This is a genomic window from Stenotrophomonas sp. AB1(2024) (assembly GCF_037482345.1).
In the GTDB taxonomy this organism is placed as follows: Bacteria; Pseudomonadota; Gammaproteobacteria; order Xanthomonadales; family Xanthomonadaceae; genus Stenotrophomonas.
The window spans coordinates 3,370,273-3,426,248 of sequence record NZ_JBBHKO020000001.1 but is presented as its reverse complement, the minus strand read 5'-3'; the positions used below and the strand labels follow the sequence as shown (position 1 = coordinate 3,426,248).

The 55,976-nt window shown below is 66.9% G+C and carries 52 protein-coding genes and 3 tRNA genes (2 of these 55 only partly in view); 23 read left to right on the top strand and 32 right to left on the bottom strand.

Going from position 1 to position 55,976, the window contains the following annotated elements; genetic code table 11:
* From ubiG to efp, 3 genes are all read right to left on the bottom strand, one after another.
* Window positions 1–454: the 5' portion of a bifunctional 2-polyprenyl-6-hydroxyphenol methylase/3-demethylubiquinol 3-O-methyltransferase UbiG gene (gene ubiG, locus WIX41_RS15390; RefSeq protein WP_339448954.1), read on the bottom strand. Its footprint begins 278 nt before the window's first position; only the first 454 of its 732 coding nucleotides appear in the window; it begins with the start codon at window positions 452–454; the stop codon falls past the left edge of the window.
* A gap of 18 nt (window positions 455–472) precedes the next feature.
* Window positions 473–1,816, bottom strand: coding sequence for a TRZ/ATZ family hydrolase (locus WIX41_RS15385; protein WP_339448953.1), 1,344 nt, complete (start codon window positions 1,814–1,816; stop codon window positions 473–475).
* A gap of 133 nt (window positions 1,817–1,949) precedes the next feature.
* Window positions 1,950–2,519 (bottom strand): elongation factor P, encoded by a 570-nt coding sequence (gene efp, locus WIX41_RS15380; protein WP_339448952.1) that lies wholly within the window; start codon window positions 2,517–2,519, stop codon window positions 1,950–1,952.
* A gap of 93 nt (window positions 2,520–2,612) precedes the next feature.
* Here efp and epmB point away from each other — a divergent pair, with 93 nt between their 5' ends.
* Window positions 2,613–3,617 carry an EF-P beta-lysylation protein EpmB gene (epmB, locus tag WIX41_RS15375; protein ID WP_339448951.1) on the top strand — a complete coding sequence of 335 codons (1,005 nt, stop codon included), beginning with the start codon at window positions 2,613–2,615 and terminating at the stop codon, window positions 3,615–3,617.
* 419 nt (window positions 3,618–4,036) lie between these two features.
* Here epmB and WIX41_RS15370 read toward each other — a convergent pair whose 3' ends face one another.
* The 3 genes from WIX41_RS15370 to WIX41_RS15360 form a co-directional block, all read right to left on the bottom strand.
* Window positions 4,037–6,163 (bottom strand): putative bifunctional diguanylate cyclase/phosphodiesterase, encoded by a 2,127-nt coding sequence (locus tag WIX41_RS15370; RefSeq protein ID WP_409187417.1) that lies wholly within the window; start codon window positions 6,161–6,163, stop codon window positions 4,037–4,039.
* Window positions 6,160–7,059, bottom strand: a complete 900-nt coding sequence (locus WIX41_RS15365; protein WP_409187514.1) for a phosphate/phosphite/phosphonate ABC transporter substrate-binding protein — start codon at window positions 7,057–7,059, stop codon at window positions 6,160–6,162. The genes WIX41_RS15370 and WIX41_RS15365 overlap by 4 nt, the downstream gene beginning before the upstream one ends.
* A 115-nt stretch (window positions 7,060–7,174) precedes the next feature.
* Window positions 7,175–7,945: an RNA methyltransferase gene (locus tag WIX41_RS15360; RefSeq protein WP_339448946.1), complete on the bottom strand. Its 771-nt coding sequence runs from the start codon at window positions 7,943–7,945 to the stop codon at window positions 7,175–7,177.
* A 120-nt stretch (window positions 7,946–8,065) separates the two neighbouring features.
* Here WIX41_RS15360 and WIX41_RS15355 point away from each other — a divergent pair, with 120 nt between their 5' ends.
* A complete protein-coding gene (locus WIX41_RS15355; RefSeq protein WP_339448945.1) occupies window positions 8,066–8,893 on the top strand; it encodes an inositol monophosphatase family protein in 828 nt (275 codons plus the stop codon).
* Window positions 8,894–9,511: 618 nt separating this feature from the next.
* Here the strand turns inward: WIX41_RS15355 and htpX are convergent.
* A complete protein-coding gene (htpX, locus tag WIX41_RS15350) occupies window positions 9,512–10,384 on the bottom strand; it encodes a protease HtpX (protein ID WP_339448944.1) in 873 nt (290 codons plus the stop codon).
* Window positions 10,385–10,476: 92 nt separating this feature from the next.
* On the opposite strand from htpX, the gene gluQRS reads away from it, so the two are divergent.
* From gluQRS to phaR, 3 genes are all read left to right on the top strand, one after another.
* A complete protein-coding gene (gene gluQRS, locus WIX41_RS15345) occupies window positions 10,477–11,361 on the top strand; it encodes a tRNA glutamyl-Q(34) synthetase GluQRS (protein WP_339448943.1) in 885 nt (294 codons plus the stop codon).
* Between the two features lie 68 nt (window positions 11,362–11,429).
* The gene (gene phbB, locus WIX41_RS15340; protein ID WP_339448942.1) at window positions 11,430–12,170 is read left to right on the top strand and encodes an acetoacetyl-CoA reductase; all 741 of its coding nucleotides are present in this window, start codon (window positions 11,430–11,432) and stop codon (window positions 12,168–12,170) included.
* A 377-nt stretch (window positions 12,171–12,547) separates the two neighbouring features.
* Window positions 12,548–13,078, top strand: coding sequence for a polyhydroxyalkanoate synthesis repressor PhaR (gene phaR / locus WIX41_RS15335; RefSeq protein WP_339448941.1), 531 nt, complete (start codon window positions 12,548–12,550; stop codon window positions 13,076–13,078).
* A gap of 83 nt (window positions 13,079–13,161) precedes the next feature.
* Here the strand turns inward: phaR and WIX41_RS15330 are convergent, their stop codons facing one another.
* The 6 genes from WIX41_RS15330 to WIX41_RS15305 form a co-directional block, all read right to left on the bottom strand.
* Window positions 13,162–14,103, bottom strand: coding sequence for a TraB/GumN family protein (locus WIX41_RS15330; RefSeq protein ID WP_409187513.1), 942 nt, complete (start codon window positions 14,101–14,103; stop codon window positions 13,162–13,164).
* A gap of 5 nt (window positions 14,104–14,108) precedes the next feature.
* Window positions 14,109–15,044: a DUF1684 domain-containing protein gene (locus tag WIX41_RS15325; RefSeq protein WP_339448938.1), complete on the bottom strand. Its 936-nt coding sequence runs from the start codon at window positions 15,042–15,044 to the stop codon at window positions 14,109–14,111.
* Between the two features lie 11 nt (window positions 15,045–15,055).
* Window positions 15,056–16,915: a DNA mismatch repair endonuclease MutL gene (mutL, locus tag WIX41_RS15320; protein WP_339448936.1), complete on the bottom strand. Its 1,860-nt coding sequence runs from the start codon at window positions 16,913–16,915 to the stop codon at window positions 15,056–15,058.
* Window positions 16,916–17,467: 552 nt separating this feature from the next.
* Window positions 17,468–19,060, bottom strand: coding sequence for an N-acetylmuramoyl-L-alanine amidase (locus tag WIX41_RS15315; protein WP_431197075.1), 1,593 nt, complete (start codon window positions 19,058–19,060; stop codon window positions 17,468–17,470).
* 88 nt (window positions 19,061–19,148) lie between these two features.
* Window positions 19,149–19,631 carry a tRNA (adenosine(37)-N6)-threonylcarbamoyltransferase complex ATPase subunit type 1 TsaE gene (gene tsaE, locus WIX41_RS15310; protein WP_339448932.1) on the bottom strand — a complete coding sequence of 161 codons (483 nt, stop codon included), beginning with the start codon at window positions 19,629–19,631 and terminating at the stop codon, window positions 19,149–19,151.
* Between the two features lie 5 nt (window positions 19,632–19,636).
* Complete coding sequence (locus WIX41_RS15305; RefSeq protein ID WP_339448930.1) at window positions 19,637–21,115, bottom strand: NAD(P)H-hydrate dehydratase; 1,479 nt, start codon at window positions 21,113–21,115, stop codon at window positions 19,637–19,639.
* Between the two features lie 22 nt (window positions 21,116–21,137).
* On the opposite strand from WIX41_RS15305, the gene queG reads away from it, so the two are divergent.
* Complete coding sequence (gene queG / locus WIX41_RS15300; protein ID WP_339448928.1) at window positions 21,138–22,226, top strand: tRNA epoxyqueuosine(34) reductase QueG; 1,089 nt, start codon at window positions 21,138–21,140, stop codon at window positions 22,224–22,226.
* 67 nt (window positions 22,227–22,293) lie between these two features.
* The gene (xseA, locus tag WIX41_RS15295; protein WP_339448926.1) at window positions 22,294–23,628 is read left to right on the top strand and encodes an exodeoxyribonuclease VII large subunit; all 1,335 of its coding nucleotides are present in this window, start codon (window positions 22,294–22,296) and stop codon (window positions 23,626–23,628) included.
* A 27-nt stretch (window positions 23,629–23,655) separates the two neighbouring features.
* Here the strand turns inward: xseA and WIX41_RS15290 are convergent, their stop codons facing one another.
* On the bottom strand, window positions 23,656–24,570 hold the full coding sequence (locus WIX41_RS15290; protein ID WP_339448925.1) for a M48 family metallopeptidase: 915 nt from the start codon (window positions 24,568–24,570) through the stop codon (window positions 23,656–23,658).
* A gap of 70 nt (window positions 24,571–24,640) precedes the next feature.
* The gene (locus tag WIX41_RS15285; protein ID WP_339448924.1) at window positions 24,641–26,509 is read right to left on the bottom strand and encodes a formylglycine-generating enzyme family protein; all 1,869 of its coding nucleotides are present in this window, start codon (window positions 26,507–26,509) and stop codon (window positions 24,641–24,643) included.
* An 82-nt stretch (window positions 26,510–26,591) separates the two neighbouring features.
* On the opposite strand from WIX41_RS15285, the gene rnd reads away from it, so the two are divergent.
* Window positions 26,592–27,671: a ribonuclease D gene (gene rnd / locus WIX41_RS15280; RefSeq protein ID WP_339448922.1), complete on the top strand. Its 1,080-nt coding sequence runs from the start codon at window positions 26,592–26,594 to the stop codon at window positions 27,669–27,671.
* A 101-nt stretch (window positions 27,672–27,772) separates the two neighbouring features.
* On the opposite strand, the gene WIX41_RS15275 is transcribed toward rnd, so the two are convergent.
* A complete protein-coding gene (locus WIX41_RS15275) occupies window positions 27,773–30,232 on the bottom strand; it encodes a Cache 3/Cache 2 fusion domain-containing protein (RefSeq protein ID WP_339448921.1) in 2,460 nt (819 codons plus the stop codon).
* Between the two features lie 368 nt (window positions 30,233–30,600).
* On the opposite strand from WIX41_RS15275, the gene WIX41_RS15270 reads away from it, so the two are divergent.
* Window positions 30,601–30,676, top strand: a tRNA-Ala gene (locus tag WIX41_RS15270).
* A gap of 173 nt (window positions 30,677–30,849) precedes the next feature.
* Here the strand turns inward: WIX41_RS15270 and WIX41_RS15265 are convergent.
* Window positions 30,850–31,947 (bottom strand): alpha/beta hydrolase, encoded by a 1,098-nt coding sequence (locus tag WIX41_RS15265; protein ID WP_339448920.1) that lies wholly within the window; start codon window positions 31,945–31,947, stop codon window positions 30,850–30,852.
* 106 nt (window positions 31,948–32,053) lie between these two features.
* A complete protein-coding gene (locus tag WIX41_RS15260) occupies window positions 32,054–32,875 on the bottom strand; it encodes an AraC family transcriptional regulator (RefSeq protein WP_339448918.1) in 822 nt (273 codons plus the stop codon).
* A 74-nt stretch (window positions 32,876–32,949) separates the two neighbouring features.
* Here WIX41_RS15260 and WIX41_RS15255 point away from each other — a divergent pair, with 74 nt between their 5' ends.
* The 7 genes from WIX41_RS15255 to dxs all read left to right on the top strand — a co-directional run bounded on the left by WIX41_RS15255 (window position 32,950) and on the right by dxs (window position 40,692).
* On the top strand, window positions 32,950–34,140 hold the full coding sequence (locus tag WIX41_RS15255; protein WP_339448917.1) for a YbfB/YjiJ family MFS transporter: 1,191 nt from the start codon (window positions 32,950–32,952) through the stop codon (window positions 34,138–34,140).
* Between the two features lie 184 nt (window positions 34,141–34,324).
* A tRNA-Phe gene (locus WIX41_RS15250) sits at window positions 34,325–34,400 on the top strand.
* Between the two features lie 295 nt (window positions 34,401–34,695).
* Window positions 34,696–35,235: a lipocalin family protein gene (locus WIX41_RS15245; RefSeq protein WP_339448916.1), complete on the top strand. Its 540-nt coding sequence runs from the start codon at window positions 34,696–34,698 to the stop codon at window positions 35,233–35,235.
* Between the two features lie 194 nt (window positions 35,236–35,429).
* Window positions 35,430–35,915 carry an LEA type 2 family protein gene (locus WIX41_RS15240; RefSeq protein WP_339448914.1) on the top strand — a complete coding sequence of 162 codons (486 nt, stop codon included), beginning with the start codon at window positions 35,430–35,432 and terminating at the stop codon, window positions 35,913–35,915.
* Between the two features lie 49 nt (window positions 35,916–35,964).
* On the top strand, window positions 35,965–37,755 hold the full coding sequence (locus WIX41_RS15235; protein WP_339448912.1) for an acyl-CoA dehydrogenase C-terminal domain-containing protein: 1,791 nt from the start codon (window positions 35,965–35,967) through the stop codon (window positions 37,753–37,755).
* Window positions 37,756–38,019: 264 nt separating this feature from the next.
* Window positions 38,020–38,679, top strand: coding sequence for an HNH endonuclease (locus tag WIX41_RS15230; RefSeq protein ID WP_339448911.1), 660 nt, complete (start codon window positions 38,020–38,022; stop codon window positions 38,677–38,679).
* Window positions 38,680–38,793: 114 nt separating this feature from the next.
* The gene (gene dxs / locus WIX41_RS15225; RefSeq protein WP_339448910.1) at window positions 38,794–40,692 is read left to right on the top strand and encodes a 1-deoxy-D-xylulose-5-phosphate synthase; all 1,899 of its coding nucleotides are present in this window, start codon (window positions 38,794–38,796) and stop codon (window positions 40,690–40,692) included.
* Window positions 40,693–40,770: 78 nt separating this feature from the next.
* Here dxs and WIX41_RS15220 read toward each other — a convergent pair whose 3' ends face one another.
* The 4 genes from WIX41_RS15220 to WIX41_RS15205 all read right to left on the bottom strand — a co-directional run bounded on the left by WIX41_RS15220 (window position 40,771) and on the right by WIX41_RS15205 (window position 43,798).
* On the bottom strand, window positions 40,771–41,313 hold the full coding sequence (locus WIX41_RS15220; RefSeq protein ID WP_339448909.1) for a DUF3011 domain-containing protein: 543 nt from the start codon (window positions 41,311–41,313) through the stop codon (window positions 40,771–40,773).
* A gap of 166 nt (window positions 41,314–41,479) precedes the next feature.
* Complete coding sequence (locus tag WIX41_RS15215) at window positions 41,480–41,683, bottom strand: hypothetical protein (protein WP_339448908.1); 204 nt, start codon at window positions 41,681–41,683, stop codon at window positions 41,480–41,482.
* A 109-nt stretch (window positions 41,684–41,792) separates the two neighbouring features.
* The gene (locus tag WIX41_RS15210; protein ID WP_339448906.1) at window positions 41,793–43,127 is read right to left on the bottom strand and encodes a sensor histidine kinase; all 1,335 of its coding nucleotides are present in this window, start codon (window positions 43,125–43,127) and stop codon (window positions 41,793–41,795) included.
* Window positions 43,124–43,798, bottom strand: coding sequence for a response regulator transcription factor (locus tag WIX41_RS15205; protein ID WP_339448904.1), 675 nt, complete (start codon window positions 43,796–43,798; stop codon window positions 43,124–43,126). Before WIX41_RS15205 ends, WIX41_RS15210 begins: the two co-directional genes overlap by 4 nt.
* Before the next feature lie 114 nt (window positions 43,799–43,912).
* Here WIX41_RS15205 and WIX41_RS15200 point away from each other — a divergent pair, with 114 nt between their 5' ends.
* The 6 genes from WIX41_RS15200 (at window position 43,913) to WIX41_RS15175 (ending at window position 47,212) form a co-directional block, all read left to right on the top strand.
* Window positions 43,913–44,689, top strand: coding sequence for a MipA/OmpV family protein (locus tag WIX41_RS15200; protein ID WP_339448902.1), 777 nt, complete (start codon window positions 43,913–43,915; stop codon window positions 44,687–44,689).
* A 2-nt stretch (window positions 44,690–44,691) separates the two neighbouring features.
* Entirely contained in the window at window positions 44,692–44,925 is a 234-nt protein-coding gene (locus tag WIX41_RS15195) for a hypothetical protein (protein WP_339448900.1), read from the top strand.
* Window positions 44,926–44,962: 37 nt separating this feature from the next.
* Window positions 44,963–45,385 (top strand): hypothetical protein, encoded by a 423-nt coding sequence (locus tag WIX41_RS15190; RefSeq protein WP_339448898.1) that lies wholly within the window; start codon window positions 44,963–44,965, stop codon window positions 45,383–45,385.
* Window positions 45,386–45,481: 96 nt separating this feature from the next.
* The gene (locus tag WIX41_RS15185) at window positions 45,482–45,967 is read left to right on the top strand and encodes a hypothetical protein (RefSeq protein WP_339448896.1); all 486 of its coding nucleotides are present in this window, start codon (window positions 45,482–45,484) and stop codon (window positions 45,965–45,967) included.
* A 74-nt stretch (window positions 45,968–46,041) separates the two neighbouring features.
* Window positions 46,042–46,812, top strand: a complete 771-nt coding sequence (locus WIX41_RS15180) for a transporter (RefSeq protein WP_339448895.1) — start codon at window positions 46,042–46,044, stop codon at window positions 46,810–46,812.
* A 58-nt stretch (window positions 46,813–46,870) separates the two neighbouring features.
* On the top strand, window positions 46,871–47,212 hold the full coding sequence (locus tag WIX41_RS15175; protein ID WP_339448894.1) for a type II toxin-antitoxin system HicB family antitoxin: 342 nt from the start codon (window positions 46,871–46,873) through the stop codon (window positions 47,210–47,212).
* 65 nt (window positions 47,213–47,277) lie between these two features.
* Here WIX41_RS15175 and WIX41_RS15170 read toward each other — a convergent pair whose 3' ends face one another.
* Both WIX41_RS15170 and WIX41_RS15165 read right to left on the bottom strand, forming a co-directional pair.
* Window positions 47,278–47,451, bottom strand: coding sequence for a DUF1328 domain-containing protein (locus WIX41_RS15170; RefSeq protein WP_339448892.1), 174 nt, complete (start codon window positions 47,449–47,451; stop codon window positions 47,278–47,280).
* A gap of 477 nt (window positions 47,452–47,928) precedes the next feature.
* Window positions 47,929–48,393: a GNAT family N-acetyltransferase gene (locus tag WIX41_RS15165; RefSeq protein ID WP_339448890.1), complete on the bottom strand. Its 465-nt coding sequence runs from the start codon at window positions 48,391–48,393 to the stop codon at window positions 47,929–47,931.
* A 362-nt stretch (window positions 48,394–48,755) separates the two neighbouring features.
* On the opposite strand from WIX41_RS15165, the gene WIX41_RS15160 reads away from it, so the two are divergent.
* Window positions 48,756–49,157: a hypothetical protein gene (locus WIX41_RS15160; protein ID WP_339448888.1), complete on the top strand. Its 402-nt coding sequence runs from the start codon at window positions 48,756–48,758 to the stop codon at window positions 49,155–49,157.
* A gap of 1,373 nt (window positions 49,158–50,530) precedes the next feature.
* Here WIX41_RS15160 and WIX41_RS15155 read toward each other — a convergent pair.
* From WIX41_RS15155 to infC, 8 genes are all read right to left on the bottom strand, one after another.
* A tRNA-Pro gene (locus WIX41_RS15155) sits at window positions 50,531–50,607 on the bottom strand.
* Window positions 50,608–50,674: 67 nt separating this feature from the next.
* Window positions 50,675–51,031, bottom strand: a complete 357-nt coding sequence (locus WIX41_RS15150; RefSeq protein WP_068853353.1) for a MerR family transcriptional regulator — start codon at window positions 51,029–51,031, stop codon at window positions 50,675–50,677.
* Window positions 51,012–51,311 (bottom strand): integration host factor subunit alpha, encoded by a 300-nt coding sequence (locus WIX41_RS15145; RefSeq protein ID WP_005410432.1) that lies wholly within the window; start codon window positions 51,309–51,311, stop codon window positions 51,012–51,014. Before WIX41_RS15145 ends, WIX41_RS15150 begins: the two co-directional genes overlap by 20 nt.
* Before the next feature lie 25 nt (window positions 51,312–51,336).
* Window positions 51,337–53,715, bottom strand: coding sequence for a phenylalanine--tRNA ligase subunit beta (gene pheT, locus WIX41_RS15140; RefSeq protein WP_339448885.1), 2,379 nt, complete (start codon window positions 53,713–53,715; stop codon window positions 51,337–51,339).
* 57 nt (window positions 53,716–53,772) lie between these two features.
* Window positions 53,773–54,768 (bottom strand): phenylalanine--tRNA ligase subunit alpha, encoded by a 996-nt coding sequence (locus tag WIX41_RS15135; RefSeq protein WP_339448883.1) that lies wholly within the window; start codon window positions 54,766–54,768, stop codon window positions 53,773–53,775.
* A gap of 192 nt (window positions 54,769–54,960) precedes the next feature.
* Window positions 54,961–55,320, bottom strand: a complete 360-nt coding sequence (rplT, locus tag WIX41_RS15130; RefSeq protein ID WP_145479962.1) for a 50S ribosomal protein L20 — start codon at window positions 55,318–55,320, stop codon at window positions 54,961–54,963.
* A 10-nt stretch (window positions 55,321–55,330) separates the two neighbouring features.
* Window positions 55,331–55,528 carry a 50S ribosomal protein L35 gene (gene rpmI / locus WIX41_RS15125; protein WP_017355265.1) on the bottom strand — a complete coding sequence of 66 codons (198 nt, stop codon included), beginning with the start codon at window positions 55,526–55,528 and terminating at the stop codon, window positions 55,331–55,333.
* A gap of 287 nt (window positions 55,529–55,815) precedes the next feature.
* On the bottom strand, window positions 55,816–55,976 hold the final stretch of the coding sequence (infC, locus tag WIX41_RS15120) for a translation initiation factor IF-3 (RefSeq protein WP_026070650.1). The gene runs 379 nt beyond the window's last position; the window shows 161 of its 540 coding nt (coding positions 380–540); its start codon lies beyond the right edge, outside the window; it ends in the stop codon at window positions 55,816–55,818.

Sequence of the window (55,976 nt, the reverse complement as noted above, 5' to 3'; positions counted from 1 at the left end):
GCTGGCCGCCCGGCTTGAGCAGGCGATGGCAGGCGGCGATGATCGCGCCCGGGTCCGGCACATGCTCCAGCATTTCCATGCAGGTGACCACGTCGAAGCTGCCCGGCTGTTCGGCGGCCAGGTCTTCAGCGGCCTGCACGCGATAGTCGACGGTTACGCCCGATTCCAGCCCATGCAGGCGCGCGACCTTGACCAGCTCAGGGGCCAGGTCGATGGCGGTCACGTCCGCGCCGGCCTGGGCCAGCGCTTCGCTGAGCAGGCCACCACCGCACCCGATGTCGAGCACGCGCGCGCCACGCAGCGTGACGCGGTCGGCAACGTACTTCAGGCGCACCGGGTTCAGTGCGTGCAGCGGCTTCTGCGGGCCGTCAGCATCCCACCAGCGGTTGGCGAGCGCGGCGAACTTGTCCAGTTCGGCCTGGTCGAAATTGGTGGAAGCGTGGGGGGCGTTCATGGCTGTCCTTTTCGCGCTTCAGGCGCGGATGTGTCGGATGCGCTCGCGCCACTGGCGGGCGTTGGCAACGATCGCGGCGGTATCCATGCCGACCAGTTCGCGCTGGACCAGCTTGGGTTGCCCGGCAATCCAGACATCGCTGACCTGGTGGCGGCCGGCGGCGTACACCAGCTGCGACAGCACGTGGTGCAGCGGCTGGGTTTCCAGCGCCGACAGGTCCACGCAGACCAGGTCGGCCTGCTTGCCCACTTCGATCGAGCCGATGCGGTCGCCAAAGCCCAGCGCGCGCGCGCCGCCCAGGGTAGCTGCACGCAAGGTGGTCGCCGCGTCCAGCGCGGTGGCGTCGTTGGCCACGGCCTTGGCCAGGATCGCCGCGGTGCGGTTCTCGCTGAACATGTCCAGGTCGTTGTTGCTGGCGCAGCCATCGGTGCCGATTGCCAGGTTCACGCCGGCGCGCTGCAGGGCGCAGGCCGGGCAGAACCCGGAGGCCAGCTTGAGGTTGGATTCGGGGCAATGCACCACGCTCACGCCGCGTTCGGCGCACAGGTGGATTTCCGCTTCGGTCAGCTGGGTCATGTGCACCGCGATCAGGCGGTCGTTGACCAGGCCCAGGCGATCCAGTCGCGCCAGCGGGCGCTGGCCGTGCAGCTTGATCGAATCGCTGATTTCCTGCGGGGTTTCATGCGTGTGCAGGTGCACCTGCATGTCCAGCTGGTCGGACAGCATGCGCACGCGTTCGAAGTTGGCGTCGTTGACGGTGTACGGTGCGTGCGGGGCGAACGAGGTGCCGATCAGCGGGTCATTGCGCCACTGGTCGTGCAGCTCGCCGGCCTTGGCGAAGTACTCGTCGTCGGTCTTGGCCCAGGCGGTCGGGAAATCGATGATCACCGCCCCGACCAGCGCACGGAAGCCGTGCTGCTTGTACACGGCGGCCTGGACGTCGGCGAAGAAGTAGTTTTCGTTGGCGCAGGTGGTGCCACCGCGCAGCATCTCGGCGATGGCCAGGGTGGTGCCATCGGCCACGAATTCCGGTCCGATCACCGCCGCTTCCACCGGCCAGATGTGCTGCTGCAGCCACACCATCAGCGGCAGGTCGTCGGCGACGCCGCGCAGCAGGGTCATCGGGTTGTGCGTATGCGCGTTGACCAGGCCGGGCATCAGCGCCGCGTCCGGGCGCGAAACCACCTGGCGGGCGCTGAACCGCGCGCGCGCTTCGGCACGCGGCAGGATGGCGACGATTTCGCTGCCGCGCACGGCCACGGCATGGTCTTCCAGCACCACCGCATGCGGTTCGATCGGGACCACGTAACCGGCTTCGATCAGCAGGTCACAGGGTTCGGGAATGCGTGCGGTGTCGGTCATGCGGTCTCGCTTTGGGTGCCGGTGATGGGGAATCACCGCGATGTTCGTAGCCGGTAGCGCCGGCCGTTGGCCGGCCCACGGATCGCCTGGGCCGGCCAACGGCCGGCGCTACCGAAAATAATCCCGGGTCGGATTATTTTCCGGCGCGTGCGGAGTATTCGCCCGAGCGGGTGTCGACCTTGATGATTTCATCCTGGTTGACGAACAGCGGCACGCGGACCACCGCGCCGGTTTCCAGGGTGGCCGGCTTGCCGCCGCCGCCGGAGGTGTCGCCACGGACGCCCGGATCGGTTTCGGTGATCTTCAGTTCGACGAAGTTCGGCGGCTGCACGAAGATCGGCTCGCCGTTCCACAGGGTGACGATGCAGGACTCTTCGCCCTTCAGCCACTTCTCGGCGCCGCCCATGCCCGACTTGGTGGCCTGGACCTGTTCGAAGGATTCCGGGTCCATGAAGTGCCAGTACTCGCCGTCGGTGTACATGTAGTCCATGTTGGTATCGACGACGTCGGCCTTCTCCACGTCATCGGTCGCCTTCATGGTCATTTCGACCACGCGGCCCGACTTGATGAAGCGGTACTTCATGCGGGTGAAGGCCTGGCCCTTGCCCGGCTTGACGTACTCGGTCTCGGTGATGACCGCCGGTTCATTGTTGACCAGGATCTTCATCCCGTTCTTGACGTCGTTCATGCCAACAGTGGCCATGCTGAAACTCCTGAATGGGCAAACGCCGCGCAGGCGCGGCGAGCCGGATAGAATGGAAAGGCTACCCCTATGATAACCGCAGGCCCCCATTCCATGCAGCTCTCCGCCACGCCCCTGCCCACCCCCGTCCGCTGGCAGCAGCTGTGGCGCGAGGCGGTCCGCGACCCGCGGACCCTGCTTGAGCAGCTGGGCCTGGACCCGGACGCGCTGCCGGTTTCGGCCGAGGCCGCCGGGCAGTTCGCGCTGCGGGTGCCGCAGGGCTTCATCGCGCGCATGCGCCAGGGCGACCGCCACGACCCGCTGCTGCGCCAGGTGCTGCCGGTGACCGACGAGCTGCAGCATGCGCCGGGCTTCACCCTGGATGCGGTCGGCGACGGCCTGGCCCGCAAGGCCACCGGGGTGATCCAGAAGTACCAGGGCCGTGCCCTGCTGGTGACCACCGGCAGCTGCGCGATCAACTGCCGCTACTGCTTCCGTCGGCACTTCGACTACGGCACTGAAAACGCGGCCCGCGAAGGCTGGCGCGAAGCGGTGGACGCCATTGCCCAGGACCCGGGCATCGACGAGGTGATCCTGTCCGGCGGCGACCCGCTGTCGCTGGCCACCCACAAGCTGGTGGAGCTCACCCAGGCACTCAGGCAGATTCCGCACCTGCGTCGCCTGCGCATCCACAGCCGCCTGCCGGTGGTGTTGCCGGAGCGGGTGGATGAGGAGCTGGTGCAGTGGATCGCCTCCCTGCCCTGGCCGGTGGCGTTCGTGATCCACGCCAACCACGCCAACGAATTCGACGCCTCGGTGGATGCGGCCATGGCGCGCCTGCGCGGCGCGGGTGCGACCCTGCTCAACCAGGCGGTGCTGCTGCGCGGGGTGAACGATTCGCTGCAGGCGCTGCAGGACCTGAGCGAGCGCAGTTTTGCTGCAGGCGTGCTGCCGTATTACCTGTACCAGGTGGACCGGGTACAGGGCGTGGCGCATTTCGAGGTGGACGATGCAACGGCCAAATCGCTGCATGCGCAGCTGACGGCGCGGTTGTCCGGGTACCTGGTGCCGAAGCTGGTGCGGGAAATTTCGGGTGATTCCAGCAAACGGCCGGTCTAGGGTTCCGATTGACACGCGATCCACACGCGCGCGGTCGCCCGCTCTGGATCTACCTGGGCACGTATGAATTCCGTAGGTCCACGCCCTGCGTGGACACCGCGCAAAGCGCGGCCCAACCTTCCGAAGCACGTCAGGCAACCGTTGGCGACCCCGCATCCGCGTGTAATCCATACCGAAGCCGGCCCGTCAGCGTTCATGACCACTGAACGGAGAGCCGCCGGGCAGAGCCCGGCGCTACGGTGGCTTCGGCAGGTCTAAACGCCGGGGTGTTGGCCGCAACCGATCAGCAATCGGCTCCGGGCGCTTGGGCCGCGCTGCGCGCGGTGTCCGGCCAACGGCCGGGGCTACGAACCGTTACGGGCCCATTGGGATCGGGATCAACCAACCAACGGCCGAGGAAATTTTCCGGACCCGTGGTATCACCGCCCGGATTTGATCATCTGCACCACCTCGGTGGCGTTTATCGGCACGCTCAGCCAATACCCCTGCGCCAGATCGCAACCACGCTGGCTCAGCAGGTCGAACTGCACTTCCTGTTCGATGCCTTCGGCCACCACGGTGATGCCCAGCGCGTGGGCCATGGCGATGATCGCCGTGGTCAGGGCCAGGTCGTCCGGGTCGCGCTGCATGTCGGCCACGAAGCTCTTGTCGATCTTGACCCCGTCCACCGGCACCTGGCGCAGGTGGCTCAGGCCCGAGAAGCCGGTGCCGAAGTCGTCCAGCCACACCTTCACGCCGGTGCGGTGCAGCTTGTCCAGCAGCGCGGCGGCCAGCATCTCATCGCCGATCACCGCCGTTTCGGTCAGCTCCAGGTGCAGCCGCGATGCCGGCAGGCCGGTGTCGCGCAGGCAGTCGGCCACCAGCGTGGGCAGCTCGCCGCCGCGCAGCTGGCGCGGGGAAACATTGACCGAGACGAACATGCCTTCGCCATCGGACGAACGCGGCCACTGCACCGCTTCCATGCACGCCGCGCGCAGCACCTTCGGCCCGATCACCTCGATCAGGCCGCTCTGTTCGGCCACTTCGATGAACACCGACGGCGGAATGGTGCCCAAGACCGGGTGCTGCCAGCGCAGCAGCACTTCCACCCCGACCATGCGGCGGTCGCGGGTGCGGAAGATGGGCTGGTAGACCAGGCGCAACTCGCCGCGTTCCCACGCCCCGCGCAGTTCCTGCTCCATGTGCACGCGGCGTTCCACCGCATGGTCCATGGCCCGGCTGTAATAGCGGTAGCAGTTCTTGCCGGCGACCTTGGCCTGGTACATGGCAATGTCGCCGTTCTTCAGCAGCGTGGTCGCATCTGCAGCGTCGTCGGGGAACAGGGTCACGCCGATCGAGGTGCCCAGGAACAGCTCCCTGCCCTGCACCACCAGCGGCTTGCTCAGTTCGCGGACCAGGATCTCGGCCAGCTGGCGCGCACTGGCGGCCACGTCACCATCGCCGATCAGGATCACGAATTCGTCGCCGCCAAAGCGTGCCAGCAGCGCTTCGTCACCGCCCGCCTGGGCCACGGCGGTGCTGATGCGCTGGGCAAACTGCAACAGCGCCTCATCGCCGGCCTCATGGCCAAGGGTGTCGTTGACACGCTTGAAGTCGTCCATGTCGGCGAACAGCAGGCCCAACCGGTGGTTGGAGGCGCGCGCGGCCATCAGGCGGTGGTCCAGCGCCTCGCGGAAGGCCAGGCGGTTGGTCAGCCCGGTCAGCGCATCGGTATAGGCCATGTGCCGCACTTCGCGGTCGTGGCGTGCAATGGCTTCGCTCATCCGGCCGAACGCGCGCACCAGCTCGCCCACTTCGTCCTGGCGGCTGCTGTGGCTCAGCTGCGGGCGGTAATCGCCGGCTTCGATCTGGCGCGCGGCGGCGGCCAGCCCGCGGATCGGGCCGACCAGGGTGCGCTGCACATACACGATGACCACTGCGCCGATGGCCAGCAGCAGCCCCAGCATCAGCAGCAGCCAGCCCAGGTGCCGCTTGCCGACCTGCTGCAGGCGCTCACCCAACGTCAGGTTGGCGCGCTGTTCCATGGCCTGCACATCGTCCAACGCCATGCCGACGCGGACCCCGCCGATGCGCTGGTTGCCGATCATGATCGGCATGGCGTTGTCGAGCACCTTGGGCGATTGCTGCACCACCAGCGTGCGCGCGCCCACCGCACCGGCAGCCAACGGGTCCTGCATGGGCCGGCCGAAGTCGATCACTTCGGTCGAACCGTCGTGGATGAGCTTGCCGTCCTCGTCGAACACCAGCACGTAGCGCACCACCTGTTGCCGCGAGGTATTGCGCACCAGTGCGCCCACCTGGGCCAGGTCGTTGTAGTACAGCGGATTGGCCAGCGCATCGGACAGCTCGCGTGCCAGGGCCTCGCCGCGGCTGCGCACACTGCGGTCGAACAGCTCATGGATGACGCTGCCGCTGAGGTGCTTGACCTCCTCCTGCATCGCCGCCTGGCGCCCCAGCACCACGGCCACGATCGCCACCACCACCACCATCGCCCCGCCCATCGCCAGTACGAATCGGGACTGCATTCCAGAACCCAACGGCCTCATTCCACTTCCATCCGCACGCGTGCAAGACCCTGTTTCAATTCATCCAACCGGTGCTGCATCTGCGCATCGACCCGATGGAACCCGGACGTACCAAAGAACGTTTCGAGCGCATCCTGCGCCTGCGGATCCGAGGCGGCATCCAGCAGTACCTGCTGCAACCGGTCACGCACTTTCGGGTCCAGCCCCGCCCGCACCACTTCCACTGCACGCGGGTACGGCTCGGTGCGATGGATGGCGCGGAAGTCCCGCCGGAACGAGGCCGGAATGCGGTGCGGATCGGCCCAGTCCACGCTGCTGACCGCACCGGCATCAACCACGCCCTTGTGCACGAAAGTGGCGATGTTCGCCTCTGAACGCGCGAACACGTAGCCCACCGTGTCCGGTGCGGCCGCATCGCGTGCGGACAACAGGATCTCCGGGGTCAATCCGTTCTGCAGCAGGGTCATCACCGGCACCAGGTAGGCGCTGGTGGAGGCCACGTTCTGCAGGGCCAGGGTGTGGCCCTTGAGCTCGGCCAGCGAGGTGATCGGGCTGTCGCGGCGCACGAAGAACACGGTCTGGTAATCGCGCACGCCGCTGCGTTCGGTCAGCAGCAGTGGCTGGGCGCCACTGCGAAGGCCGAGGTTGACGGCGGTGCCGGACGTTTCGGTCACCCAGTCCACCCGGCCGCGGCGCAGGTAGCTGGCCATCTGCTGCGCATCCGCCGCCATCAGGATGCGGCCTTCGGTAATGCCCACATCGCGCATGCGCGGGACGACATAATCGAGCAGGGGTTGCAGTTGCGCATAGTGTGATTTCGGGTTGTCGCTGATCCGGCCCAGTACCAGCACGTGGCCCGGGGCGGCATGGTCTGGACCGCCGTTGTCAGGATCGGCGGCCGCAGTGCCGGTCATCATGACGATGGCCAGACACAACAGCCCTCCCTGCAACAGCCATCGCAGCACCGGCAATCCCATTCGCTCCCCCAAGGAATCGAGACAGCCTACCCGAAAAAGTGAGACGTGCGTCAGGTCATTCGGGGTTAGCGTTGGCCAATCGTGCCATCCGCTGGGCGTCGGCAAGAATGCCGCGCAGCAGGCGCACTTCCTGTTCACTCAGTTCAGTGCGCAGGAACAGGCGGCGCAGCTTGCGCATGGCCGAATCCGGGGCGCGGCCCTTGTGGAAGTCGATCTCGTCCAGCGTCTGGCCGAGCTGACCGAACAGGCCTTCGACCTGGGCATGGCTGGCCGGCTGTTCACGATGCTCAGGATCGGCCGGCGCAGCCGCCTCTACCCCACCCAGGCTCGCCATGCGCAGTTCATAGGCCAGCACCTGCACGGCGGCGGCCAGGTTCAGCGAGCTGAATTCCGGGTTGGACGGGATATGCACGGCCAGGTGGCACAGCTGCAGCTCTTCATTGGTCAGGCCGGTGCGCTCGCGCCCGAACACGAAGGCTACCTCGCCATCGGCCTCGGCGGCCTTGGCCAGGGCGCGCTGGGCGGCCACACCGGGCAGCAGCTCCTCCAGCTGGACCCGGCGGGCCCGGGCGGTGCAGCCCAACACCAGCCGGCAGTCCGCCACGGCTTCGGCCAGCGTGGCCACCACCGGGGCATCGCCGAGCACGTCCTCGGCACCGGCCGAACGGCGGAAGGCCTCTTCATCCAGCGGTTTTTCGGGTGCGACCAGCACCAGCCGGCCCAGTCCCATGGTCTTCATGGCACGCGCGGCAGCCCCCATGTTGCCGGGGTGCTGGGTGCCCACGAGGACGAAACGGATACGGGATGAAGCGGATTCAGTGGACATGAACAGGCCAAACGCGAGCAGGACAGTCACAAATGGTAAACTGTGCGACCGGCCTCTGCGCCGGGACCGCTCTTTTCCCCCGCCAATACCCCTACTCTGCCTTTCCGGGAGCTTTTCGCCATGCAGAAACCCGCCGTCACCGTCATGGTCAAGGCCGCCCGCCTCGCCGGCAACGTCCTGTTGCGCAACATCAACAAGCTCGAGGCGTTGAACGTCGTGCAGAAGGGGCGCATGGACTATGCCAGTGAAGTCGATGCGGACGCGGAGAAGGTGATCGTCAAGGAACTCAAGCGCGCCTATCCCGAGTACGGAATCATGGGCGAGGAAGGCGGCGTACAGTCCGTCAACCGCTACATGTGGGTGATCGACCCGCTCGACGGCACCAGCAACTACCTGCGTGGCTTCCCGCATTACTGCGTTTCCATCGCCCTGGTCGAGAACGGCGAGCCGATCGACGCGGTGATCTTCGACCCGCTCCGCAATGAACTGTTCACCGCCAGCCGTGGCGCCGGCGCGGTGCTGAATGACCGCCGCATCCGCGTGGCCGACCGCAAGGACCTGGCTGGCGCGATGATCCACACCGGCTTCGCCCCGCGCGAGCGCAACCGCACCAGCGCCCAGCTGAAGGCGGTGGACGCGCTGCTGGTTCACGCCGAAGACGTGCGCCGTACCGGTTCGGCCGCGCTGGACCTGGCCTACGTGGCCTGCGGCCGCGCCGACGCCTACTTCGAAGCCGGCGTGAAAGCCTGGGACATCGCCGCCGGCGTACTGCTGGTCCGCGAGGCCGGCGGCCGCGTCTGTGACTTCAAGGGCGCCACCCCGGGCCGCATGGACAGCCGTGGCCCGGAAACCCAGCAGATTGTGGCTGGCAACGTGAAGAACACCGACATCCTGCAGAAGGTGCTGGTCAATACGGGCTACGCAGCTGAGTTCGACGCGAAGTTCTGATCGGATTGATGTGGAACTCAGACAACGGCGCCTTCGGGCGCCGTTTTTGTTTGTTTGGGTCTGCACCTAGAGCGCTGGCTGTCCGGTTGTTCCTGCGCGGGGCGAGGACGGGGATGCCCTGGCCGGACACGCGTGAACCCATCCATGGGGCTTATCGCAGCTTGCTCGTGTGCGCTGTCCTGCGCACACGGCAAGACCGGGGTTGGGCTCCTGCCCAACCCGTCGGGCGTATACGCCCGACCCATGCTGCTCAAAGTCCGGCCAGGGCATCCCCGCCCTCGCCCCCTCAGTTCTCTGCGACGACCGGATACAAGATCAAAAGCGGAACGCGCGAACCCGATTCGTTCGGGGAGCTGTGGCTCGATCGATCCTGTGCCACCTGCCTTTGACTTCCTGTCCGCCGATGCACAACCGTCTGGGGGAGCGGGGTGGAGGGGGTAGCGGGGCTTTGAGCAGCATGGATGCTGCGATAAGCCCCATGGATGGGTTCACGCGTGCCCCGCTACCCCCTCCACCCCGCTCCCCCGCGCGCAGAGAATGAAAAGCCAGCGCCTCTCAGCGGAAAAAGAAAACGCCCGACCAAAGGCCGGGCGTTCGCAGCAAACTTCCAGGACCGCATCACGCCACGGTGTTGCTCGCGGCCTTCAGCGCGGCAATGCGCTCTTCCAGCGGCGGGTGGCTCAGGAACAGCTTCTTGGCGGTGGCGCCGGCGATGCCGAACGCGGCGATCTGGGTCGGCAGGGTGCTCTGGCCGTGATTGAGCTTCAGACGCTCCAGTGCGGCGATCATCTTCTGGCGGCCGGCCAGGTGCGCGCCGCCCGCGTCGGCGCGGAACTCACGGTGGCGCGAGAACCACATGGCGATCATGGTGGCGAACAGGCCGAACACCATTTCCAGCACGAACACGATGATGAAGTACGCAAAGCCACGGCCGCCGCCTTCGCGGTTGCCCGACAGCGCACTGTCGATGATCCCGCCGACCACGCGCGCCAGCACGATCACGAACGTGTTGAGCACGCCCTGCAGCAGCGCCATGGTGATCATGTCGCCGTTGGCCACATGCGCGATTTCGTGGCCCAGTACCGCCTCGGCCTCGTCCTCGCTCATGTTCTGCAGCAGGCCCGTGGAGACCGCCACCAGCGCATTGTTGCGGTTGGCGCCGGTCGCGAACGCATTGATTTCCGGGCCGTCATAGACCGCCACTTCCGGCATGCCGATACCGGCTTCACGCGCCTGGCGCTCCACCGTGGCCAGCAGCCAGCGCTCGGTCGGGTTGCGCGGCTCGGTAATCACCACCGCGCCGGTGGAACGCTTGGCCATCCACTTGGACAGCAGCAGCGAGACCAGCGACCCGCCGAAGCCGAAAATGGCCGCAAAGACCAGCAGACCGCTCATCTGGGTGGGGTTGACCCCCAGCAGGCGCATCACCACGCTGGCCAGGATCAGCACGGCGAAGTTGGTCGCGAGGAACAGAGCAATACGACTGAACATGGGAAAAGGACGCTTTTGGGTGGGTGTTGCTGCAAATCTGCGGGGACTTCATGTTGAATTCAAGTCGCAACCTGACCGACGATTCATAGTTCATGTCCATGACCGCCTACCGCGGGCGCTTCGCCCCCTCACCCACCGGCCCGCTCCATGCCGGCTCGCTGCTCGCCGCCTTTGGCAGCTGGCTGTTGGCCCGGCATGCCGGCGGGCAATGGCTCGTGCGGGTTGAAGACGTCGACCCGCCCCGCACCGTGCCTGGCGCCATCGACCAGCAACTCGGTGCCCTGGCCGCCTTCGGCCTGGTCAGCGATGACACCATTGTCTACCAGAGCCAGCGCGACGCCCTGTACCAGAGCGCGCTGGACCGACTGCTGGCCGAAGACAAAGCCTTCGCCTGCCACTGCAGCCGCACCGAGCTGGCCGATCAGCACGGTATTCATCATTACTGCGTGGCACGTACCGAACGCCCACGACCGGCCATTCGCCTGCGCGCGCCGCCCGGCAGCGTGGCCGCCTTCCAGGACGGCCTGCGCGGGACGATCCGGCAGGACGTGCACGCCGAGGTCGGCGATTTCGTCCTGCGCCGCGCCGATGGCTACTGGGCCTACCAGCTGGCCGTGGTGGTCGACGATGGCGACCAGGCCATCACCGACGTGGTACGCGGCGCCGATCTGCTCGACTCCACCCCGCGCCAGATCCTGCTGCAGCAAGCGCTGGGCCTGCCCACCCCGCGCTACCTGCACCTGCCGCTGCTGCTGGAGCCTGACGGGGTCAAACTGTCCAAATCCGCCGCCGCGCGCCCAGTCGATGCCGCCCATCCCCTGCCGGCCCTGCAGCGGGCATGGGCGCAGCTCGGTCAGGTTCCCGCGTGGCTGGCAGGTTGCCGCAGCGTTGCCGAGCTGCTGGAACGGGCCGTTGACGGCTTCGACCCGGCGCGATTGCCACCGGGTGACATCCGGCTTGACGTGGACACCCGGTAAGCCACCCATTTTTCGCCGCGATGTTGCAGAATCGCTTTCCCCCCCTGCTGGCCCCGGAGTAGCTGCTCATGACATCTCGCGTCGCACTGGTCACCGGCGGTACCGGCGGTATCGGAACTGCCATCTGCCAATACCTGGCCGACCAGGGCCATCGGGTTGCCACCAACTACCGCGACGAAGCCAAGGCCCTGGCCTGGCGCGAGAAGATGCTGGCGCGCGGCTGCGACGTGGCGATCTTCCCCGGCGACGTCTCCGATGCGGCCAGCGCCGAACAGATGGTGCACGCGGTGGAAGCCGCGCTCGGGCCCATCGAGATCCTGATCAACAACGCCGGCATCACCCGCGACACCACCTTCCACCGCATGCGCGCCGACCAGTGGCACGATGTGATCAACACCAACCTCAACTCGGTGTTCCACGTCACCCGCCCGGTCATTGAAGGCATGCGCCGGCGCGGCTGGGGCCGGGTGATCCAGATCAGCTCCATCAACGGCCTGAAGGGCCAGTACGGCCAGGCCAACTACGCCGCCGCCAAGGCCGGCATGCACGGTTTCACCATCTCGCTGGCACGCGAGAACGCCGGCTTCGGGATCACCGTCAACACCATTTCCCCCGGCTACGTCGCCACCGACATGGTGATGGCCGTGCCCGACGAAGTACGCGCCAAGATCATCGCCGACATCCCCACCGGCCGCCTCGGCAAGCCCGAGGAAATCGCCTACGCCGTCGCCTTCCTGGTCGCCGAAGAAGCCTCCTGGATCACCGGCTCGAACCTGGACATCAACGGCGGCCACCACATGGGCTGGTAACGGTTACACCGTTACGCACCTCCAGGTTTCCCAAGGCCGGCCAACGGCCGGCGCTACCGGCATACCGGCATGCCGCGCACATAAATGCCGCACTTCACCCGCCCGCCCACCGCAGGAGCGATTCCCAACGCCGTATGGCGGCCCGGAGGGTGCCCGCCAGGGATGGCGGGCATAAAGGCGCGGGGTTAAGGCGGCATGCCGCAGGGGCCCGAGCTTTGCGCAGCAAAGCTTGGGCAAGCGCAGCAGGCGTTGCGACAACCAGAAAATGCTGCACCCATGCTGCGCAGCATGAAGAATCCAGCTTCATGACCAAAGGAGGTTGCAACGCCTGCTGCGCTGCGCCATGCTTCGCGCTTACGCTGACGAGTGATTGCTTCATGGCTGCGAACCGCATCATCAAGAAGTATCCGAACCGCCGTCTCTACGACACCGAGATTTCCAGTTACATCACCATCGAGGACGTGCGCCAGCTGATCCTGGACGGTGAAGACTTCGAAGTCCGCGACGCCAAGAGCGGCGATGATCTCACCCGCTCGGTGCTGCTGCAGATCATCGCCGACCAGGAACAGGACGGTGAGCCCATGCTCTCCACCCAGCTGCTCAGCCAGCTGATCCGGTTCTATGGCGATTCGCTGCAGGGCTTCATGGGCAACTACCTGGAGCGCAGCATGCAGGTCTTCCTGGACCAGCAGCAGCAGTTCCGCCAGCAGATGGGCAACCTGCTCGGCCAGACCCCGTGGGCAATGATGAACCAGCTCACCGAGCGCAACATGGAGCTGTGGCAGGACTTCCAGCGCAACATGGGTGGCGGTTTCGGCCCGCGTCCGCCGGGCACCTCGACCGGCACCGGTACGGGTACCGGCACCGGCAAGCCCGAGGCACCCACGGCCGGCAAGACCCGCCGTTGACCCCCTTCGCCCGGCACCGCCGGGCTGGATGAAAAAAGGCGCAGCCTCCCGGCCGCGCCTTTTTCGTTTCCGGCACCACTGGATCAGCGCTTGGGCTTGGCGCACCCGGTGCAGACCCGTTCCACCTGGTAACCCTTGGCGCGCAGCTTCTCCACCACGCCATCGTCGCCCAGCAGGTGCAGCGACCCCACCACCACCAGCGTGCCGCCCTGCCCGGCCTTGAGCTGCTGCTCCAGCTTCGGTACCCAGGCGTCGTTGCGGTCGGTATTGATGCGCTGGTACAGCTGCGGGTACTCGCCGCGCATTTCCGCGGCCATGGACGTCCACAGCAGCTTGTCGTCGCCACGGCGCCAGGCGTCGTGCAGCTTGCGGCCCATGGCATCAGCCTGGTCGGCCTGGTCCAGCGCCTCGGCCACCATCTGCTGCTGCTCCTGCGCCGACATGCCCGACAGCACCGCCACCTGCGTATCGATGTCTTCCAGCCCACTGCTCGGCTTGCCCGCATCGGCGGCGCGCGTCATGAAATGGCGGTCCAGGCCGAGCGCCGGGTCCAGCCCCATCTTGGCAAACTGCGACAGGGTGATGGTCAGCCCGACGAACCACGGCTTCATGCCCTGCAACTGCGCCAGCGGCAGATTGTTGTCGCGCGCGTAAGCCTGCAGCTTGGTCCAGGTGGGGGCATCGAGGTCGCGCTTGAGTTCGCTGCCATCGGTGCGCATCGCTGCCTGCAGCATCTTGCGGGTCAGGTCCGGCGACTGCATGTCCTGCGGCGAGAGTTCGAACACCACGCGCCTGGACTCGGCGAAGGCCTGGTCCACGTCGGCCGCCAGCGGGTAATCGTCGGCGCGCAGCAGGTGGAACGAGCCCAACAGGTACAGGCGGCTGTCGCCCGGGCCGGTCACCTTCCACAGCAGCGGCACTGGCGCGGTGGACGGGGCCGCCGGTGCGGCCGCCATCGCCGTGGCGCTGCCCAGCAGCAGGCCGGTGACCAGCAGCAATGGGGCTGCCAGTCGCTTCAGCATCATCATGCTCAAACCCCTCCCTCGGGTGCGTGGTACACCTGTTCACCCGCTTCGACCTTCAGGTCCAGGCGGTTTTCCGGTGGGGTCAGCGGGCACGTGGCGAACGGGGTGAACGCACACGGCGGGTTGTAGGCGTGGTTGAAATCAATCAGCACCTTGCCGCTGGCATCCGGCTCGGACAGGTCCAGGTAACGGCCCGCCGGGTAGCTGCCATGTCCGCTGGTGCGGTCACCGAAGATCACGAACAGCTCGCGACCCGGTTCGCCCAGCGCTTCCAGCCGCCAGGTCTTGCCGTCACGCTCGAATTCCAGCGCGCCCGAATTGGGCATGTCGGTGGTGAGGCCGGTGATGTCCACGATCGGCAGGGTCTTGCCGGCCGGGTGCGGAACGAAGCGCGCCGTCACCTGCCAGTCCGGACCGCCGGGCCAGTAGGTCAGGCCGGTGAAACCGCTGCGCGAATAGGCGTCGGCGTGCTTGACCCGCAGCGCATAGCGCTCGCCACGGTGGATCAGGCTGAGCTGACCCTTGCCATCATCGAAGGCAATCCGGGTCGGCTCCGGATCGCGGTCGCTCTGGAAACGGATCTGCCCGGTGACCGGCTTGTCGTCCACGCTGACCGCCACGCCGCGCTCGGGCGTGAAGGTCAGCGTATCGCCACGGCGCGCCACCATGCCCAGCTTGGCCGGGCCTACTGCCAGACGGATGCCGCTGCCCGGGCCGCTGCCGATGTAGTGCGCCTTGTGTTCCAGCCAGTGCAGGCCCACCAGGCTGGTCCAGCCATCGGGCGCCTGCAGTTCGGTGTAGCGCTGCTGCCGCCATTGCTGCTGTTCGGCGGCGAACGCCGGATCCACCGCTGCCGGTGCCGGCGCGGTTTCCTTGTCGCCGCAACCCACCAGGCCCAGCGCCAGCAGTGCCGCGCCGAGTCCCCATCCCCAATTACGCATCGTGCTCCCCTTCAACGTCCGCGCAGGAACCAGCGGTCGATTTCCGCCAGTGAAAAACGGGCCCAGGTCGGCCGGCCGTGGTTGCACTGGCCGGACCGCTCGGTAATTTCCATGTCGCGCAGCAGCGCGTTCATTTCCGGCAGGGTCAGGCGCCGGTTGGCGCGCACCGCGCCGTGGCAGGCCATGGTCGAAAGCAGTTCATCGCGTGCACTGGCAATGCGCCGGCTCTGGCCGTGCTCGCGCAGGTCGGTGAGCACATCGCGCAGCAGGCCTTCCGGTTCGGCATTGGCCAGCAGCGCCGGAATGCTGCGCACGTGCAGCGAACCGGGGCCGGAACGGGTGATCTCGAACCCCAGCGCGGTCAGCGTATCGGCTTCGCGTTCGGCGGTATCGGCATCGCGCTCGCCCACCGCCAGGGTGATCGGCACCAGCAGCGGCTGTGCGTGCAGCCCGGTGGCATCGTGCGCGGTCTTGAGCCGCTCATAGCCTATCCGCTCGTGGGCGGCGTGCATGTCCACCACGATCAGGCCTTCGGCATTCTCGGCCAGGATGTAGATGCCGTGCAGCTGTGCCACCGCGTAGCCCAGCGGCGGCACGCCGCTGTCGGCGGCGGTCACCGGCAGGCCCTGTTCGCTGGGCATCGGCGGCAGCGATGCGTCGCTGCCCGCCGGGCGCGCATACAGCGCGGCATAGGCCGACGGCGCATCTGCCACGCGCAGGCCCAGCGGCGATTGCTGCGGGCGCCAGGCCGGGTTGCCCATGCCACCGCCACTGCCACCGCCAGCCAATGCGTAACCGGTGCCAGCGGCCGCGCCGGCATGGGCCGGCGCGGCGATCCCGGCAACGCCCTCGCTGCCTGCACCGGTCGCGGTCATCCCCGCGCGGGTTTCGGCCAGCGCTTCCTTCAACGTGCGGTAGACGAAGTCATGGATCAGGCGCGAATCGCGGAAGCGCACTTCGTGCTTGGCCGGGTGCACGTTGACGTCCACGCGGGTCGGGTCCAGCTCCAGGAACAGCACATAGGCCGGCTGGCGGCCATGGAACAGCACATCGCCATAAGCCATCTTCACCGCATGGGCCACGCTGCGGTCGCGCACCGAACGGCCGTTAACGTACAGGTACTGCTGGTCCGTGCTGGCGCGCGAATAATGCGGCTGCGCGATCCAGCCATGCAGGCGCAGACCGGCACCACTGTGGTCCACGCGCATGGCCTGGGCGGCGAAGTCTTCGCCCAGCGTTTCGCCCAGCCGTGCATCGGAATACAGGTCGCCGGGCTTGTAGCGCCGCGACGGCTTGCCGTTGTGCGAAACGCGCAGCTCCACATCCGGGCGGGCCAGCGCGAGCGAACGCAGCCATTCTTCGATATGGCCCAGTTCGGTGCGCTCGGCACGCAGGAACTTGCGGCGTGCCGGCACGTTGTAGAACAGCTCGCGCACTTCCACCGTAGTGCCCGGCGCGTGCGCGCGCGGGGTGACTTGGCCCAGCTTGCCGCCCTCGATCTGCAGCGCCGAGCCGTGCTCGTCGCTGCGCCGGCGCGAGGCCAGCGTAAAGCGGCTGACCGAGGCGATCGACGGCAGCGCTTCGCCACGGAAGCCCAGCGTGGCCACCGCTTCCAGGTCATCCAGGCTGGCGATCTTGCTGGTGGCATGCCGCGACACCGCCAGCGCCAGTTCTTCCGGCGCGATGCCGCCGCCGTCGTCGCGGATGCGGATCAGCCGCACCCCGCCTTCTTCCAGGTCGATATCGACGCGGGTGGCGCCGGCATCCAGTGCGTTTTCCACCAGTTCCTTGACCACCGACGCCGGGCGTTCGACGACCTCGCCTGCTGCGATCTGGTTGATGAGGATTTCGGGAAGTTGGCGGATGGTCATGCGGTGAATGATATCCGGATCGTGGGGGTGGATTCCGATACCGATTGGCCAATGGGCCCATGGTCGATTGATCCCGATCCCCATGGGCCGGTAAAAATTCGTAGCCCCGGCCGTTGGCCGGACACCGCGCGCAGCGCGGCCCAAGCGTCCGAAGACGCAAAAACGCGGTTCCGATATTCCATCCGGCGTTTAGACGATCCGAAGCCGACCGTCAGGCGTTCATGACCCCGGAACGAAGAGCAGCCGGCCAACGGCCGGCGCTACCGCTTCGGACGCTCTAAACGCCGGAAGGTTGGACGCGGTCATCACGTGAATGCCTCCGGACGCTTGGGCCGCGCTGCGCGCGGTGTCCGGCCAACGTTATGCCCGCCGTCCTGGCGGTCACCCTCCGGGCCGGCGCGTCGCGCCGTTGAGAACGGCTCCTGCCGTTCTCTTCGGGGCTACGAACCGTTACGTAACGTCCGGATACCCGGATCAATCAACCATGGGCCCCCAGTGGGTACGTTGGGTCCGGGCAGACGCCACGAACAAAAACCCGCCGAAGCGGGTTTTTTATTTGCTGCCGCCGGCGACCGTGCTGGCGGCGTCTATTTCGGCCTGGGCGCGGGCCGCGTAGAGCGTACCCGGTGGCGGTTGCCGGCTGAAGAACGTATGCACGCCATCCAGCACCGCACCGGCGATCTGGCGCTGGTAGGCCGGGTCCATCAGGCGGCGCTCTTCATCCGGATTGGAGATGAAGGCCGTTTCCACCAGCATCGCCGGCATGTCCGAGGTGCGCAGCACCGCGAAGTTGGCGCGTTCGATGTTCGGCTTGTGGTTCTTGCCGATCCGCTTCAGACCGCCCAGCACATGCCCGGCCGCATCTTCGGAGGCCTTCATGTAACCGCTTTGGGCCAGGTCCAGCAGCACGTTGGCCAACGTGCCCTCGGTCTGCTGCAGGCGCACGCCACCGACCAGGTCGGCCGCGTTTTCCTTGTCCGCCAGCCAGCGCGCGCGCTGCGACGAAGCACCCTTGGTCGACAGCACGTACACCGACGAACCAGTGGCCGCGCGGTTTTCCGCCGCGTCGGCGTGGATCGAAATGAAGATGTCGGCCTTTGCCGAACGCGCCTTCTGCGCACGCATCGGCAGTGGAATGAACACGTCGGTATCGCGGGTCAGGAACGCCTTCAGGCCCGGCGTGGCATTGACCTGGCGCGCCAGTTCACGCGCCACGGCCAGGGTGATGTCTTTTTCGCGCTTGCCGGTCGGGCCCACGGCGCCCGGATCCTGGCCGCCGTGGCCGGGATCGATCGCCACCACCAGCGGGCGCATGCCCGACTGCATCTTGATGCGCGAGGCATCGCTGGGCATCACCGGGCGCGGCGGCTGAGCCGGCACCCCGGTGGTCGGCACCGGGGCCGGTACGTTGGCCGCCGTCGGCTGCCCAGCCAGAATCGCTGCCGGCGAGGTGGAATTGCTGGCCGCGTTGGCGGTACCGGCCGCGGCCACGTTGACCGTGGTCGCGGTCGGCGCAGCGGGCGTGGGCACCGGGGTGGCGGCGCTGGCGCTGGCCTGCTGCCGCACCGAGGCGGTCAGCAGCGCGGTAGCGCGGGCAGCGTCATTGCGCGCCTGCGCGGCTTCGGCTGGCGTGGGCGGCAACGTCCGGGTCGTTGCGGGAACGGGCGCAGCCATCGGCTGAGCGGCCACCGGAGCCGGCGCAGGCGCGTCGTTTGCCGCTGCAGGGGTCGCTGCAGCACTGGCAACGCTGGCCGGCGCATCGCCCGGCCATTCGATCACCAGCCGCGAGTCCTCGCCCTGCTTGACCAGTTGCGGCTTGAACGGCGCCACCGACTCGGCCAGGTCGAACACAACCCGGAACGTGCCAGGCACCGGCTGCCCGGTGCGCACCGCCGTGACCACGCCCTTGGGGGCAGGCAGCTTGAGGTTGCGCACCGCGCTGGAATCGGGGAAATCGACCACCAGCCGGTTCGGGCCGGCCAGGGTCAGGGTCTTGTAACCACCGCTGCCGGACAGCGCGATCTCGGCGCGGGTGCCGGTGGAACCGGTCTCCAGGGCCACCTGGCGGACTTCGCCGGCCCACGACATCGCGCTCGCCAGACAGAGTCCGACGGCGGCGCAGATGGCAGTGAGTGGCTTCCCCATTGGCATGGGTACGGATTCAATCACTGCGCTGAATGAAATGCAACACCTTTTCCCTTAATAATCCGTAACCTGGGGGTGTTTCCTAGTGTCACCCCACAGAAAGGGCCTGCAAGTCGCCCCCTTGCGGCAGCCGATCCAGCCATTCACGTCCTGCGGCACTGGCTGCGCTGAGCCGGGCGCGACGGCCCTGCCCTTCTATCTCCAGCGCGACAATCAGGTCGGTCGGCGGCAGCGCGCCTTCCCCGCGCTCGGGCCATTCGACCAGCCATAGCGAGGCACTGCCTTCGTCCAGGCCCAGGAAATCAAGCTCTTCGGCATGTCCGATCCGGTACAGGTCGAGGTGCCAGGCCTCATGTCCGCCGGCCAGCGGGTAGCGCTCGACCAACGTATAGGTCGGGCTGCGGATAGTGCCCTGCACGCCCAACCCGCGCAGCAGCGCTCGGGCCAGGGTCGATTTGCCGGCGCCCAGATCGCCCTGCAGCTGCACCACCGCGTGCGGTGGCCGGGTGGCGGCCAGCCATTGCCCGAGCAGGTCGGTGTCCTGCGGTACGGCCAGGAGGAACTCAATCATGGGGGTCACGGTTCCGGGTTCACCCGCCGGCGCAGCGGCACCAGCAGGTCGGTGGGGAGCAGGCCGCGCTGGCCTTCGCTGGCGGCGTCATCGCCGGCCAGGCCGTGCAGCAGCGCGCCGCTGCTGGCCGCGTCGAAGGCGTCCAGCCCCTGCGCGCGCAACGCGGCAATGATGCCGGTAAGCAGGTCGCCCATACCACCCACGGCCATGCCCGGGTTGCCGGCCGTGATGACGCGGGGCCGCGCATGCGGTGCGGCGATCACCGTGCCGGCGCCCTTGAGCACCACCACGGCATTGAAACGGGCCGCCAGCGCGGCAGCGGCGCCGAAGCGATCGGCCTGCACCTGCGCGGTGTCGATGCCCAGCAGGCGCGCGGCCTCGCCCGGGTGCGGGGTAAGAATCGCGTCGTGCAGCGCATGCGGCGTAACGGCCAGCAGGTTCAACGCGTCGGCATCGATCACCAGGGACTTGCCGCTGGCCAGCACCTGCCGCCACAGCTCGTGCGCCCAGTCGTCCTGGCCCAGCCCGGGACCGATCGCAATGACCTTCGCACGCGGCAGCAACGCGCGCAGTTCCTGTGCGTCCTGCACGGCATGCGCCATGGCTTCGGGCAGGCGCGCCAGCAGCGGCGCGACGTGCTGCGGCTGGGTGGCCACGCTGACCAGCCCGGCGCCAGCGCGCAGCGCCGATTCGGCCGCCAGCATCACCGCCCCGCCACTGCCGACGTTGCCGCCCACGCACAGCACGTGGCCCGATTCACCCTTGTGCGTGTTGGCGCGACGTGGCGGCAGCTGGGCGGCCAAGCGCGCAGGGGCCCACAGGCATGCGCTGGCGGCCACGCCGTCCTGCGCACCGTCCGGCAGGGCGAGCGGTGCGAGGCGGCGCCCGCCGATGTATTCCAGCGCAGCGCCGGTATACAGGCCCTGGTGGCGCACGATGAACTGCACGGTGAGCGTCGCCCGCACCGCCACGCCCGGTACCGCGCCGCTGCGCGCATCCACGCCGCTGGGTACATCCAGCGCCAGCACCGGCAGGCCGCTGTGTGTGATCGCCGCGATCAGGCGCGCGGCCTCCCCGGCCGGGGCGCGGTTGAGCCCGATCCCGAACAGGGCATCGACCACGACATCGGCGGGCGGCAGCGCGTGGTCGAACACCGTTTCCCGCCCGTCCGCGGCCAGATAAGCGGCGCGGGCGCGCTCGGCCAGCGCGGTACGCGCGCCAGCGTCGGCCATCAGCAGCACCTGCACCTGGCGCCCGGCCAGCCGGGCCAGCCGCGCCAGCACATAGCCATCGCCGCCGTTGTTGCCGGCACCGACCGCCACGCACACCCGCTGCGCCTGCGGCCAGCGCTCCAGCAGGCATTGCCAGGCGGCAGTGCCGGCCTGTTCCATCAGCCCCGCGCCGCCATCACCCAGCAGCGCGCTGGCCTGGGCGTCGAGACGGCGCGCGGCGGCGACATCGAACAGTTCATCGAGTTCGTGCATGCCGGGATTCTATACTTGCCGCATGTCCGCCGTTCCCCTGCCCGCCCCGCTCGACCTGGCCCGTGCCGCCGAACGGGTGCGTGCGCTTGCGCGCCAACATGGCTTCCAGCGCTGCGGGGTTTCCGGCATCGACCTGGCCGAAGACGAAGCGCACCTGGCCGACTGGCTGGGCCAGGGCCTGTACGGCACCATGGACTGGATGGCGCGCCACGGTACGCTGCGCGCACGCCCGGCCGAACTGCTGCCCGGCACCGTGCGGGTGATTTCGGTAGGCATGGATTACGGCCACAAGGACGATGCGCAGGCCTGGGACACCCTGCATAACGCTGACCGCGCCTATGTCGCGCGCTACGCGGTGGGCCGCGATTACCACAAGCTGATGCGCAACCGCCTGCAGAAGTTCGCCGATGCACTGGCCGCCGAGATCGGCACGTTCGGCTACCGGGTATTCGTCGATTCGGCGCCGGTGCTCGAACGCGCCCTGGCGCGCAATGCCGGGCTGGGCTGGATCGGCAAGCACACCTGCCTGATCGACCGCCAGGGTGGTTCGTGGTTCTTCCTGGGCGAGATCTACATCGACCTGCCCCTGCCAGTGGATGCGCCAGCCGGCGCGCACTGCGGCACCTGCACGCGCTGCATCGATGTATGTCCCACCCAGGCCATCATCGGCCCGCAGCGGCTGGATGCGCGGCGCTGCATTTCCTACCTGACCATCGAACACGACGGCGCCATTCCCGAAGACATGCGCCCGTTGATGGGCAACCGCATCTACGGCTGCGACGACTGCCAGCTGGTGTGCCCCTGGAACAAGTTCGCGCGGCGCACCGACGAGCCGGACTTCCGCGCCCGCAACGCGCTCGATACCGCCACGCTGGCCGAACTGTTCGCGTGGGAGGAAGACGAATTCCTGCGCCGCACCGAAGGCAGCCCGATCCGCCGCAGCGGGCACGAGCGTTGGTTGCGCAACATCGCCGTGGCGCTGGGCAACGCGCCCGGCCATGCCGATACGCTGGCCGCGCTGCAGTCGCGCGCCAGCCACGACTCGGCGCTGGTGCGCGAACACGTGCAATGGGCACTGCAACAGCATACCCGGCTGAACAACGCGGACTGACCGACGCACGCACGCGCGTGGCCCCGGCATGCGACCATGGGCGCCCGTTCGTACCGTTTGACCGTTCATGGACCGTAGCGCGCAGATCCTCACGCCCAGCCAGCTCAACATCCTGGCCCGCGACCTGCTGGAAGGCACGTTCCCGATGGTATGGGTGGAAGCCGAGCTGGGCAGCGTGACCCGCCCGGCCTCCGGCCACATGTATTTCACGCTGAAGGACGTGCGTGCGCAGATCCGCGCGGCGCTGTTCAAGCCCAAGAGCCAGTGGCTGAAGTTCGTGCCGCGCGAAGGCATGCGCGTGCTCGCGCGTGGCCGGCTGACCCTGTACGAAGCACGCGGCGAGTACCAGATGGTGCTCGACCACATGGAAGAAGCCGGCGAAGGCGCGCTGCGCCGCGCTTATGAACAACTCAAGGCACGGCTGGAAGCCGAAGGCCTGTTCGCCGCCGAACGCAAGCGTGCCCTGCCCGCCCACGTGCGCCGGTTGGCGGTGATCACCTCGCCCACGGGTGCAGCGGTGCGCGATGTGCTGAGCGTGCTGGAGCGCCGCTTCCCGCTGCTGGAGGTGGACCTGCTGCCCAGCCTGGTGCAGGGCGACAGTGCCGCCGCGCAGATCACCGCGTTGCTGCGCGGTGCCGATGCCAGCGGCCGCTACGACGTGATCCTGCTCACCCGCGGTGGCGGTTCGATGGAGGACCTGTGGGCCTTCAACGACGAACAGCTGGCCCGCGCCATTGCTGCAAGCCGCACGCCGGTGGTGTCGGCAGTGGGCCATGAGACCGACTTCAGCCTGGCCGATTTCGCCGCCGACCTGCGCGCACCCACGCCGTCGGTGGCCGCCGAGCTGCTGGTGCCGGACCAGCGCGACCTGCAGTTGCGCCTGCGCCGGTTCGCGGCGCGACTGGTGCAGCTGCAGCGGCATGGGCTCAGCCAGGCGATGCAGCGTGCGGACCGCGCGCTGCTGCGACTCAACGTGCAGAGCCCGCAGAACCGGTTGCAGTTGTTGCAACGTCGGCAGCAGGATCTGGCCCGGCGTTTGGCCGGGGCATGGCAGCAGCAGCACGAGCGCAGGCTGGCACGCCTGCGGCATGCTGCGGTGGTGCTGCGTAATGGGCACCCGCAGCGCCAGCTGGATGCGCTGAACCAGCGATTGCAGCGGCTGCAGCCGCGCGCTGATGCGGCCATGGCACGGCAGCTGCAGCGCGATACGGTGCGCCTGCGCGCCTTGGCGCGGTCGATGGAGGCGGTGAGCCCGTTGGCCACGGTTGCGCGTGGTTATGCGATTTTGACCCGAGAAGATGATGGGCGCCTGGTGCGGTCGCCGTTGGATGTGTCGCCCGGCGATACGTTGAAGGCCAGGGTGCAGGACGGCGTCATCGACGTGGTGGTGAAAGCCCGGTAGAGCCACGCCCTGCGTGGCTGCCCAACATCACGGGGTTGCCGGGGCGCCTGCCGTCTCACAGAACCGTTGGCGGTATTCCATGGCCTTGGGCATCAAGGCCTGCAGGTTCTGGATGCGCGTGCCCGGATTGGGGTGCGTGGACGAGAATTCCGGTGGGGCCTGGCCACCACTGGCCTGGCCCATGCGTTCCCACAGCGGAACCGCTTCGCGCGGGTCGAAACACGCTGCCGCCGCCAGCATCAGGCCCACTTCGTCGGCTTGGGTTTCGTGGCTGCGCGCGTAGGGCAGCAGGTAGCCGTACCCCATGGCCGACATCACCATCTGTTGCTGTTGCGGGTCCATGCCGCTGGCGGCACCGGCCATCTGCCCGATCTGGGTCAACTTCTGCTGGGCCATGCGCTGGGCGCCATGGCGCAGCAGCGCGTGGGCGATTTCATGGCCCATCACCACCGCCATCGCATCCACCGTGCGCGCCACCGGCACCAGCCCGGTATACACCGCCATCTTGCCGCCCGGCAGGCAGAACGCGTTGGCCTGGTCGGACTGGATCACGTTGACCTCCCATTCGAAGTCGCGCGAAAAATGCGCCGGCTTCAGGCCATGTTCTTCGGCCAGCGCGGTTTCGACCACGTCGACCTTGCGGATCAAGCGCTCGGCAATGGCGCGTACATCGCGCGATACCTGCGCGTTCGGGTCCAGCGGGCGCTCTTCGGCCAGGATCTGCTGGTAGGCCTGGAGCCCCAGCGCTTTTTCCTGGTCGGCATCGAGCGAGCTGTCGATCAACACGCTTTCGCCGGTATAGGGGTCCACGCTGCGGTTGGAGAACCAGTAGAAGGCCGCGTAACCGGCGAACGCCAGCAGCACCCACCAGCGGATGTTGCCGAACAGGCCCGGGCGGCGCGCCCGTTGCTGCTGCTGACCGCCAAATGGATCGCTGCTCATCCTGGGAATTCCTGATGGGGCCGGCACGCCCTGCCGGCATTGGGGGCAATCCTAGCGCCAAGCCGGGCAATCAGATACCTCGAACCAGACGGAAACCGATCCTGGCGCTGGTCGTGTCCGAATCCTGTGATTGCCGCCAGGCCGCGCGGGTCTGTTCGGGAGCATTGGCCCAGTTGCCACCGCGGATCACCCGCTGCCGGCAACCGGGATTGAACCAGGCCACGCCATCGGCCGGGGCCCTGCGGTAGCTGGCGTGCCAGCAATCGGCCACCCACTCGCTGAGGTTGCCGGCCATGTCGTGCAGGCCCCAGGCATTGGGCTCGAAGCTGGCCACCGGGGCCGGGCCCCACCAGCCATCTCCGTAGCCCACGAAGGCGTTGAACCAGCGCCGGCCGGACGGCGAGACATCTTCACCGCCGGTGAAATTTCCCGACAACGGTGGCGGCGTACCGGCGTTGCCCCACGGATAGCGGCCACTGGTGCCTGCGCGCATCGCGTACTCGAACTCGGCCTCGCTGGGCAGCCGGTAGGAACGCCCGGTCTGTTCGGACAGCCACATCGCATAGTGCTCGGCGTCGCGCACGCTCACATGCATCACCGGCGAATTGGCGATGGCCGGGGTGCCGTCGTAGCCCGAGCGCCAGTCCACGCCGCTGCTCCGGGTGAAGTTGCCGCTGCGCTCGTCGTAGATGATCGAGTGGCCGCGACGGGTGGCGCGCGGCCGGGCATTGCTGGCCTGCACATAGCGGCGGTAATCGGCCACGGTCACTTCGGTGACCGCCATGGCGAAGCCGCGTTCGAAGCGCACGTAATGAGACGGCTTTTCAGCATCGCTGGCGCCGGGCTCGCTGTCGCCGGCGCCCATCTGGAAACCACCGTGCGGCACCACGATCATCTGCGGGCCACGGCCTCCATCGCGCAGCGCGTCGCTGAAGACCTGGCGTGGGCGGAAGCTGCCGTAATGGGTGACCAGTTCGATGCGCTCACGCAGCTGGGCCACCACCGGGTCGCCCGGCAGCGCGATGCGCAGCGCGTCTTCCAGCTTCTGCCGCGCCGGCTTCAGGCCCTGCGGCGTGGCCAGGTCGCGCAGGCCTTCGTCGCGCAGGCGCACCAGCGTCTCGGCGCGGATCGTCTCGATCCGTTCGAACGCATCGGCAATGGTCGGCGCCGAATCGCGCACCTTGGCCGCCTCGGCCAGCCAGGTGCCGGCGGCGGTGAAGTCGGCGGCGCGGGCGGCCGCTTCGGCCCGGCGGATCAGAGCGCTTTCGGCGGCGGCCAGTCCCTGCCGCGCGCGCGCGTTGTCGGCCTGCAGCGCCAACGCCTCGCGGAAGTTGGGGATGGCGCCATCGCCGTCTTCACCGATCCGGTCGGCGCGCAGGTCGTCTTCACCGGCGCGGTTGTAGGCAATCACCCGCTGGGCCACTTCCACGCGCGACTGCAGCTGCCGCACCTTGGGATCGTCCGGGGCCACGGTCAGCAGTACCAACGCCATCTCGGCGGCCTGGGCCAACGCCTCGCGCTGCTGCAGTGGCCGTTCCAGCAGCGCCGAAGCGTCCTGCAGCAGGCGCTGGCGCGCACGCGTCAACCCGGCCTGTGCCTGGCGGTCCTCGGGATCGCGCTGGCGCAGCGCCAGCCAGATCGGAATGGCGTCGGCGGCCGTTGCGTACAGCCGGCCCGCGTCGAACGCCGTGGCCGCATCACGCCGCGCCTGGATCACGCCGTCGTCGGCAATGGCCACCGCCGGCGGCTGCCAGCGCTGCTCCGTTTCGGCCGCGTCTTCACCGCCAATGGTCACCTGGCCCGGTGCAGGGTCGACCCGTTTGACCGGCTCGGCCGGGCGCGCAGCCGCCGGGCGCGGCGGAGGCGCCTCGGGAGCGCAGGCGGTCGTGGCCAGCAACAGCGCGGCCAACAACAGCGGGACAGGGCCTGGAGTACGCAATTGGGGTTCCTTCGGCGGGGCGGCCTCGACGTTAGGCTATTCTCCCTCACCTGAGCAAACCTGCAGTAGACGGAACCCCAACGTGGCCTATTGGATCAAAACCCCGGCGGAACTGGACGAGCGCTACCGCCAGCGCCCCACCCGCATCGGGCTGGACACCGAGTTCATTCGCGAACGCACCTACTGGCCACAGTTGGCGCTGGTGCAGATGGCGGTCGGCGATGAAATCCTGCTGATCGACCCGCTCACTCCCGGCATGACCGAAGCCCTGGCACCGTGGCTGGCCGATACCTCGATCCTGAAGATCATGCACAGCGCCAGCGAAGACCTGGTCACCTTCAAGGTCGCCTGCGGGGTGCTGCCGCGACCGCTGTTCGACACCCAGATCGGCGCGTCGCTGGCCGGCATCGGCGGTGGACTGGGCTACCAGAAGCTGGTCACCGCCATCACAGGTGTAACGCTGGCCAAGGGCGAGACCCGCTCGGACTGGATGCGCCGCCCGCTCTCGGACGCGCAACTGGAGTACGCCGCCGATGACGTGGAGTACCTGTTCGCGATCCACGACGCGGTGGATGCCAGACTGGGCGAGCTCAACCGCCGCCAGTGGCTGCAGGACGACGCCGAGCGCCTGCTGGCCAGCGTGGAGCAGGACGAGGAGCGCTGGCCGCACGTGGCGATGCGCTCGGCGCAGTTCATGGACGCCTCCGCCCAGCGCCGCCTATTGCGCCTGCTGCGCTGGCGCGACGTGCAGGCCCGTGCCACCGACAAGCCACGCAGCTGGATCCTGGACAACGAACTGGCTGCTGTCCTCGCCCGCACTCCACCGGCGGATGCCGATGCACTGGCCAAGCTGATGGAAGGCTTCCCGAAGGCGCCGCGCAAGCTGGCCGCGCAGGTCTGGGAAGCGCTGGAAACGCCGCTGCACGATGAGGCGGACGCACCGCTGGCGCTGCCGGCCACCGAGAGCAACAAGCAGGCGTTGAAGCGGCTGCAGGATGCGGTGAGCGCGCGTACGGCCGAGCTGGAGTTGCCCGATGGCGTGTTGGCCTCGCGCAAGCATCTGGAAAGCTATCTGGAAAGCCGTACCTGGCCGCAGGCGCTGGCCGGGTGGAGGCAGGCGGTGCTGGAGCCGCATCTGCAGGGGTTGTTGCCGGCCGGTTGAGAGGTTGGTGCCGGGCGTGGCCCGGCACTACGGGGCGGCTTCGGTTTGGGTCATGCCCTACCGTGGTGATCATCACCACGGCGGTCGATTGGGATGCGACCCTACGAGGCCAGGTGGAACTGCCCGACCGATTGCTGCAGCCCGGACGACTGCGCGTTCAAGGTACGCGCAGCGGCTGACGCCTCCTCGACAAGGGCAGCATTCTGCTGGGTCACGCCATCCATCTGCACGATGCTCTGGTTGACCTGCTCGATCCCTGCCGCCTGTTCCTGGCTGGCGTTGGCAATTTCTTCGATCAACCCACCCAGCTCCCCTACCGATTGCACCACGCGCTGCAGGGTCTGCCCCGCCTGGTTGGCCAGTTCACTGCCATCGGCCACCTGCGCCACCGATGCTTCGATCAGCGTCTTGATTTCCTTGGCGGCGCTGGCCGAGCGCTGCGCCAGTGCGCGCACTTCGGAAGCCACCACCGCAAAGCCGCGGCCTTCTTCGCCAGCGCGCGCCGCTTCCACCGCCGCGTTGAGCGCCAGGATGTTGGTCTGGAACGCGATGCCATCGATGACGGTAGTGATGTCGGCGATGCGGCGCGAAGACGCCTCGATGCCGCCCATGGTGGCCACCACCTGCGCCACGGCCGTGCCGCCCTGCGCGGCCACTTCGACCGCTTCGGCCGCCAGGCGGTCGGCGCGGCGGGCGTGGTCGGCATTCTGCTTCACCGCCGAGGTGAGCTCTTCCAGCGACGCGGCCGATTCTTCCAGGCTGGCCGCCTGCTGCTCGGTGCGGGCCGACAGGTCGTCGTTGCCGGCGGCGATCTCCGCCGACGCGGTAGCCACCGACACGGCCGCCTGCTGTATGCCGCTCACGATGGATGTCAGCTGGGCCACGGTGGCGTTGGCATCGTCGCGCATGGTGGCGAACACACCCTGGAACTGGCCCTCGATGCGGCCGCGCAGGTCGCCTGCGGCCAGCGCGCGCAGCAGCCCGGACAAGGCGCTGAGGTTGCGGTCGGCGGTAATCATCAGGGTGTTGAGGCCCTGGACCATTACCCGGAAGTCGTGCTGGTAGGCGTCGGCATTGCCGCGCACGCTGAAGTCGCCAGCGGCGGCAGCGGTGACCAGGTGCTTGATTTCGCCGTTGATCGCCTGCAGGCGGTCGCGCACGCCGTTGACCGCTTCAGTGATGCGCGCCTTTTCGCCGGGGAACAGTTCCATCGACTCCGACAGGTCGCCATCGGCGTAGCGGCGCACCAGGTCGACCATGCGCATCTTCACCGAGATATGCGCATCGACCAGTTCGTTGGTGCCGGTCACCATGGTGCCGAACTCGCCCTCGAAGCGGCTGGCATCGATCCGGTGGCTGATCGCACCCTCGGCATGGCGCTGGCCCATCTGGTTCTGCGCCTGGATGATTTCGCGCAGCTTGTCCTGCATCTGCTGCAGCGCGCCCATCAGGCGCCCCACCTCATCCGGGCTGCGCACCACGATGCGCTGGTCAAGGCGGCCGGCGGCCACATCACGTGCGACCTGGCCGGCCTGCGCCAGCGGCACCGTGAGCAGGCGCCGCACCACCACCACCAGCGCCACGATCACCGCCAGCAGGCCCAGCCCGGAAACCACGGCTATCTGCAGCATCAGCTTGTGCAGGACGGTCTGCAGTACCGAGGTGGGCTCCAGGCCGAGTACCGTCCACTGCCACGGACCGTAAGTCTGGGCGGTGACGAAGTAGGTCTGCGGGATAGCGTCCTTCGCGGTGCGCAGGTGCAGCGTGGCCTCGGTAGCCTTGCCGGCCAGCAGCGCATCCAGTTCGGCGCGGTCGCTTGCATCGACCAGCCCGGACAGCGTCTCCCCCTCGCCTGCGGAGCCGGCCACCACGGTGCCGAACTGCTCGCCCGCACGCGTGTTGACCGCCAGGAAGTGGCCTTCCTTGCCCAGCGTGGACTCACGCAGGCGGGCCTTCAGTGCCGCCAGGCCGTCTGTGTAGTTCTGGCCGACGAAAGCGATGCCGGCGACCTCGCCCGCCGCGTTCCTGAGCGGCATGTAGTGGGTCATGTAATCCACCCCGAACAGCCTTACCGGACCGGTGAAGCCTTCTCCGGCAATCATCTTCGCGTAGGCCGGGCTGGCATGGTCAAGCACGGTACCCATGGCACGCGCGCCTTCGGCATTACGCACCGAGGTGGACACGCGCACGAAGTCATCCCCGTCGCGCACGAATACGGTGGCCACGCCGCCGCCGGTGGCATCGGCGAAGCGGTCCACCGCCCCCTCCTGCAGGTTGAGCACCTCGGCGCCAAGACGCAGCGTCGGGGTCTGGCGCTCGCCCACGATCACGGTCCTGGCCGGGTCCACGCTGAGCTCGCCGTCCGGCAACATGGCGCGGAAGATGCCGGCCATGCGTTCGGTGCTGTCGCTCAGGCTGCGGTCGTACAGTTCCACTGAATCGCGCATCAGGTCGGTGGACGATTGCAGGCCCGCTTCGACCCGCTGCTGGTAGCTGGTTGCGGCTTGGCGGTAAATCAGCACTGCCAGCGCCACGAAGGCCATGGTAGTGATCAGGCCCATCAGCAACGCCAGGCGGGCGCCAATGGAAGTAGAGAAAACGGCGGCGGCACGGGTCATCATCGCTGGAGCTCGAAGTGGGGATGTTTGAGAAATTCGTCACACTTCTTATCGGCACCGAAGTGGTCCTCTTTACGCAGGGAAAGACGACAAGCACATGGCTTTCGATTCCACCAAACCATTGATACAAAAGGAATGCCCCCGGTCGCATCTTCACAAAGCCGGTTTTCCGTTCAGAAACGGAAGCGGCCAACGGCGCTGCCCGGCCCCGGGTCCGATGGCCGCACTCGCCGCGAGACGCTTGGCAGCGTGGTACGTGCGGCGCTACACTTGTTCACATCGCGGCGCCCACGCCGCGTAGCAGTGCACATGGGGCCATAGCTCAGCTGGGAGAGCGCGTCGTTCGCAATGACGAGGTCAGGAGTTCGATCCTCCTTGGCTCCACCACATTCCCGCCGTCGTCCTCCGGAAGGCAGCGAAACGAAAAAGCCACCCAGCGGGTGGCTTTTTCGTTGGTGGATGCACGGATGCACGTTGGCCGCCCAACCGATGCGCCAATCAATGCGCCGACCGGCGGTAGAAAGGCGTTTCCGTTTCCCGTTCCGTTCCCATCGACGGTTTCAGCGGGCGCCGTCGCCTGCACCCTCGGCGATGGGGCGGACCAGCTGCACGAGAGTGAGCAAGGTCTTGCCCGGCTCTTCGATCATCACTTCGTGCGCAGACTGCTCGAACCACACCAAGTGCTTGCTGGGTGCCTTGACGGTCTGGAACCAGTGTGCGGCCAGCTCGGAGGACACGTTGTAGTCATGCCTGCCCAGGAACAGGAACAACGGGGTCTTCAACTCACGCACCGCTGACATATCCAGGGTCAGCACCTCGCTGAGCAGGTGCTGCATGGAGAAATCATTGCCCTTCCATATACCGGCCACGTCCTGGTCTGTGTACTCGGGGGAGAGTTTGATGGCAGCCGCTTCCGCATCACCGCCTCGGCGGTTGTGAACCATGCCGCCATAGTGGTTAAGCCACTTGCGCTGCTTGAACAATTTCTCCAGCGGCACCGACGTGCTGTCCTGCGCGTAAGGCACCAATGCTTCCAGCTCGGCCACTGCCTCTGCGTTGCCGTCATCCCGGGCCTGCTGCAGCGTCCACGCCCAGCCCCGGCGCTCGCTTTCAGGGGCGTTGGATACCTGACCGATGCCGATGTAGGCATGCAGCCACTCGGGCCGACGCTGCGCCAGTTCCAACCCCAGGTAGCTGCCCCATGATTGGCCCAGCACGAAGATTTTTTCCTTGCCGAACTCGCGGCGCAGCCAGGCCACCATTTCCTCGCTGTCGGCGATCATCCGTTCGCGGGTCATGGTCGGTGCGACGTGCCCTGGATCGTTGGCAACGTAAGTCTTGCCCGCACCACGCTGGTCCCACTGCACAACGGTGAAGTACTCCTCCCAGCCGCGCTGGAAGTACCAGCTGGTCGGCATGGCCACCCAGCCTGGACCGCCGTGCAGCATCAGCAGCACCGGGTTGCGGTGATCGTTTCCGCGGATCGAGACCCATTGGTCGATCCCACCGATGCGCACTTTTTCCAGCCGCTCGATACCGTCGTCGGCGACCACCTTGCGCAGGTCGGCGATGACCTTCGTCGCCTCGGCACGGGTGTGGGGGCCTGGGGCAGACTGGCCAGCCGCCTGCAGCGAAGGGCAGAACCACAGAGCGGCCATGAACAGCAAACCGGCATTCCAGTATCTCATCAGCGGACGTACCTTGGCAGGAGCGGTACGCCGATTGTGTCATGTGCCGGCGTTGTCCCTGGTTGGCGGCCGTTCGTCAGTCCACGCCGCGCAATCGCCGCCACTGCAGCGGGCTCACGCCCATCTCGACACGGAACATGTAGTTGAACGCCGACGCCGAGCCATAGCCAAGCTCATGCGCGATCGCGGTCGGCGAGCGCCCCTGCGCCAGCCATTCGATCGCGCGCAGCAGTCGCAGGCGGGTGCGCCAGGTACGCAGGCTCATGCCGGTCTCGCGCTCGAAGTGTCGCGCCAACGTACGCGGCGATGCACCCAGAATGCGCGCCCATTCCTCAACGCCGCGCGCATCGGCAGGCTGGTCGTGCAGTGCCTGGCACCAGCGCTGCAGCCGCGCATCCTGCGGCCACGGCAGGTGGCGTACATGCTGGCGCTGGCGGCGCAGCTGCGTGGTGACCAGCGCGCTCAGGTGCGTGTAGTAAACCGCATCGTCTTCCGGCCGCACCTGCCCGAGCTCCACGATCAATTCGCGCAGCAGCGGCGACACATCCAGCACCGCGCACTGGTCCGGCATGCCCAGCGCCGGATCGTCGGCCACGTACAGGTTGCGGAAAGCGGCCGCGCTCAGTGCGCCAGTGTGATGGACCATGCCGGTGGGCACCCACAGCGCCTGCTGCGGGGTGATCACATGCCGCGCATTGCGCGCCGTCACCTGCAGCACGCCGTGGGTGGCGAACACCACCTGGTTCCAGTCGTGCGCATGTGGCGGGAAACGCTCGCCGGCTGCGAGCTCCTGGCTGCGCGCCATCACCGACCACGGCAGCGCACGTAGCGGTGGCACCGGGACTTCCTTCCAGGGCCCGGCAAGCGCGGAAGAATCCTCGTGGCTGCTGATCGACATGATGCGGCATTCTATCGAAAGACAGCCGCCACGCGCCTGATCGACCATGGCCACGCTTCCCTTCGGCTCCCGCCATGTCCCTACCGCATGCCCACCCCATCACGTTGCAGCCCTGGCAGGTCATCGGCGCCGGGATCTGCGCGCTGATCCTCACCGTCGGGCTGGCCCGCTTCGCCTACACCCCGCTGCTGCCCCTGATGCGGGTCGATGCCGGCCTCAGCGCCGCACAGGGCGGCTGGCTGGCCACCTTCAACTACCTGGGTTACCTGCTTGGCACCCTGCTGGCCGCACGCGTGGGCGACATGCAGCAGAAGTTCCGCTTCTACCGGATCGGCCTGGTGCTGGCGGTCGTCGCTACCGCCCTGATGGGGGCCACCACCCAGCCCTGGCTGTGGGGCCTGCTGCGCTTCGTGGCCGGCCTGTCCAGTACCGCCGGGCTGCTGCTGGCTTCCGGGCTGGTACTGAACTGGCTGCTGGCCAACAAGCAGCGCCCACGCCTGGGCCTGCATTTCGCCGGGCTGGGCCTGGGCATCGTGGTATCGGGGCTGGCCACCGGCCTGCTGGCAGGGCACGCCCATTCCAGCGCGCAATGGGCCTGGCTGGGTCTGCTCGGCGCGATGTTCCTCGTCCCGGCATGGTTCTGGATGCCGCCGCCCACACCGAGCTCGGCCGCCCAGGCCGCGCAGGCTCCGCCGCCGCCCAGCCGGCGCTGGCGCCAGCTGCTGGTAGCGGCCTACTTCTGCGCCGGCATCGGCTTCGTGGTCAGCGCCACCTTTATTGTCGCCATCCTCGAACAGACCCCCGCCTTCGGTGGCCATGGCAGCGCGGTGTGGGTACTGGTCGGGCTGGCGGCGGTGCCGTCCACGTTCGCGTGGGACCGCATTGCCGCGCGACTCGGCCTGATCCGCGCCCTGATGCTGGCCTTCACCCTGCAGGCCGCCTCGTTCGTACTGCCGCTGCTGGACAACGGCCTGGCCGCCGGGCTGGGCAGCGCGCTGCTGTTCGGGCTGACCTTCGCCGGCATCGTCAGCCTCACCCTCACCGTGGTCGGCCGCCACTACCCGCACAACCCGGCCAAGGCCATGGCCAACCTCACCCTCAGTTATGGCGTGGCCCAGATCCTGGCACCGGCGCTGGCCGGCACCCTGGCCCGCAGCAGTGGTTCCTACCAGGCATCGTTGCTGCTGGCGGCCATCTTCATGGCCATCGGCATCGTCCTGCTGGCGGCCATGCCTGATGACGCGGGTGATCGTGCACCGCGCTGAGCCTGTGCGCGGCGCGCGTGGATGAACAGCGGTTCATGCGCGGCGCGCACGCGCGATCAAACACTTAAGCCGCCACGTTGCGCCCGCAGCAACGAATGTGAAATTTTTTGGTCGAAACGCTTGCCGAACCCTGCAGACCTCCGTATTATTCGCGTCCTCGCCAGCGGCAACGCAGCGATGAAGTGGCCGAGTAGCTCAGTTGGTAGAGCAGGGGATTGAAAATCCCCGTGTCGGCGGTTCGATTCCGTCCTCGGCCACCATGAAATTTGAAGACCTGCAGAAATGCAGGTCTTTTTTTTTTGCACAAGTGCTGGCTGCAGTACGGCCTGCAGACGATCAAGCAGCCCGCGCGCGAACAGAGGCGGCAATGTTCGTGCGCGGGCTGCTCATCCCACGCTCTCCAGATATCCGCTCGCGTACGCGTCCCCACTGAACTGATTGATTCAGCCTATCCATTAGCCAGCGGAGACCCGTCCGCCGCGCCCGGGATGACGAATCCTTTACACCTCGGCTCATCACGCCCCCTAAGCTCGGGCCTCCTGCCGGGAGACCTCCATGCGCCTTCGCCCTGCACTACTTGCCGCCGCACTGTTGCTGGCCTCCCTCACTGCGCACGCGGTGGAGCCGGTGCGCTCGGTGCCGCAGCTGGACATGGGCCGCTACGCCGGGCAGTGGCATGAAATCGCGCACCTGCCGGTGTCGTTCCAGAAGAAGTGCGTGGGCGACATTACCGCCACTTACGCGCTGCGCGCCGGTGGCCGCATCAGCGTGCACAACGTGTGCCGCACCGGCGATGGCGACCACATTGCGACCGAAGGCGTGGCGCGGCCGGTGGAAGGCAAACCGGGCCAGCTGCAGGTTCGCTTCGCGCCGGACTGGCTGGCGTGGGTGCCGCTGGTATGGGCCGATTACTGGGTGATCGCGCTGGACCCCGACTACCAGTGGGCGGTGGTCGGTGACCCGGACCGCAAGTACCTGTGGATCCTGTCGCGCTCGCCGCGGATGGATGCGGCGCTGTTCGCCAGCCTGAAGGACAAGGCTGAAGCGATGGGATATGACCTGGCGCCGCTGAAGGTGATGGCGCCGGTGGATTGATCGCCGTCGCGCCTGAAACCTGAATGCACCTTCGCGTGCCTTACGATGCGTATCGACCAACGGTCGATACCTACCGGTCTGTGACCCGCGGTCGATAGCCACCGGTCATGGGCCGGTCCCGGCCATACCCGCACAACAACCATACGCAGTAGTATGCTTTCATCCACGCAGTACCTGCACGAGGATTTGCGCCCATGTTCCACCGCCTTCGTACCGCCCTCACCGTTGCCCTGCTGGCCGCCACCGCCGTTGCATTGACCGCCTGCAACACCAACGTCAAGCGCGTTTCGCCGCCGGCTGCCAGCGTGCAGCAGCTGACCGTAGGCGCCAACGGCAACTGGACCCTGGCCCTGCGCCTGCAGAACTTCAGCTCCATGCCCATGACCTTCGACAGCGTGGACCTGCAGATGCAGGTCGGCGACCAGGACGCGGGCAAGGTGAGTGCACGGCCGGCCATCTCCATCGGCGGCGTGTCGGCCGACGTCATCAACGTTGAACTGCAGCCTTCTTCGGCTGCGCGCATCGTGGTCGCCGACGCCCTGGCCGGCAACCGCACCCTGGGCTATTCGCTCAAGGGCACCGTTGCAGCCACGCCGCAGGAAAAGAAGCAGCGCAGCTTCGAGATCGACAACCGCAGCACCCTCAACCAGGCCCCCGGCCTGCCCGGCGTGCTGCGCTGAACCCTGCACTACCCTTGCCTGTTCCTTTGTACCTGATCGAGACCTGACGATGAGCAGCTACACCGCCCCGCTTTCCGATATCCGCTTTGCCCTGCACGACGTGTTGAAGGTGGAGCAGCTGTTCGCTCGCCTCGGTTTCGCCGACGCCACCACCGACGTGGTCGATGCGGTGCTGGAAGAAGCCGGCCGCTTCAGCACCAGCGTGCTGGCGCCGCTCAACAGCGTGGGCGATGAGATCGGCTGCGTGCTCGACCAGGCCAGCGGTGACGTCACCACCCCGCCCGGCTTCAAGCAGGCCTATGCCCAGTTCGTCGATGGCGGCTGGACCGGCCTCACTGCAGCGCCCGAACTGGGCGGCCAGGGCCTGCCGCACACGCTGGGCGTGCCGCTCAACGAAATGATCAACGCCGCCAACCTGGCCTGGGGCAACTTCCCACTGCTCTCGCACGGCGCGATTGAAGCGCTCAAGCAGCACGGCGAAGCGTGGCAGCAGGATGCCTTCCTCAAGCCGCTGATCGAAGGCCGCTGGACCGGCACCATGTGCCTGACCGAACCGCATTGCGGCACCGACCTGGGCCTGCTCAAGACCAAGGCCGAACCCAATGCCGATGGCAGCCATGCCATCACCGGCACCAAGATCTTCATCACTGCCGGCGAGCACGACCTCACCGACAACATCGTGCACCTGGTGCTGGCCAAGCTGCCCGACGCCCCGGCTGGTGCCAAGGGCATTTCGCTGTTCGTCACCCCGAAGTTCAAGGTCGACCGTGACGGCAATGTGGGCGAGCGCAATACGCTGCGCTGTGGTTCGATCGAGCACAAGATGGGCATCAAGGGTTCGGTCACCTGCGTGATGAACTTCGACGGCGCCGAAGGCTACCTGGTCGGGCAGCCGCACAAGGGCCTGCAGGCGATGTTTACCATGATGAACACCGCGCGCCTGGGCGTGGGCCTGCAGGGTATCGGCCTGTCCGAGCGCGCCTACCAGAACGCGCTGAAGTACGCGCGCGAGCGCCTGCAATCGCGTTCGCTGAGCGGCCCGAAGAACCCGGACAAGCCGGCCGACCCGATCCTGGTCCACCCCGACGTGCGCCGCATGCTGCTCTCGATCAAATCGCTGGTGGAAGGCAGCCGCCTGCTGGCGCTGCACGCGGCCACCCTGATCGACGTGGCCCACCACGCCGACGATGCCGGCGAGCGCGAGCGCGCCGAGACCCTGGTGAGCTTCCTCACCCCGATCTCCAAGGCGTGCCAGACCGAATGGGGCATCGAAAACACCTATAACGCCCTGCAGTGCTTCGGTGGTCACGGCTACATCCGCGAGCATGGCATGGAGCAGTTGGCGCGCGATGCGCGCATCACCACCCTGTACGAAGGCACCACCGGCATCCAGGCGCTGGACCTGATCGGCCGCAAGACCGCCGCCAGCCAGGGCGCCGGGCTGAAGCTGATGCTGGCCGAGATTGAAACCTTCGCCAAGGCCAATGAAGGCAACGAAGCGCTGGCCGAGTTCATTGCCCCGCTGCGCGCCAAGGCCGACGAATGGGGCAAGTTGACCCTGGCCACCCTGCAGCGCGCGGCCGCCAACCCCGACGAACTGGGCGCGGCCAGCTTCGATTACCTGTTCTACTCCGGCTACGTGGTGCTGGCCTACTGGTGGGCACGCAGCGTGGCCGCCGCCGATGCCTCCGCGCAGAGCGACGCGTTCAAGCAGGCCAAGCGCGAAACCGCCCGCTTCTATTTCGCCCGCATGCTCCCGCGCACGCTGGCCCATGCAGCCGCGATCGAAGCCGGTGCGGAATCGCTAATGGCGATGGACGACGCGCGTTTCGGCGAGTAAAGCGTACCCGGTAGCGCCGGCCGTTGGCCGGCCCTCATGAACGGTGATGGGCATGCAAGGGCCGGCCAACGGCCGGCGCTACCGGGGCGGGCGCTCGCCGGCGGCGCGGGGCTTAGGTGTCCCAGGCACCACTCCGACCGCTACCCGGGTCATTGAAGGGATACGGGAAGGTCAACCGACCAACGGTCGGTTGCTACCCGGAACGAACCTCTGGTTCGTTCCCATACCCAAATTGCAACCAATCCGGTATAAGCTGTTTTCCCGATGGAGACAGACACTACAAGCTTAGGTCTGATCGATACCGGAGCCTCGTCCGCCCCGGTCGCCGAGGTATCGCCGATCATTACCCTGCATCGGCCCGGCAGCGTCCGCCTGCTGTCCCTGGATGCCCATGGCCGCGTACTGGACTGGATCAACTGGCAGGATGCCGCCTGCCTCTACTCGCGTGACGCCGTCGCCTGGACCCTGGGCGATCCCTGCCTGCACATCCACGGCGGCATCAACCGGCTCACCGGCCTGCAGAGCGGGGTCGACCTGCACCCGATCATCGCCGCGCGCGGCCATGCCCGTTCACGGGCGCTGGATCCCACCCCGAACCTGTCCAACCAGGCACTGTTCGCGCGCGATGCGCACCTGTGCCTGTACTGCGGGCAACAGTTCCACCGCCCGCAGCTCACCCGCGACCACGTCATGCCGCTGTCCAAGGGCGGCCTGGATGTGTGGGAGAACGTGGTGAGCGCCTGTTTCCACTGCAACTCGCGCAAGAGCGACCGCACCCCGCAGCAGGCCGGCATGCCGCTGCTGGCGGTGCCCTACCGGCCCAGCTGGATCGAACACATGATCCTGTCCAACCGCAACATCCTGGCCGACCAGATGGCGTTCCTGAAGGCGCAACTGCCCAAACGCTCCAAGCTGGCCGCCTGACCCTGCGACAGGTTGTCGCAGGCGCCCTCACTGTCTGCTCACCGGCATGGCGGTTTGCTTGCCCCACCCCGGTTTGGGGGCGAAAATAGGCGCTTGAGAAGAAGCGCGATAAAAATGATCGATTCCGCACGCTATCCCCGCCTGTCGCGCATCCAGAATCCGGATGACCTGCGCAGGTTCGATGAATCCGAACTGCCCGCCATCGCAGATGAACTGCGTGCCTATCTGATCGAGTCGGTGGGCAAAAGTGGCGGCCATTTCGGCGCCGGCCTGGGCGTGATCGAACTCACCGTAGCCCTGCACTACCTGTACCAGACCCCGGTCGACCAACTGGTGTGGGACGTGGGCCACCAGACCTACCCGCACAAGATCCTGACCGGCCGCCGCGACGAGATCCACACCGTCAAGCAGAAGGACGGCGTGGCGCCGTTCCCCAAGCGCGAGGAAAGCGAGTACGACACCTTCGGGGTCGGCCACTCCTCCACGTCCATCTCCGCCGCGCTGGGCATGGCCATCGCGCGCCAGCTCGAAGGCGATGACCGCAAAGTCGTGGCGGTGATCGGTGACGGCGCGATGACCGCCGGCATGGCCTACGAGGCGCTCAACCATGCCGGTGGCATGGAGCAGGAACCGAACCTGCTGGTGATCCTCAACGACAACAACATGTCGATCTCCGAAGCCGTGGGCGGGCTGACCAAGATGCTCGGCCGCGCCACCGGCAGCCGCACCCTCAACGCCCTGCGCGAGGGCGGCAAGCGCATCCTGGGCGACAAGAAGAAATCCCCGTCCGCCCGCTTCGTCAAGCGCTGGGAAGAACACTGGAAGGGCATGTTCGTGCCGTCCACCTTCTTCGAGGAAATGGGCTTCCATTACACCGGCCCCATCGATGGCCACGACGTGCCTGCGCTGGTGGCCACGCTGAAGACGCTCAAGGGCCTCAAGGGCCTGAAGCTGCTGCACGTGATGACCACCAAGGGCAAGGGCTACGAGCGCGCCGAGGGCGACCAGATCGGTTACCACGCGGTGGGCCCGTTCGACCCGGACAAGGGCCTGGTGGCCAAGGGCGGCGCCAAGAAGCCCACCTACACCGATGTGTTCAGCGACTGGCTGTGCGATGCCGCCGCCGCCGAACCGCGCCTGCTGGGCATCACTCCGGCCATGCGCGAAGGCTCGGGCCTGGTGCGTTTCAGCAGGGAATTCCCGGAGCGCTATCACGACGTCGCCATTGCCGAGCAGCACGCAGTGACGCTGGCTGCCGGCATGGCCACCCAGGGCGCCAAGCCGGTGGTGGCGATCTATTCCACGTTCCTGCAGCGCGCCTACGACCAGCTGGTGCATGACGTGGCGGTGCAGAAGCTGGACGTGCTGTTCGCCATCGACCGCGCCGGCGTGGTCGGTCCCGATGGCGCCACCCATGCCGGCAACCTGGACTTGAGCTTCCTGCGCTGCGTGCCGCACATGGTGGTGATGGCACCGGCCGATGAAGCCGAATGCCGCCGGATGCTCAGCACCGGCCTGCAATACGACGGCCCGGCTGCCGTGCGCTACCCGCGTGGCAGCGGCACCGGCGTGGATGCCGGCAACGACCTTGCCACGCTGGAGATCGGCAAGGCCGACCTGCGCGTGCAGGGCAGCCGCATCGCGCTGCTCGCGTTTGGCAGCACCGTGCCGGCGGCGGAAGCGGTTGGGCGCGAGCTGGGCCTGAGCGTGGTCAACATGCGCTTCATCAAGCCGCTGGACCGTGCGCTGCTGCTGGAGCTGGCCAAGACCCACCAGGGCTTTGTCACCATCGAAGACAACGTGGTGGCGGGCGGCGCCGGTTCGGGCGTGGCCGAACTGCTCAATGCCGAAGACGTACTGCGCCCGTTCCTGCACCTGGGCCTGCCCGACGGCTTCCAGCATCACGCCAGCCGTGAAGACCTGCTGGCCGAAGCGGGGATTGATGCAGTCGGCATCCGCGCGGCCGTGTTGAAGCGCTGGCCGAACCTGGGCAGCCAAGCCCTGAGCGCCTGACCGTGGGGTCGTAGAGCCACGCCCTGCGTGGCTCTACACAGGGGTTCCGGCGTTGCGACGCCATGTAACCCGGCGCCCTTACCGGATTTCGAACTCCGCGCGGCAACCGCCGTTGACCCAGACGCCATCGCGGTCCCAGCCCCAGTTGCGGCCTTCCACGCAGGCGGTGCGCGAGGTCTGGCGGATCAGCCGCGCCTCGCGGCGGATGCTCACGTTGCAACGGCGCAGGCGCTTGTCGTTGGAATCGCAGCTGATCACCTGCCCGCGCCCACCCCCCCAGCCACCCCCGTTGTTGCCCCACCCGTTGCCATTGCCATGCGAGGGCCGCCGGCCTTCGGCAATGAACTCCGCGCGACACCCACGTGTGACCCATACGCCATTGCGCGCCTGGCCCCAGGTATCGCCTTCGATGCACGGGGTGCCGGAAATCTGCCGCACCAGCCGCGCGCGACCATCGATCGGGCACTGCTGGGTACGGCCCTTGATCGATTCGCAGCGCACCGGGCCATCGTTGTAGCCATTGTCACGGTAACGGTCGTACTGCTGCGCCTGGGTGGTCACGCCAGCCGCCAACATCGCTGGCAGCAGCGCCCACACCCACTTATGCGTTCCGTTCGCCATCGCGTTGCTCCTCATGCCTGCCTCGAACCGTTTTGTGAACAGGCACAGGATCAGGCAAGCGGAGCCCTTCGCCTATAGGCCGAAGGTCGCTCATTTCAGGGTCGATTCAACTAGCCAACGCGCAGCTGACCCGTTTCCCAAGCACGCGGTCACGCCCGACAATGGCTCAGCCGTAGCGCACCACGTCGACGAATGCGTCCTGCACTTCCACCCGCACGGCAATGCTGCGCCCGGTTTCGGCGTGCTTTTCGCGGGCCAGGTTGTCGGCGAAATCAAAGGCCACCGCGCCGTCGGCAAACGCGGCGGTTTCGTTGCGGCTGGGATCAAGAACGCGCCAGCGGCGGTCCGCGTGCTGCACGGTGATATTCATGGTGCACTCCGGGTCTATCCCTCACCCGTACCATACGGCCGAAGCCGACACAGAACTATCGGATTAGTCTGATATTGGTATCCGCCCTATACCCGGCCCAGCGCTTTCCCTATACCACCGGCAAGCTCATCACGAACCGCGCGCCGCCGCCGGCTGCTTCCTCGGCCACGATGCTGCCACCGTGGCGCAGCATGATTTCACGCGCCAGATACAGCCCCAGCCCGCTGCCACTGCCGCTGGGGCGCAGCCGGTGGAACGGCTCGAAGATCGATTGCCGCGCCTGCTCGGGCACCCCATCACCCTCATCGCTGACCGACAGCACCCCGGTTGGCTGCAGCTCCACCACCACCAGGCCGCGTCCACCACCGTGGGCGATGGCGTTCTGCAGCAGGCCGCTGATCACCCGGTGCAGCGCATCGGGATCGCCCAGCACCCAGACCGGAGCCTCCGGTGCCTCCACCGCGAACTCGTAGCCGGCATCGATCAGCAACGGGGCGACATCCGCAGCCACCTCGCCGGTCAGCGCGGCCAGGTCGATACGCTGGTGCTGGCTGCGGTGATGATCCAACCGCTGCAGGTCCAGCAACTGCTCGGCGATGTTGCTCAACCGCCCCAGGTCGCGCTGCAGGCGCGAACGCACCTGGCCCGGCGGCAGGTCGGCGATGCGCGTGGCCAGGATCGCAATCGGCATGCGCAGCTCATGCGCCGCGCCAACAAGGAAGCGATCCTGAGCGTCGTAACTCTCGCCAATACGGCGCACCGCCGCATTGAACGCATCCACCAGCGGCACGATCTCGCGCGGCACCGCATGCGTATCCAGGCCGCGCCCGCGTTCGGTGATCTGGATCGCGGCGGCCTGCGCGGCCACCCGGTTCACCCCGCGCAACGAGCGGTGGATCGCCCACGGCGCCACCACCAGCGTGATCACGATCAGCGGCAGCGTGATCCAGCCACCCAGGTAACCAATCACCACCAGCATCTGCCGCCACAGGCCGCGATGCGGAATGCCGCCCAGCATCACGTGGATGCGGCCGCCATCGGGCTCGGTCACCCAAACCCGCATCGCCAGTTCCACCCCGTGGGTGCGCGTGCGCACATCGGTGGGCTCCACGTGCTGCAACTGCTGCACCAGCGGGCGGAAGGCCGGCGGCACGTTGCCCTGCTCCAGTCGCCGGCCCTGCTCGTCGGCTGCGGCAAACCAGAACGATGCGGGGCGATCGGGCACGGCGACATTGACCGCGTCCCAGTCCACCCGCAGCGCATCGCCATCGACGTGGATCGCCTCGGCCACCAGTTGACTGGTTTTCCAGTCGATATAGGCCGCGCCACGGTCGCCATACATCAGCACCATGCCGGTCAGGCCCACCGCCACCATGGTCATCTGGATCAGGCAGATCTTCCAGGCCAGGCTGAAGGACAGCGAGCCGGGTTTGAGGAACTTCATGTGGTTTCCTTGAGCAGGTAGCCGATGCCGCGCATCACGTGGATTTCCACCTGCGCATCGACATCGGCCAGCGCGCGGCGCAGCTTGGAGACATGCGCATCCAGTGCGTTGGATTGAATCTCATCATCGAAGCCATACACCGCCTCCTGCAGCGCCGCGCGCGCCACCGTGCGGCCCTGGCGCAGCGCCAGTGCTTCCAGCACCAGCAACTGCCGCCGTGGCAGCGCCAGCAACGCACCGGCCACGCTGGCCTCGCGCGCCACGAAATCGAACTGCAGCCGGCCCAGCGCCAGCACCGGCAGGGTGATCTGCGCCGGCCGCCGCGAGATCGCGCGGATCCGCGCCAGCAGCTCTTCCACCGCGAAGGGTTTGGTCAGGTAATCATCAGCGCCCACGTCCAGCCCCACCACGCGGTCGGCCACCGAATCTCGCGCGGTGAGCATGATCACCGGCAGGTTGGGAATGTGGCTGCGCGCCACGCGCACGAAGTTCGCGCCATCGCCATCGGGCAGTTGTCGGTCCAGCAGCAACACCTGGTGCACGCCCGACTTCAGCGCTTCGGCGGCCTGCGCCATCGACACCACCAGGTCCACCACCATGCCATGCCGGCCCAGGCTGGCCTGGATGGCACCGGCCAGTTCGGGGTCGTCTTCGAGCAGCAGGATGCGCATGGCAACGGGCAAGGGGAGGATGGGCGCCGATGGTACCGCGCCGGCCGGCGCAACGTTCCCACAATGTCCGGGGGACACCATGGGGGTTTGATCGTCCCCCCAGGAGCAGTACCCATGCAGATCGGTTCACGGAAGGCAGCGGCAGCAGGCATCACCCTGCTGGGCCTGCTGGCCAGCGGCAGTGTGTTGGCCCAGGCCGCCCCCGGCGCAAAACCCCGCAGCAGCCTGGGGCTGGCCGTGGTGGCACAGAAATCGCCCTATGCCGGCTATGACACCGACGTGCTGCCCGCACCGGTCATCAACTACGAAGGAAAGAGGTTCCATTTCCGTGGCGGCAGCATCGGCTACACGTTGTTCGACAACGACCGGACCGACGTTTCGCTGCTCGCACAGCCGCACGTCATGCGCTTCAAGCGCAAGGACACCGACGATGCGCAGCTGCGTCAGCTCGACAACCGCAACCTCTCGGCGATGGCCGGCATGGCCGTGCGCCACACCGCACCGTGGGGCGTGCTGCAGGGCAATGTGCTGGCCGAAGTGAGCGGCCACGGCGGTGGCCTGGCGGCCGACGCCAAGTACGCCTATCCAATTCCAACCGGCAAGGTCGTTCTGATTCCCGGCGTAGGCGTGAACTACGCCAGCAGCGCCCTCAACGATTACTACTTTGGCGTGAGTGCCGACGAAGCGCAACGCAGCGGCCTGGCCCGCTACAAGGCCGGCAGCGGCGTGGCGCCGTACATGGATGTCACCGCGCTGATGCCGCTGGGCGCGCACTGGACCGCCACCGCATCGCTGCGCCGCACCCTGCTGTCCAGCGCGGTGAAGGACAGCCCGATGACCCGCGGCGACCACATGGATACCGCGCTGCTGGCGCTCACATACGGATTCTGACCATGCGCGAAGGCATCGTACGCCGTGTCGCCAACGTAGCGCTGCAGATCGAGCCGGACCGCAACCAGGTACTGCAATGGATACTGCACGCCCCTCTGGCCGCCCTGGGCGGCCACACCACCTTCGAACTGGCCTGCAATGGCCAGGGCGAACGGGTGATCGCCCTGCTGCATGGGGTGCTCGCGCAGGCGGGCACCACGCCGCCGCAGCTACCGCAGGCGCAGCCCGCGCCGTGATTGGCGCTGCACGCCCATTCCCACCGCTGGAGCCCGCATGAGCCGACCCTTCCCGATGCTGAGCACCGACGAACCCGCAGACGCACCGGCACTGGCTGCCGCACTGGTGGAATTCGACCGCGCCGTACAGGCGCTGGTCGAACAGGACCCCGCCCCTTACGGGCGCTTTTCCCGCGCCTATGTCACCGCGATCTTCCGTGCGTGCCTGCTGCCGCCCGAACCGGGCGCAGGTGTGCCGCGCGGACGGCCGGACCCGGAAATCGCACAGGCACTCAAGCACTGGATCCAGGCGCAGCTGCTGCGCCACCCCGGCGAAGGCGACGACCATCGCCTTACCGCCGCGCGCCGCGCCGCGCACGGTTTCTGGCTGCAGTCCATGGCCTGCCCCATCGACGATGACGGGCAACCGCGTGCCGCCCGGCTGCTCGACGGGCTGCTGGCACTGACCCGTCCGGAGTGAACCGCGCGGAGGGTGGTTTGCGACTTGTTGCGTTGAAAACAGGGACCGGCAGGGGCACTGTCGCGCTTCCATTCCAGCGCACTGGACGAGCCGCCCATGCGAATTCCCTCCGATATTCCGCCTCTCCTGTCACCTCGCGTTGAATCGCCCAGCCCGCTCACCGAGGCGGTCGGCCCCGACGCGCCGGGCTGGCAGGATGTCGCCGATGCGTTGGATGCCATGACACCCTCGCCCCCAGATGAAGGCGACCACGCGCAGGACCACGACGAAGAGGGCGGACGAAAGGGCCTGCATTGGGCCGATCCGGAAGAAGAAGAAGAAGAAGAAGACGCCCCGCCACTCGACCACGAGACGGCACGGCGCCCTGACCTCGGCAATGGGTTCTGGGTGCTGCCCGAGCTGCGCTCGCTCCTGCCGCGCGTGCACATGCACAGCCGAAGCCCGTTGATCGCCGAGCCCTCGCGCCCCCTGTCGACGGACCTGCCTGGTCGGCGCCATACCAGGCAGGGCCTCGATGACGGCGATGAGGATGCCCGCCAGGATGAGGACGCCGAGCAGGACAACGGTCGCTCTGCCGGATAGCCGCCGCCACATCGTCACGGCGCGTTGCCAGCGCCTCGCTAGGCTGCTGCTGTCTCCCGACAGCAGGTGTGGCAATGCGTGGTGTGATGGCGGTGATGTTGCTGGCGCTGGCCACGCCCGCGTGGGCGCAGCAGGAGGAAGCGGAAACACCGGCGTTCGACCGACCGGGACTGGGTTTTTCGGCTTCGGTGCTGCCGCAGGGGGGCGTCGCACTGGAGCTGGGCCTGCCCAGCTACGAACGCAACCGCGATGACGACGGCACGCGCACCACGCAGTACAGCACCGACCTGCTGCTGCGGGTTGGCCTGGGTGCCAACCTTGAACTACAGGCCTTCGGCAGCCCCTGGAACCGTCTGCGCGAAGCCCCGCGCGACGCGCCGTCAGCCACCACACGTGGCGCGGGCGACAGCGGCGTGGCGCTGAAGTTCGCCCTCCCCATTGATTCGGACCGGCATTCGGTAGCGCTGCTCGCCAGCACCAGTTTCGATACCGGCTCGCGCGGGTTCAGTGAAGGCGGCACCCAGTACCAACTCGGCGCCAGCTACGAATACACCTTCAACGACCAGTGGAGCGGTGCGCTTTACGCCAACGCCACCCGCGGCGCGGGCGAAGACGCCTTCAGCTGGTCGCCCAGCCTCAGCCTGGCCGTAAGCGACACCGTGAGCACCTACATTGAAGCCGGTTTCACCCACACCAACGGCGAATCTTCCACTTCCGTGGCGGGTGCGGGCATCACCTGGATGGCAGCCCGAAGGGTACAGCTGGACGCCTCGTTCGACGTGGGCCTGGACAGCAACAGCCCGGATCTACAGGCGGGGCTTGGGGTGTCGTTCTATTTCGAGTGATCGTCGGCCTGACACGCGACTCAACCCGTCGGAGGGCGGCATAAACGAGCTCAATGGAATGACCTGGATCATTTCAGAAAATCGCGTGGACACCTTCATCAACGCATGCATTTCTACACTCATGAACTGCCCTCACCTTTACCCCGTTTACATCCACCACCAGCAGGACTGCGCATATGGCGCCATCGTCCCTGACCTGCCTGGCGTCCATTCCGCTGCGGACGAGCTCACGCAACTTCCTCAGAAGATCCGGGAGGCGACGGCATTGATGTACGACGATGGGACCACGCTTCCGCCCCCGTCGTTGATCACCGCGTATCTGGCCGAACCGCAGTACCAGAATGGATTCTGGATGCTGTTTGACATCAGCCCAGCCACGCGCTCGAGCCCTGCCCGCTGAACCAAAAAAGCCTGCGCATCGCTGCGCAGGCTTCTTCGGCGGTGTGACACGGTACGACCCTGGGGTCAGGTCACTTTCTTGGCGATCGTCATGCCCAATACGAACAGGATGACGGCGATGATGATGCCGGCCCAGAACAGGAACTTGGCCACGCCAATGGCGGCGCCGCCGATCCCGGCAAAGCCGAGCGCGCCGGCGATGAGGCCAATGATGGCGAAAATGATGGCCCACTTGATCATGTTGTTCCTTTGCCCGAATTGCGGGTTGGCTGACAGGACTCCACGCTAGCGGTGCGCGTGTGCCGCAACAGTGAATGGGGTGCGTGAACGACGTGAAATCCCCACCTGCAGGTGAAGACCTTGGCTACGTATTCAGCAGCACTTGTAGGGGTTTTCCGACGAATGGTAGGGGGCAATTCTGAGTGGCCTTTCGCAAGTGGTTGATTTGCAAGCTCGCTCACCGAGCCTCTCATCACACCACTGAATGTGTGACCATTGCCCCAGTTTCACCGGCTGGTCACAATGCTGACGTCCCACAACGGCCTTCCAGCCATGCGCGCATTCGTCACCCGGCAGCATCCCGCCCTGCTCAAGGTCTACTTCGTGGCCTGCTACGTCGTGCTGATTGAAGAAGTGATCCGCGCCGTCAACTGATGCACCTGGCGCTGGCCGCATCGGCCAAGGTGGAATCACGTTGGCGCTTTGTGAAGGCAACGCCTAGCGGCGGTTGACCTGCTCCATCGGCTGATACACCAGGCCCAGATACTCCCCCGCCTCCCCCGATATCCGGAACCCATAACGCTCGTAGGCCGGAACCGAGCTCAACGACGCCCGCACCGTAACCACCTCGCTGCGTGCGCACTCCAGCAGCGCCTCCATCAGCGCCCGCCCAACCCCCTGCCGCTGCCATCCCGGCGCCACGAACAGCGTCGCTACGTGCTGCCCACCCGCCAACTCGGCCACGCCGATGACCTGCCCGGCGGTCTCGAACACGAACATGTCGTTATCGTCGGACATGCGGTCGGCGAAGCCCTCCATCGACACGATCCCGGCAAAGGTCTCAACGCCCAGCGGCGACAGCGATGGCGCCACCGCGTCCATGAAGGACGCCATGCACACCGCACTGGCCTGCTCCAGATCGGTGGCCCGTAGTCGCCGTACCGCCATAGGGGTGTCCTCCATTAAAACCGGTTTGAAACTGACATCTGGATAGTAGCTGGCGCGACGCAGCCAGCGCAGAGCCCCCACACAGAATGCACCCAGCGCACAAACCAAGCGCGTCGTGCGGCACGGTTTGATCCAGGAAAACCTCTCTACCGCACAGTTCGTCGCGCCAGCCGTTGACGGCCTGTCTCATCGCACGCAGCATCCGTCCGTCGCCGCACATTCGGCGACCGGAATTGGCGTTCTGAGTCAAAGGCGCACCAGCGCCCATCGGCATTCCGCAGGGCGGTGGATCTCATTTCTACTGAGGAATTCCGCAATGTCCAACGATTCTCTGGCGGCCCCGACCCGCGTCACCGTCCACCTCGCTCGATACTTCGGTGACATCTCCGACGCTCTGGAATGCGTGGGTCGAGCTCGAAGAACGCCTGGCCGCCACCACCCGACCGCTTGATTCGCTGACTATCGGCGAGATCATGCAAGCTCTCTCCGAGACTCGCTGTGGAAGGTCCCCGAACGCGGGCAACTTCGTGAAGCGCATGATCGGCGAACACGATCCCTCTCGACACGATCTGTTCCGCGTCATACGCAAGCTGTTTCGCATCTACGATCTGCGGATCATCGAGCTGCTGGAACTGATCGATGTGCTGGAGCGCTGCCCTGGCAATGTTGAGGACATGCCGATAAAGAACCTGCTGGCACTGATTGCCATCGTGGACATCGAAGAAGAACCCCTCGCTCCTTTGCCGATGAAAGAGAACGACTCGCCGAGCATGCACTAGCGCATTCGACGCGATGTCCGGCACGCCAGATCATGTATGACTCCATCGTGCGCATGAGAAACGACACTCATCGTCGCTTCTTCTAACGTCAGCGTACTGATCTGTCCATTTGCCTATGCGGTCACGATTGGGCCTAGCTGGCTTCGCTAGGCTCCGATCATCCGATCAGGAAGCACCCGGAACGCATTGTCGGGTTGCGAGTGCGGCAATCATGGAGCTGTGGTGAAGCATCCGGTATGGCACAAGGAAGTAAGACTCCAACACCCTACCAACGGTTCGGAAGTGTTCGGGATTCTTCCAGAAATATTGGTTCACCGAGGGCCGCGTTTCCCGGCTGGCCCCGTCTACCTGAAGTACGGCGCGCACCGTGGCCCTAGTCGTGGTTTCGGATTTGAACACCTGTGGAAAGCGCACTTTCACCACATCGGGGACCACGATGTCGCACTCCTTGCGGTGCGAAAGCACGTTGCGGAGTGCCTCGCGGGCCCAGTCACGGTGTTCTACCAGATGGAACCGCGCTTGGAGACAGCGAGATTCAGGGTAGGCAATGTGATCCTTGAGCACATCAGCCGACCGGAAAGCCACTACTCCGTAGTGTCAGGAGGCTACTGCCGCGATGGCAAAGGAATTCAAGTCGGGCGCGTCAGTCCGCAACGAACGAAAAAGGCCCCGTGAGGGGCCTTGTTTCGTGTTGGACGGCAATGACGCAGCTATCTCCTTAGCAGGCCTCTCGTGTCACCACGGAGGGGGGTCGGAGCATCCCAGCCAAGCTGGGCAATCATCGCAATGCTACTTGTCGTTTAGTAGCCGGGCCCTCTGCGGATGTAGCCTTAAACATCGACCAAGCAATCACCGCCGGCTCTTTGCCCATCACCAACGTCGAGAACTCTACCTCCAATCTGGGTGGCGCGCAACGCAGGCGCACCGAATGTGTGACTCACCGCTAATGTTCATTAACACCTGCATTAAGTTGCGATGAGCACTCCTGGCCAGCGTCGTCGGCACGCGTGGGCGCCAAAAGCGCTTGTGATCTGGCGCGAGAAACCCGTTCCGTAGGGTGGCTCTGTGGAGTTCAGTTCCGACTGGGCCGGATGTCGCTAAAAGCGTCGAGCGCACTTTTCATGCTGAACCCGCGGCTAGGCGCTTTGGCCAGTGCTTCGGCGATATCCTCTGCCCGCACGGCCATACTTCCCTGCTTCTTTCGGCCAACTGGTGCGTGCCTGATAGCGTCATCAGATCTCGATGACGCATTCGCCCTCCTCCGGCCGCGAACGTCGAATCGTCACCATGCTTTTCTCCTGCACGATGAAACACCACCAAAACAAAAAAGGGCCCGCACCAGAAGTGCGAACCCTTGATCGTGTCACCAACAATGGTCGGGACGGCCGGATTTGAACCGACGACCCTCTGCCCCCCAGGCAGATGCGCTACCAGGCTGCGCTACGCCCCGATGTTGCTGGTGTTGTCCCCGCCTCTCAGCGGGCCGACGAGTATAACCGGTTTGATCGAAAAATGGTTCAGCGACGCAGCAGCTGGAGCACTTCTTCCAGCTCCATCCGCGTCTGCTTGATGATCTGGTTGCTCAGTGCGGACTCGTCGCGCGCGCCGGCACCTTCCAGGCGCAGGCGGGCACCGCCGATGGTGTAGCCCTGCTCATACAGCAGGCCGCGGATCTGGCGCACCATCAGCACATCGTGGCGCTGGTAGTAGCGGCGGTTGCCACGGCGCTTGGCCGGTTCCAGGCTGGGAAATTCGGTTTCCCAGTAGCGCAGCACGTGCGGCTTTACATCGCACAGCTCGCTGACTTCACCAATGGTGAAGTAGCGCTTGGCCGGTATCGGCGGAAGTTCGCGGTTACTGCCCGGATCCAGCATATGCCTCCACCCTTTCCTTGAGCTTCTGGCCCGGACGGAAGGTGACCACCGTACGGGCGGAAATCGGAATTTCCTCGCCAGTCTTCGGGTTGCGGCCCGGGCGCTGGTTCTTGCGCCGCAGGTCGAAGTTGCCGAAGCCGGAAAGCTTCACCTGGCGTCCCTGCTCCAATGCTTCACGCAGTACATCGAAGAACGCGTCGACAAATTCCTTGGCTTCGCGCTTGTTCAGACCCACTTCGTCGAACAGCTTTTCGGCCATCTCAGCCTTGGTCAATGCCATTGCCTGCTACCCCCATGCTGCCCGCTCAACCGCGGATCCGGGCGTGGTGTTCACGCTCCATTGCGGCCACCGCCTCGGTGACCACCGCATCCACGTCGCGGTCCGTCAGAGTGCGCGACTTGTCCTGCAAAATCAAGCCCATAGCGAGACTCTTGAAGCCCGGCTCGACCCCCTGGCCCACATAGCGGTCAAACAGGGTCACCTGGCGCAGCAGCGGGCCCACGGCCCGGCGCAGGGTGGCTTCCAGGTCCGCCCAGGCGGCCGCTTCGGGCACCAGGAAGGCCAGGTCGCGGCGCACGGACGGGAAACGGGACAGCTCGCTGGCGCGCGGCAGGCTGCGGGCGGCCAGCGGGGCCAGGTCCAGTTCAAGGCCGAACACGTCCACGTCGATGTCCATGGCCTTGGCCAGGCGCGGATGGATCTGGCCGATCCAGCCAATGCTGGCGCCGTCGCGCAGGACCTCGGCCGAACGCGCCGGGTGGCCGTACGGGCGGGTGGCGGGCACGAAGCTGAGCGCGGCGCCGGAGGCGGCGGCCAGCGATTCCAGGTCGCCCTTGAGGTCATGGAAATCGACCTTGCGGGTGGCCAGGCCCCACTGCTGCGGGGTGGCGTCGCCACACACGGCCACGGCCACGCGCTGGGTTTCCAGCGGCGCAGCGCCCTGCCCGGCCTGCGGGTGGAACACACGGCCCAGTTCGAACAGGCGCACGGTAGTCTGCTGGCGGGCGGCATTGCGGCCCAGGGTGGCCACCAGGCCCGGCAGCAGCGCCGGGCGCATCACCGCCAGCTCGGCCGACAGGGGATTGGCCAGGGCCACCACGTTGTCCTGCAGCTGCCACTGGGCCAGCAGGCCGGCGTCGACGAAGGCGTAGTTGATGGTTTCCTGCAGGTCGCGGGCCACCAGTTGGCGGCGCGTGCTCAGGTCATCCAGGCGGGTTTCGCTGGGCATGGCGATCCGCGCGGCACCGCCCGGCAGGGTGGTGGGGATGCGCTCGTAGCCGTGGATACGGGCCAGCTCTTCAATGAGGTCTTCTTCGATGGCGATGTCGAAGCGGCGGCTGGGCGCGGTGACCTGCCAGCCATCGGCGGCGGCGGCCACGTCCATGCCCAGCGCACGCAGGATGCGCTCCACGTCGGCATCGGCAATCTGGATGCCCAGCACGCGGGCGATGCGCGTACGGCGCAGGCCGATGGTCGCGGTGGCCGGCAGGTCGCTCTCGCGCACGGCTTCGGTCACCGGGGCCGGGGTGCCGCCGGCCAGGTCCAGCACCAGGCGGGTGGCGTATTCGATGGCGGTGCGCGGCAGCGCCGGGTCCACGCCACGCTCGAAGCGGTGGCCGGCGTCGGTGTGCAGGCCCAGCTTGCGGCCACGGCCCATGATGGCGGCCGGCGCGAAGTGCGCGGCCTCCAGGAACACGGCGGTGGTGTCGTCGGTGACGCGGGTGTCGAAACCGCCCATGATGCCGGCCAGGCCGACCGGGCGGTCGGCGTCGGTGATCACCAGGAAACCGTCGTCCAGTGCGGCATCGCGGCCGTCCAGCAGCTTCAGGGTTTCACCGGCGCGCGAACGGCGCACGGCGATGCTGCCCTGCAGGGTGCCCAGGTCGTAGGCGTGCATCGGCTGGCCCAGTTCCAGCATCACGTACTGGGTGATGTCGACCAGCAGCGACACCGGGCGCACGCCGCTGCGGCGCAGGCGCTCGGCCATCCACAGCGGGGTGGCGGCGCGCGGGTTCACGCCGTCGATCACCCGGCCCAGGTAACGCGGCGCTTCAGCACCGGCGTCCAGCGCAATGCTGAGTTCGCGGGTGCCCACGGCGGCAACCGGGGTGGCGTTGAACGGCACCACTTCACTGGCGCACGCGGCGGCCACGTCGAAAGCGATGCCGCGCACGCTGAAGCAGTCGGCGCGGTTGGGGGTGAGTTTGATCTCGATGCTGGCGTCGGGCAGGCCCAGGTAGTCCACCAGCGACTGGCCCACCGGGGCGTCGTCGGGCAGCTCGAACAGGCCCGAGGCGTCGCTGTCCAGGCCCAGTTCCTTGGCCGAACACAGCATGCCGTTGGAATCCACGCCGCGCAGCTTGGCCGCCCTGATGTTGAAGTCGCCGATCTTCGCGCCGATCATCGCCAGCGGCGCGACCAGGCCGGCGCGCGCATTGGGCGCGCCGCACACGATCTGCAGCTGCTCGCCCTGCCCGGCATCGACCTGGCAGATCTGCAGGCGGTCGGCTTCGGGGTGGCGCTCGGCGGTGACGATCCGCGCCACCACCACGTGGTCCAGGCTGGCACCCAGGTCGGTGACCTCTTCGACTTCCAGGCCGATGGCGGTCAGCACCGCGCTCAGCTCGTCGCGCGAGGCGGTGGTGGGAACGTGGCTGCGCAGCCAGTTTTCAGAGAATTTCATGGTGTCACCCTGGTGGGCCCGGCGCAGGCGCCTGGGCCGTGATGAATGTGTTCGGCGTTACGCGAATTGTTTGAGGAACCGCACGTCGTTCTCGAAGAACGCGCGCAGGTCGTTCACGCCATAACGCAGCATGGCGAAGCGCTCCACGCCCAGGCCGAAGGCGAAGCCGGTGTAGCGCTCCGGGTCGATGCCCACGTTGCGCAGCACGTTGGGGTGGACCATGCCGCAGCCGAGCACTTCCAGCCAGCGGGTGCTGCCGTCGGGCTGCTGCCAGGCGATATCCACTTCGGCGCCGGGTTCCACGAACGGGAAGTAGCTGGGGCGGAAGCGCATTTCGAAGTCGCGCTCGAAGAACGCGCGCACGAACTCGGACAAAGTGCCCTTGAGATCGGCAAAGGTCGAATGCTCATCCACCAGCAGGCCTTCCACCTGGTGGAACATCGGCGAGTGGGTCTGGTCGCTGTCGCTGCGGTACACCTTGCCGGCGGCAATCATGCGCAGCGGCGGTGCGTGGTCGCCCATGTAGCGCACCTGCACACCGGAGGTATGCGTGCGCAGCAGGCGGCCATCGCCGAAGTAGAAGGTGTCGTGCATCGCGCGCGCCGGGTGGTGCGGCGGGAAGTTCAGGGCTTCGAAGTTGTGCCAGTCGTCTTCGATTTCCGGGCCTTCGGAGAGCTCGTAGCCGAGGCGGCCGAAGATTTCGGTGATGCGCTCCAGGGTACGGGTCACCGGGTGCAGGCCACCGCGTTCAGCGCGGCGCCCCGGCAGGGTGATGTCGATCGCTTCGGCGGCCAGGCGCGCGTCCAGCGCAGCGTTCTCCAGCACGGCCTTGCGTTCGCCCAGCGCGTTGGTCAGCGCGTCACGGGCCTGGTTGATGGCTTCGCCGGCCGCCTTGCGCTCATCGGCCGGCAGGGCGCCCAGCTGTTTGAGCTGTGCGGTGATGCTGCCGCTCTTGCCGAGCAGCGCCACGCGCAGGGCTTCCAGCGCATCGGGGCTCTGGGCGGCGGCCACGTCGGCCAGCGCCTGGGTGGTCAGGGATTGGATGTCACTCATGGATAGCCTGGACCTCGCGTCGGTATGCCTTCGCGATGCGCGCCGGGCCGACCCCCGTCGCCACCGCTGTCGGGACGGCACCCGGTTGGGCTGCCGCCGCCACAAAAAAGAATGGGGAAGGACTTGCGCCCTTCCCCATGCATTGCCTTACCCGCAGCCGTTGCGTTTGCACGGCAACGGCGGGGAATGGACTTATGCCGCCAGCGCGCCCTTGGCCTTTTCGGCCAGTGCCGCAAAACCAGCTGCGTCGTGCACGGCGATGTCAGCCAGAACCTTACGGTCCAGGGTGATGTTCGCCTTGAGCAGGCCGTTCATGAAACGGCTGTAGCTCAGGCCGTTGATGCGGGCAGCCGCGTTGATGCGGGTGATCCACAGCGAACGGAAATTACGCTTCTTCTGCTTACGACCGATGTAGGCGTACTGCTGGGCCTTGATGACGGCCTGCTTGGCAACGCGGAACACCTTGCGGCGGGCGTTGTAGTAGCCCTTGGCCAGGGTCAGAATTTTCTTGTGGCGGCGACGCGCCTGTACGCCACGCTTTACTCGTGCCATGGGTCAGTCCTCAGAGGTAGGGAAGCATACGGTTCAAACGGCCTGCGTCTTCTGCACGAACATGGTTCGTTTGACGCAGATTGCGCTTCCGCTTGGTCGACTTCTTCGTGAGGATGTGGCTGCGGTTGGCGTGGCCAGCCTTGAACTTGCCGGAGGCGGTCTTGCGGAAACGCTTGGCCGCCGCCCGGTTGGTCTTGATCTTGGGCATTGCAATGTCCTTGATGATGTTTTGTCACTGACCAGGGCGGTGGCATTGCCACACTTTCCGTCCGTGCCCTTGCCTGCTTGTAAGCCCGGGATCCCCATTGGGAACCAGGCCGGTCCTGTTGCCGTTGAAAAGCTTGAAACCGTTCAAAACAGCAGCCCCGAAAAAACGGGGTCGCCCATTATGCATGGGTTGGGGAACGGGTGCAAGCTGTTGATCGGGCGGGGTTTGCCGGGGTTGGGCCGGAAACCTGAACGGGGCGATGCCCCGTTCGGCCACGCGGCGCGCCCTTATTTCTTCTTCGGCGCGATCATCATGACCATCTGCCGGCCTTCCAGGCGCGGGCGGGACTCGATCACGATGTCCTCGCCCAGATCGGCTTCGATCCGGTTGGCCATTTCGCGACCCAGTTCCTGATGGCTCATTTCACGACCACGGAAGCGGATGTTCA

Bases quoted from the DNA above. Each gene is read 5' to 3' on its own strand.
- WIX41_RS15235 (WP_339448912.1), top strand. From the start codon at position 35,965: ATGAGCAGCTACACCGCCCCGCTTTCCGATATCCGCTTTGCCCTGCAC.
- rplT (WP_145479962.1), bottom strand. From the start codon at position 55,320: ATGGCACGAGTAAAGCGTGGCGTACAGGCGCGTCGCCGCCACAAGAAA.
- WIX41_RS15215 (WP_339448908.1), bottom strand. From the start codon at position 41,683: ATGAATATCACCGTGCAGCACGCGGACCGCCGCTGGCGCGTTCTTGAT.
- WIX41_RS15200 (WP_339448902.1), top strand. From the start codon at position 43,913: ATGCAGATCGGTTCACGGAAGGCAGCGGCAGCAGGCATCACCCTGCTG.
- tsaE (WP_339448932.1), bottom strand. From the start codon at position 19,631: ATGATTGAGTTCCTCCTGGCCGTACCGCAGGACACCGACCTGCTCGGG.
- pheT (WP_339448885.1), bottom strand. From the start codon at position 53,715: ATGAAATTCTCTGAAAACTGGCTGCGCAGCCACGTTCCCACCACCGCC.
- WIX41_RS15315 (WP_431197075.1), bottom strand. From the start codon at position 19,060: ATGGGGAAGCCACTCACTGCCATCTGCGCCGCCGTCGGACTCTGTCTG.
- gluQRS (WP_339448943.1), top strand. From the start codon at position 10,477: ATGTCCATGACCGCCTACCGCGGGCGCTTCGCCCCCTCACCCACCGGC.
- WIX41_RS15195 (WP_339448900.1), top strand. From the start codon at position 44,692: ATGCGCGAAGGCATCGTACGCCGTGTCGCCAACGTAGCGCTGCAGATC.
- queG (WP_339448928.1), top strand. From the start codon at position 21,138: ATGTCCGCCGTTCCCCTGCCCGCCCCGCTCGACCTGGCCCGTGCCGCC.
- phaR (WP_339448941.1), top strand. From the start codon at position 12,548: ATGGCTGCGAACCGCATCATCAAGAAGTATCCGAACCGCCGTCTCTAC.
- WIX41_RS15190 (WP_339448898.1), top strand. From the start codon at position 44,963: ATGAGCCGACCCTTCCCGATGCTGAGCACCGACGAACCCGCAGACGCA.
- WIX41_RS15150 (WP_068853353.1), bottom strand. From the start codon at position 51,031: ATGCTGGATCCGGGCAGTAACCGCGAACTTCCGCCGATACCGGCCAAG.
- WIX41_RS15170 (WP_339448892.1), bottom strand. From the start codon at position 47,451: ATGATCAAGTGGGCCATCATTTTCGCCATCATTGGCCTCATCGCCGGC.
- WIX41_RS15305 (WP_339448930.1), bottom strand. From the start codon at position 21,115: ATGCACGAACTCGATGAACTGTTCGATGTCGCCGCCGCGCGCCGTCTC.
- WIX41_RS15255 (WP_339448917.1), top strand. From the start codon at position 32,950: ATGTCCCTACCGCATGCCCACCCCATCACGTTGCAGCCCTGGCAGGTC.
- dxs (WP_339448910.1), top strand. From the start codon at position 38,794: ATGATCGATTCCGCACGCTATCCCCGCCTGTCGCGCATCCAGAATCCG.
- WIX41_RS15135 (WP_339448883.1), bottom strand. From the start codon at position 54,768: ATGAGTGACATCCAATCCCTGACCACCCAGGCGCTGGCCGACGTGGCC.
- WIX41_RS15180 (WP_339448895.1), top strand. From the start codon at position 46,042: ATGCGTGGTGTGATGGCGGTGATGTTGCTGGCGCTGGCCACGCCCGCG.
- WIX41_RS15240 (WP_339448914.1), top strand. From the start codon at position 35,430: ATGTTCCACCGCCTTCGTACCGCCCTCACCGTTGCCCTGCTGGCCGCC.
- htpX (WP_339448944.1), bottom strand. From the start codon at position 10,384: ATGTTCAGTCGTATTGCTCTGTTCCTCGCGACCAACTTCGCCGTGCTG.
- WIX41_RS15365 (WP_409187514.1), bottom strand. From the start codon at position 7,059: ATGATGACCGGCACTGCGGCCGCCGATCCTGACAACGGCGGTCCAGAC.
- WIX41_RS15325 (WP_339448938.1), bottom strand. From the start codon at position 15,044: ATGCGTAATTGGGGATGGGGACTCGGCGCGGCACTGCTGGCGCTGGGC.
- WIX41_RS15370 (WP_409187417.1), bottom strand. From the start codon at position 6,163: ATGAGGCCGTTGGGTTCTGGAATGCAGTCCCGATTCGTACTGGCGATG.
- WIX41_RS15265 (WP_339448920.1), bottom strand. From the start codon at position 31,947: ATGGCCGCTCTGTGGTTCTGCCCTTCGCTGCAGGCGGCTGGCCAGTCT.
- WIX41_RS15210 (WP_339448906.1), bottom strand. From the start codon at position 43,127: ATGAAGTTCCTCAAACCCGGCTCGCTGTCCTTCAGCCTGGCCTGGAAG.
- WIX41_RS15275 (WP_339448921.1), bottom strand. From the start codon at position 30,232: ATGGGCCTGATCACTACCATGGCCTTCGTGGCGCTGGCAGTGCTGATT.
- WIX41_RS15185 (WP_339448896.1), top strand. From the start codon at position 45,482: ATGCGAATTCCCTCCGATATTCCGCCTCTCCTGTCACCTCGCGTTGAA.
- WIX41_RS15205 (WP_339448904.1), bottom strand. From the start codon at position 43,798: ATGCGCATCCTGCTGCTCGAAGACGACCCCGAACTGGCCGGTGCCATC.
- WIX41_RS15385 (WP_339448953.1), bottom strand. From the start codon at position 1,816: ATGACCGACACCGCACGCATTCCCGAACCCTGTGACCTGCTGATCGAA.
- WIX41_RS15230 (WP_339448911.1), top strand. From the start codon at position 38,020: ATGGAGACAGACACTACAAGCTTAGGTCTGATCGATACCGGAGCCTCG.
- WIX41_RS15355 (WP_339448945.1), top strand. From the start codon at position 8,066: ATGCAGAAACCCGCCGTCACCGTCATGGTCAAGGCCGCCCGCCTCGCC.
- WIX41_RS15175 (WP_339448894.1), top strand. From the start codon at position 46,871: ATGACCTGGATCATTTCAGAAAATCGCGTGGACACCTTCATCAACGCA.
- efp (WP_339448952.1), bottom strand. From the start codon at position 2,519: ATGGCCACTGTTGGCATGAACGACGTCAAGAACGGGATGAAGATCCTG.
- rpmI (WP_017355265.1), bottom strand. From the start codon at position 55,528: ATGCCCAAGATCAAGACCAACCGGGCGGCGGCCAAGCGTTTCCGCAAG.
- WIX41_RS15260 (WP_339448918.1), bottom strand. From the start codon at position 32,875: ATGTCGATCAGCAGCCACGAGGATTCTTCCGCGCTTGCCGGGCCCTGG.
- xseA (WP_339448926.1), top strand. From the start codon at position 22,294: ATGGACCGTAGCGCGCAGATCCTCACGCCCAGCCAGCTCAACATCCTG.
- WIX41_RS15330 (WP_409187513.1), bottom strand. From the start codon at position 14,103: ATGATGCTGAAGCGACTGGCAGCCCCATTGCTGCTGGTCACCGGCCTG.
- WIX41_RS15360 (WP_339448946.1), bottom strand. From the start codon at position 7,945: ATGTCCACTGAATCCGCTTCATCCCGTATCCGTTTCGTCCTCGTGGGC.
- epmB (WP_339448951.1), top strand. From the start codon at position 2,613: ATGCAGCTCTCCGCCACGCCCCTGCCCACCCCCGTCCGCTGGCAGCAG.
- WIX41_RS15165 (WP_339448890.1), bottom strand. From the start codon at position 48,393: ATGGAGGACACCCCTATGGCGGTACGGCGACTACGGGCCACCGATCTG.
- WIX41_RS15290 (WP_339448925.1), bottom strand. From the start codon at position 24,570: ATGAGCAGCGATCCATTTGGCGGTCAGCAGCAGCAACGGGCGCGCCGC.
- WIX41_RS15220 (WP_339448909.1), bottom strand. From the start codon at position 41,313: ATGGCGAACGGAACGCATAAGTGGGTGTGGGCGCTGCTGCCAGCGATG.
- WIX41_RS15245 (WP_339448916.1), top strand. From the start codon at position 34,696: ATGCGCCTTCGCCCTGCACTACTTGCCGCCGCACTGTTGCTGGCCTCC.
- mutL (WP_339448936.1), bottom strand. From the start codon at position 16,915: ATGACCATCCGCCAACTTCCCGAAATCCTCATCAACCAGATCGCAGCA.
- phbB (WP_339448942.1), top strand. From the start codon at position 11,430: ATGACATCTCGCGTCGCACTGGTCACCGGCGGTACCGGCGGTATCGGA.
- WIX41_RS15145 (WP_005410432.1), bottom strand. From the start codon at position 51,311: ATGGCATTGACCAAGGCTGAGATGGCCGAAAAGCTGTTCGACGAAGTG.